The organism is Hydrogenophaga sp. OTU3427 (assembly GCF_038440225.1).
Lineage (GTDB): Bacteria > Pseudomonadota > Gammaproteobacteria > Burkholderiales > Burkholderiaceae_C > Hydrogenophaga.
The window spans coordinates 1-53,374 of record NZ_JASATI010000034.1 but is presented as its reverse complement, the minus strand read 5'-3'; the positions used below and the strand labels follow the sequence as shown (position 1 = coordinate 53,374).

53 protein-coding genes and 1 pseudogene are annotated in these 53,374 nt (G+C 65.9%); 25 read left to right on the top strand and 29 right to left on the bottom strand.

Translation table 11 applies throughout. The annotated features are described in order from the left end of the window. Positions 1 to 18: 18 nt before the first annotated feature. The 6 genes from AAHB17_RS17825 to AAHB17_RS17800 all read left to right on the top strand — a co-directional run bounded on the left by AAHB17_RS17825 (position 19) and on the right by AAHB17_RS17800 (position 6,279). Positions 19 to 765, top strand: coding sequence for an aspartate/glutamate racemase family protein (locus tag AAHB17_RS17825; protein WP_342132039.1), 747 nt, complete (start codon positions 19 to 21; stop codon positions 763 to 765). Positions 766 to 804: 39 nt separating this feature from the next. Continuing rightward, positions 805 to 1,797, top strand: a complete 993-nt coding sequence (locus tag AAHB17_RS17820; protein WP_342132037.1) for a Bug family tripartite tricarboxylate transporter substrate binding protein — start codon at positions 805 to 807, stop codon at positions 1,795 to 1,797. A gap of 46 nt (positions 1,798 to 1,843) precedes the next feature. Next, a complete protein-coding gene (locus AAHB17_RS17815) occupies positions 1,844 to 2,893 on the top strand; it encodes a TRAP transporter substrate-binding protein (protein ID WP_342132036.1) in 1,050 nt (349 codons plus the stop codon). A gap of 92 nt (positions 2,894 to 2,985) precedes the next feature. Then, positions 2,986 to 3,573, top strand: coding sequence for a TRAP transporter small permease subunit (locus AAHB17_RS17810; protein WP_342132035.1), 588 nt, complete (start codon positions 2,986 to 2,988; stop codon positions 3,571 to 3,573). Continuing rightward, on the top strand, positions 3,570 to 4,862 hold the full coding sequence (locus AAHB17_RS17805; protein WP_342132034.1) for a TRAP transporter large permease: 1,293 nt from the start codon (positions 3,570 to 3,572) through the stop codon (positions 4,860 to 4,862). Before AAHB17_RS17810 ends, AAHB17_RS17805 begins: the two co-directional genes overlap by 4 nt. A gap of 7 nt (positions 4,863 to 4,869) precedes the next feature. Continuing rightward, positions 4,870 to 6,279, top strand: a complete 1,410-nt coding sequence (locus tag AAHB17_RS17800; protein WP_342132033.1) for an amidase — start codon at positions 4,870 to 4,872, stop codon at positions 6,277 to 6,279. Positions 6,280 to 6,288: 9 nt separating this feature from the next. Here AAHB17_RS17800 and AAHB17_RS17795 read toward each other — a convergent pair whose 3' ends face one another. Beyond that, complete coding sequence (locus AAHB17_RS17795) at positions 6,289 to 7,266, bottom strand: Bug family tripartite tricarboxylate transporter substrate binding protein (RefSeq protein ID WP_342132032.1); 978 nt, start codon at positions 7,264 to 7,266, stop codon at positions 6,289 to 6,291. 41 nt (positions 7,267 to 7,307) lie between these two features. Then, entirely contained in the window at positions 7,308 to 8,630 is a 1,323-nt protein-coding gene (locus AAHB17_RS17790; protein ID WP_342132030.1) for a sulfatase family protein, read from the bottom strand. 86 nt (positions 8,631 to 8,716) lie between these two features. Here AAHB17_RS17790 and AAHB17_RS17785 point away from each other — a divergent pair, with 86 nt between their 5' ends. Beyond that, on the top strand, positions 8,717 to 9,643 hold the full coding sequence (locus AAHB17_RS17785; RefSeq protein ID WP_342132029.1) for a LysR family transcriptional regulator: 927 nt from the start codon (positions 8,717 to 8,719) through the stop codon (positions 9,641 to 9,643). On the opposite strand, the gene AAHB17_RS17780 is transcribed toward AAHB17_RS17785, so the two are convergent. Continuing rightward, positions 9,634 to 10,407, bottom strand: coding sequence for a fumarylacetoacetate hydrolase family protein (locus tag AAHB17_RS17780; RefSeq protein ID WP_342132028.1), 774 nt, complete (start codon positions 10,405 to 10,407; stop codon positions 9,634 to 9,636). The genes AAHB17_RS17785 and AAHB17_RS17780 overlap by 10 nt on opposite strands. A gap of 216 nt (positions 10,408 to 10,623) precedes the next feature. Here AAHB17_RS17780 and AAHB17_RS17775 point away from each other — a divergent pair, with 216 nt between their 5' ends. Genes AAHB17_RS17775 through AAHB17_RS17755 form a run of 5 tightly spaced genes read left to right on the top strand, consistent with a single transcriptional unit; the run spans position 10,624 to position 14,236 of the window. Beyond that, a complete protein-coding gene (locus tag AAHB17_RS17775) occupies positions 10,624 to 11,364 on the top strand; it encodes a GntR family transcriptional regulator (protein ID WP_342132026.1) in 741 nt (246 codons plus the stop codon). After that, positions 11,361 to 12,155 (top strand): transporter substrate-binding domain-containing protein, encoded by a 795-nt coding sequence (locus AAHB17_RS17770; protein ID WP_342132025.1) that lies wholly within the window; start codon positions 11,361 to 11,363, stop codon positions 12,153 to 12,155. Before AAHB17_RS17775 ends, AAHB17_RS17770 begins: the two co-directional genes overlap by 4 nt. Positions 12,156 to 12,179: 24 nt before the next feature. Next, complete coding sequence (locus tag AAHB17_RS17765) at positions 12,180 to 12,851, top strand: amino acid ABC transporter permease (protein WP_342132023.1); 672 nt, start codon at positions 12,180 to 12,182, stop codon at positions 12,849 to 12,851. Further along, positions 12,844 to 13,494 (top strand): amino acid ABC transporter permease, encoded by a 651-nt coding sequence (locus AAHB17_RS17760; protein ID WP_342132021.1) that lies wholly within the window; start codon positions 12,844 to 12,846, stop codon positions 13,492 to 13,494. The genes AAHB17_RS17765 and AAHB17_RS17760 overlap by 8 nt, the downstream gene beginning before the upstream one ends. Further along, on the top strand, positions 13,481 to 14,236 hold the full coding sequence (locus tag AAHB17_RS17755) for an amino acid ABC transporter ATP-binding protein (protein WP_342132020.1): 756 nt from the start codon (positions 13,481 to 13,483) through the stop codon (positions 14,234 to 14,236). The genes AAHB17_RS17760 and AAHB17_RS17755 overlap by 14 nt, the downstream gene beginning before the upstream one ends. Before the next feature lie 18 nt (positions 14,237 to 14,254). Here the strand turns inward: AAHB17_RS17755 and AAHB17_RS17750 are convergent, their stop codons facing one another. From AAHB17_RS17750 to AAHB17_RS17725, 6 genes are all read right to left on the bottom strand, one after another. Continuing rightward, entirely contained in the window at positions 14,255 to 15,727 is a 1,473-nt protein-coding gene (locus tag AAHB17_RS17750) for an aldehyde dehydrogenase (NADP(+)) (protein WP_342132018.1), read from the bottom strand. Positions 15,728 to 15,881: 154 nt separating this feature from the next. Continuing rightward, positions 15,882 to 16,754 (bottom strand): 2-hydroxy-3-oxopropionate reductase, encoded by an 873-nt coding sequence (locus tag AAHB17_RS17745; protein ID WP_342132017.1) that lies wholly within the window; start codon positions 16,752 to 16,754, stop codon positions 15,882 to 15,884. Between the two features lie 37 nt (positions 16,755 to 16,791). Beyond that, positions 16,792 to 17,580, bottom strand: coding sequence for an HpcH/HpaI aldolase family protein (locus AAHB17_RS17740; RefSeq protein ID WP_342132015.1), 789 nt, complete (start codon positions 17,578 to 17,580; stop codon positions 16,792 to 16,794). 164 nt (positions 17,581 to 17,744) lie between these two features. Continuing rightward, positions 17,745 to 19,073, bottom strand: coding sequence for a glucarate dehydratase (gene gudD / locus AAHB17_RS17735; RefSeq protein ID WP_446719616.1), 1,329 nt, complete (start codon positions 19,071 to 19,073; stop codon positions 17,745 to 17,747). Positions 19,074 to 19,080: 7 nt separating this feature from the next. Then, positions 19,081 to 20,034, bottom strand: a complete 954-nt coding sequence (locus AAHB17_RS17730) for a Bug family tripartite tricarboxylate transporter substrate binding protein (protein WP_342132013.1) — start codon at positions 20,032 to 20,034, stop codon at positions 19,081 to 19,083. 132 nt (positions 20,035 to 20,166) lie between these two features. Beyond that, complete coding sequence (locus AAHB17_RS17725; RefSeq protein ID WP_342132012.1) at positions 20,167 to 21,204, bottom strand: LacI family DNA-binding transcriptional regulator; 1,038 nt, start codon at positions 21,202 to 21,204, stop codon at positions 20,167 to 20,169. 99 nt (positions 21,205 to 21,303) lie between these two features. Here AAHB17_RS17725 and garD point away from each other — a divergent pair, with 99 nt between their 5' ends. Then, complete coding sequence (gene garD, locus AAHB17_RS17720; protein ID WP_342132011.1) at positions 21,304 to 22,890, top strand: galactarate dehydratase; 1,587 nt, start codon at positions 21,304 to 21,306, stop codon at positions 22,888 to 22,890. A gap of 139 nt (positions 22,891 to 23,029) precedes the next feature. On the opposite strand, the gene AAHB17_RS17715 is transcribed toward garD, so the two are convergent. From AAHB17_RS17715 to AAHB17_RS17680, 8 genes are all read right to left on the bottom strand, one after another. Beyond that, the gene (locus AAHB17_RS17715; protein WP_342132010.1) at positions 23,030 to 23,335 is read right to left on the bottom strand and encodes a hypothetical protein; all 306 of its coding nucleotides are present in this window, start codon (positions 23,333 to 23,335) and stop codon (positions 23,030 to 23,032) included. A 13-nt stretch (positions 23,336 to 23,348) separates the two neighbouring features. Continuing rightward, positions 23,349 to 24,194 (bottom strand): hypothetical protein, encoded by an 846-nt coding sequence (locus tag AAHB17_RS17710; RefSeq protein WP_342132008.1) that lies wholly within the window; start codon positions 24,192 to 24,194, stop codon positions 23,349 to 23,351. A gap of 33 nt (positions 24,195 to 24,227) precedes the next feature. Continuing rightward, complete coding sequence (locus tag AAHB17_RS17705; protein ID WP_342132007.1) at positions 24,228 to 24,998, bottom strand: HpcH/HpaI aldolase family protein; 771 nt, start codon at positions 24,996 to 24,998, stop codon at positions 24,228 to 24,230. Positions 24,999 to 25,019: 21 nt separating this feature from the next. Next, positions 25,020 to 26,006, bottom strand: a complete 987-nt coding sequence (locus tag AAHB17_RS17700) for a Bug family tripartite tricarboxylate transporter substrate binding protein (RefSeq protein ID WP_342132005.1) — start codon at positions 26,004 to 26,006, stop codon at positions 25,020 to 25,022. A 72-nt stretch (positions 26,007 to 26,078) separates the two neighbouring features. Then, entirely contained in the window at positions 26,079 to 27,002 is a 924-nt protein-coding gene (locus tag AAHB17_RS17695) for a 3-keto-5-aminohexanoate cleavage protein (RefSeq protein ID WP_342132004.1), read from the bottom strand. Between the two features lie 147 nt (positions 27,003 to 27,149). Continuing rightward, on the bottom strand, positions 27,150 to 27,956 hold the full coding sequence (locus tag AAHB17_RS17690) for an IclR family transcriptional regulator (protein ID WP_342132003.1): 807 nt from the start codon (positions 27,954 to 27,956) through the stop codon (positions 27,150 to 27,152). Between the two features lie 68 nt (positions 27,957 to 28,024). Then, positions 28,025 to 28,735 (bottom strand): NAD(P)H-dependent oxidoreductase, encoded by a 711-nt coding sequence (locus AAHB17_RS17685; protein ID WP_342132002.1) that lies wholly within the window; start codon positions 28,733 to 28,735, stop codon positions 28,025 to 28,027. Continuing rightward, entirely contained in the window at positions 28,732 to 29,706 is a 975-nt protein-coding gene (locus AAHB17_RS17680; RefSeq protein ID WP_342132000.1) for a DUF6282 family protein, read from the bottom strand. The genes AAHB17_RS17685 and AAHB17_RS17680 overlap by 4 nt, the downstream gene beginning before the upstream one ends. Positions 29,707 to 29,993: 287 nt before the next feature. On the opposite strand from AAHB17_RS17680, the gene AAHB17_RS17675 reads away from it, so the two are divergent. Next, positions 29,994 to 30,539, top strand: coding sequence for a hemerythrin domain-containing protein (locus AAHB17_RS17675; RefSeq protein ID WP_342131999.1), 546 nt, complete (start codon positions 29,994 to 29,996; stop codon positions 30,537 to 30,539). A gap of 39 nt (positions 30,540 to 30,578) precedes the next feature. Here AAHB17_RS17675 and AAHB17_RS17670 read toward each other — a convergent pair whose 3' ends face one another. The 3 genes from AAHB17_RS17670 to AAHB17_RS17660 all read right to left on the bottom strand — a co-directional run bounded on the left by AAHB17_RS17670 (position 30,579) and on the right by AAHB17_RS17660 (position 31,644). After that, complete coding sequence (locus tag AAHB17_RS17670; protein WP_342131998.1) at positions 30,579 to 30,824, bottom strand: DUF3297 family protein; 246 nt, start codon at positions 30,822 to 30,824, stop codon at positions 30,579 to 30,581. Between the two features lie 80 nt (positions 30,825 to 30,904). After that, positions 30,905 to 31,300, bottom strand: a complete 396-nt coding sequence (locus AAHB17_RS17665; RefSeq protein WP_342131997.1) for a hypothetical protein — start codon at positions 31,298 to 31,300, stop codon at positions 30,905 to 30,907. A gap of 47 nt (positions 31,301 to 31,347) precedes the next feature. Next, positions 31,348 to 31,644: a DUF5710 domain-containing protein gene (locus AAHB17_RS17660; protein WP_342131996.1), complete on the bottom strand. Its 297-nt coding sequence runs from the start codon at positions 31,642 to 31,644 to the stop codon at positions 31,348 to 31,350. Positions 31,645 to 31,719: 75 nt separating this feature from the next. Here AAHB17_RS17660 and AAHB17_RS17655 point away from each other — a divergent pair, with 75 nt between their 5' ends. After that, positions 31,720 to 34,185 (top strand): adenosylcobalamin-dependent ribonucleoside-diphosphate reductase, encoded by a 2,466-nt coding sequence (locus AAHB17_RS17655; protein ID WP_342131995.1) that lies wholly within the window; start codon positions 31,720 to 31,722, stop codon positions 34,183 to 34,185. Between the two features lie 57 nt (positions 34,186 to 34,242). Here the strand turns inward: AAHB17_RS17655 and AAHB17_RS17650 are convergent, their stop codons facing one another. After that, positions 34,243 to 34,749, bottom strand: coding sequence for a cupin domain-containing protein (locus tag AAHB17_RS17650; protein WP_342131993.1), 507 nt, complete (start codon positions 34,747 to 34,749; stop codon positions 34,243 to 34,245). Positions 34,750 to 34,881: 132 nt separating this feature from the next. Here AAHB17_RS17650 and AAHB17_RS17645 point away from each other — a divergent pair, with 132 nt between their 5' ends. The 3 genes from AAHB17_RS17645 to AAHB17_RS17635 all read left to right on the top strand — a co-directional run bounded on the left by AAHB17_RS17645 (position 34,882) and on the right by AAHB17_RS17635 (position 36,763). After that, positions 34,882 to 35,415 (top strand): DUF2889 domain-containing protein, encoded by a 534-nt coding sequence (locus AAHB17_RS17645; RefSeq protein WP_342131992.1) that lies wholly within the window; start codon positions 34,882 to 34,884, stop codon positions 35,413 to 35,415. Positions 35,416 to 35,419: 4 nt separating this feature from the next. Further along, positions 35,420 to 35,716, top strand: coding sequence for an acylphosphatase (locus tag AAHB17_RS17640; protein WP_342131991.1), 297 nt, complete (start codon positions 35,420 to 35,422; stop codon positions 35,714 to 35,716). A gap of 612 nt (positions 35,717 to 36,328) precedes the next feature. Then, positions 36,329 to 36,763 (top strand): hypothetical protein, encoded by a 435-nt coding sequence (locus AAHB17_RS17635; RefSeq protein WP_342131990.1) that lies wholly within the window; start codon positions 36,329 to 36,331, stop codon positions 36,761 to 36,763. Between the two features lie 83 nt (positions 36,764 to 36,846). On the opposite strand, the gene AAHB17_RS17630 is transcribed toward AAHB17_RS17635, so the two are convergent. Next, positions 36,847 to 37,395 (bottom strand): HNH endonuclease, encoded by a 549-nt coding sequence (locus tag AAHB17_RS17630; protein ID WP_342131989.1) that lies wholly within the window; start codon positions 37,393 to 37,395, stop codon positions 36,847 to 36,849. A gap of 688 nt (positions 37,396 to 38,083) precedes the next feature. After that, on the bottom strand, positions 38,084 to 38,326 hold the full coding sequence (locus tag AAHB17_RS17625) for a hypothetical protein (protein ID WP_342131988.1): 243 nt from the start codon (positions 38,324 to 38,326) through the stop codon (positions 38,084 to 38,086). A 1,103-nt stretch (positions 38,327 to 39,429) separates the two neighbouring features. Here AAHB17_RS17625 and zorA point away from each other — a divergent pair. The 4 genes from zorA to AAHB17_RS17605 all read left to right on the top strand — a co-directional run bounded on the left by zorA (position 39,430) and on the right by AAHB17_RS17605 (position 47,668). Further along, complete coding sequence (gene zorA, locus AAHB17_RS17620) at positions 39,430 to 41,409, top strand: anti-phage ZorAB system protein ZorA (RefSeq protein ID WP_342131986.1); 1,980 nt, start codon at positions 39,430 to 39,432, stop codon at positions 41,407 to 41,409. Between the two features lie 3 nt (positions 41,410 to 41,412). After that, positions 41,413 to 42,141, top strand: coding sequence for an OmpA/MotB family protein (locus AAHB17_RS17615; protein ID WP_342131984.1), 729 nt, complete (start codon positions 41,413 to 41,415; stop codon positions 42,139 to 42,141). Between the two features lie 83 nt (positions 42,142 to 42,224). Continuing rightward, positions 42,225 to 43,913, top strand: coding sequence for an EH signature domain-containing protein (locus tag AAHB17_RS17610; protein ID WP_342131982.1), 1,689 nt, complete (start codon positions 42,225 to 42,227; stop codon positions 43,911 to 43,913). Then, positions 43,910 to 47,668 (top strand): SNF2-related protein, encoded by a 3,759-nt coding sequence (locus tag AAHB17_RS17605; protein WP_342131981.1) that lies wholly within the window; start codon positions 43,910 to 43,912, stop codon positions 47,666 to 47,668. The genes AAHB17_RS17610 and AAHB17_RS17605 overlap by 4 nt, the downstream gene beginning before the upstream one ends. 73 nt (positions 47,669 to 47,741) lie before the next feature. Here the strand turns inward: AAHB17_RS17605 and AAHB17_RS17600 are convergent, their stop codons facing one another. The 4 genes from AAHB17_RS17600 to AAHB17_RS17585 all read right to left on the bottom strand — a co-directional run bounded on the left by AAHB17_RS17600 (position 47,742) and on the right by AAHB17_RS17585 (position 50,843). After that, complete coding sequence (locus tag AAHB17_RS17600; RefSeq protein ID WP_342131980.1) at positions 47,742 to 48,710, bottom strand: ADP-ribosylglycohydrolase family protein; 969 nt, start codon at positions 48,708 to 48,710, stop codon at positions 47,742 to 47,744. A 314-nt stretch (positions 48,711 to 49,024) separates the two neighbouring features. After that, the gene (locus AAHB17_RS17595) at positions 49,025 to 49,321 is read right to left on the bottom strand and encodes a hypothetical protein (protein WP_342131979.1); all 297 of its coding nucleotides are present in this window, start codon (positions 49,319 to 49,321) and stop codon (positions 49,025 to 49,027) included. Positions 49,322 to 49,347: 26 nt separating this feature from the next. Then, positions 49,348 to 49,887, bottom strand: coding sequence for a hypothetical protein (locus AAHB17_RS17590; protein WP_342131978.1), 540 nt, complete (start codon positions 49,885 to 49,887; stop codon positions 49,348 to 49,350). 14 nt (positions 49,888 to 49,901) lie between these two features. Then, positions 49,902 to 50,843 carry a metallophosphoesterase gene (locus AAHB17_RS17585; RefSeq protein WP_342131977.1) on the bottom strand — a complete coding sequence of 314 codons (942 nt, stop codon included), beginning with the start codon at positions 50,841 to 50,843 and terminating at the stop codon, positions 49,902 to 49,904. A gap of 59 nt (positions 50,844 to 50,902) precedes the next feature. On the opposite strand from AAHB17_RS17585, the gene AAHB17_RS17580 reads away from it, so the two are divergent. Together AAHB17_RS17580 and AAHB17_RS17575 are read left to right on the top strand one after the other, a co-directional pair. Further along, positions 50,903 to 51,562, top strand: a complete 660-nt coding sequence (locus tag AAHB17_RS17580) for an NUDIX hydrolase (RefSeq protein WP_342131976.1) — start codon at positions 50,903 to 50,905, stop codon at positions 51,560 to 51,562. A 53-nt stretch (positions 51,563 to 51,615) separates the two neighbouring features. Next, positions 51,616 to 52,257 (top strand): hypothetical protein, encoded by a 642-nt coding sequence (locus AAHB17_RS17575; protein WP_342131975.1) that lies wholly within the window; start codon positions 51,616 to 51,618, stop codon positions 52,255 to 52,257. A 39-nt stretch (positions 52,258 to 52,296) separates the two neighbouring features. Here AAHB17_RS17575 and AAHB17_RS24775 read toward each other — a convergent pair whose 3' ends face one another. Next, a complete protein-coding gene (locus AAHB17_RS24775) occupies positions 52,297 to 52,524 on the bottom strand; it encodes an HAD domain-containing protein (RefSeq protein WP_446719615.1) in 228 nt (75 codons plus the stop codon). Between AAHB17_RS24775 and AAHB17_RS24770 the strand changes: the two are divergent. Beyond that, positions 52,470 to 52,685: pseudogene (locus AAHB17_RS24770) on the top strand (transcriptional regulator); the annotation flags it as partial. The gene AAHB17_RS24775 and the pseudogene AAHB17_RS24770 overlap by 55 nt on opposite strands. A gap of 110 nt (positions 52,686 to 52,795) precedes the next feature. On the opposite strand, the gene AAHB17_RS17570 reads toward AAHB17_RS24770, so the two are convergent. Beyond that, the coding region (locus AAHB17_RS17570) for a metallophosphoesterase (RefSeq protein WP_342131974.1) at positions 52,796 to 53,374 on the bottom strand (579 nt) is incomplete at its 5' end.

Sequence of the window (53,374 nt, the reverse complement as noted above, 5' to 3'; positions counted from 1 at the left end):
GCGCCGCGGAGGCCAGTCATGAAACTGCTGCTGATCAACCCCAACATCTCGGCCAGCGTGTCCGAGCTGATCCGCGCCGAGGCCGAGCGCAGCGCCTCGCCCGGCACCGAGATCGAGGTCCTGACCGCGCCCTTCGGCGTCGCCTACATCGAGACCCGCTTCGAGGCCATGATCGGCGCCTACGCCACCGCCCAGCTGGCGGCCGAACACCACGCGGGGTACGACGCCGTGGTGGTGGCCGCCTTCGGCGACCCCGGCCTGAACGCGCTGCGCGAGGTCCTGCCCTGCCCCGTCACCGGCCTGACCGAAGCGGCCCTGGCCAGCGCCTGCCTGCTGGGCCAGCGTTTTTCCATCGTCGCCATCTCCCAGCGCATCCGCGCGTGGTACCGCGAGACCGTGAGCGCCTATGGGCTGGACGGCCGCCTGGCCAGCATCCGCGGCCTGGACGAACCGCTGGCCGACATCGGCAACGTGCAGGGCGACCAGGGCGAACGCCTGGTCGCCCTGGCCGAACGCTGCGTGGACGAGGACGGCGCCGACGTCATCGTGCTGGCCGGCGCGCCGCTGGCGGGCCTGGCGCGTTCGCTGCGCGGGCGGCTGCCGGTGCCGTCGGTCGACGGTGTCTCCAGCGCGGTGCACCACGCCGAAACCCTGGTCGCGCTGCAGCCCGGCCGAGCCCAGCGCGGCAGCTTCGCGCCCCCACCCCAGAAACCCAACGAGGGCCTGAGCCCCGCGATACAGGCGCTGCTGCGGCAGGCCCGCTGACCCATCCCCACCCTGACCCCACAAGACCGGAGACCTCTCATGCAACGACGTCATTTCCTCACCCACGCGGGCGCCACCGCCCTGGCCGGCCTGGGCCTGTCGGGCGCCATGGAACAGGCCCAGGCGCAGGCCCTGCCCAGCGGCCCGATCAAGCTGATCGTGGGCTTTCCGCCCGGCGGCGGCGCCGACGCCCTGGCACGGGTGGTGGCCCAGAAGCTGGGCGCGCTGTGGGGCCAGCAGGTCATCGTCGACAACCGGCCCGGCGCCTCCAGCACGCTGGCGGCCGAGTACGCGGCGCAGCAACCCGGCGACGGCACGGTGCTGTTCCTGAGCACCATCAACAGCCACGCGCTCGCGCCCGCCGTGATGCCCAAGCTGCGCTACCACGCCGAACGCGACTTCGCACCCGTGGCCCTGCTGGGCCTCACGCCCAACCTGCTGATCACCAGCGCCAGCAGCCCGGTGAAAAGCGTCAAGGAGGTGGTGGCGCTGTGCAAGGCCCAGCCCGGCCAGGTGAGCTTTGGCTCGGCCGGTCCCGGCACCATCCAGCACTTCGCGATCGAGAAGTTCAAGCTGCTGGCCGGCGTGAACGCGCTGCACGTGCCCTACAAGGGCAGCGGCCCGCTGCTGACCGACCTGATCGGCGGCCAGATCCAGTTCACCTTCGAGACCATGACGGCGGCCACGCCCCACCTCAAGAACGGCCGCGTGGTGGCGCTGGCGCAGTCGCGCGCCAAGCGCTCGCCGGCCTACCCCAACGTGCCCACCATGCAGGAGCAGGACTTCCCCGAGTTCGAGACCATGAACTGGTACGGCATCTCCGGCCCGGCCAAGCTGCCGCCCGCGCTGGCGCGTCGCCTCAACCAGGACATCAACACCGTGCTGGCCATGACCGATGTGCAGGAGAAGTTCCAGGGCTTCGGCGTCGAGGACGGCGGCGGCTCGGTCGACCGCTACGGCGACTTCATCCGCAGCGAACTCGCCAAGTGGGCCCGCGTGGCCCGCGACGCCAAGGTCTCCATCGACAGCTGATCTCTTTTCGCATTCCCCTTTCCCAACCCACCAAGGAAAACCCGCGATGAAACCCCTCACACGCACACTGGCCGCGATGGCCCTTGCCGCTGGCCTGGTCACCGGCGTCCAGGCCCAGGACCGCCTGAGCTTCAAGGCCATCGGCCAGCCGCTGGCCACCGGCCTGATCCAGAAAAACAAGGAACAACCCTTCTTCGAACAGTTCGCCGCCAAGACCGGCCTGCCCATCGACGTCGACTACAAGCCCATCGACACCCTGGGCATCAAGGACACCGAACAGCTGCGCGTGATGAAGGCCGGCCTGTTCGACTTCGTCTCGCTGCGCGTGTCGCAGAACTCGCGCGACGAGCCCATGCTGCTGGGCCTGGACCTCGTGGGCGCCAGCCCCGACTACGCCACCGGCGCCAAGGTCTCCAAGGCCTGGTTCGACACCGTCGACCAGCGCCTGCAGCAGCAGTTCCAGGTCAAGCTGCTGGCGGTCTGGCCTTTCGGTCCGCAGATCCTGTTCTGCAAGAAGCCCATCAGCAAACTCGCCGACATCAAGGGCATGAAGGTCCGTGTCTACGATCAGAACCTGGCCAAGTTCATCGAGCTGGTGGGAGGCACGCCGGTGCCGGTGTCCTTTGCCGACACCCACCAGTCGCTGTCGCTGGGTGTGGTGGACTGCGCCGTGACCGGCCCCAGCTCGGCCAACTCCGCCGGCTGGCCCGAAGTCACCACCCACCAGTTGCCGCTGGGCTTCCAGATGGCGCTCAACGGCTACGCCATCACGCTCAAGGCCTGGAGCCGCCTCAAACCCGACCAGCAGGCCAAGATGGCGACCGCCTTCGACACCCTGAGCAAGGACATCTGGAGCTATTCGGAAGAGCTGTTCCAGGACGCGCTGAACTGCAACGCCGGCAAGGACCCCTGCACCACCGGCAAGAAATTCAAGCTGACCAACGTGGCGGTGTCCGCGGCCGACCTGGAGCTGGTGCGCGGCGCGGTGGCCAAGACCAGCCTGCCGGTCTGGGCCGAGGTCTGTGACAAGAGCAACCCCGGCTGCTCGCAAAAGTGGACCGCCGCGGTAGGTGGTCCGGTGCTGGGGCTGAAATGAGCGCGGGCGCCGGCACCTCCACGCTCGGCGCCTCTTCGGTGACACCGGCTGCCGCCCACGCGGCGGCAGCCCCATCCCAGAAGGCCTCGACGATGAAACAACGCATTGAAAACCTGCTGGCCACCGTCTTTGGTGGCATCTTCCTGCTGCTCTCGGCGGTGGTCACCGTCGAGACCCTGAGCCGCAAGCTCTTCAACATCTCGCTGCAAGGCGCGGACGAACTCGGCGGCTACGCGCTGGCGGTGGGTTCCACCATCGCCTTCAGCCTGGCGCTGATGGGGCGCAACCACATCCGGGTGGACGTGTTCCACGAACACTTCCCGCGACGCCTGCAGGCCATCCTCAACTGGCTGGCCATCGTCACGCTGGCCCTGTTCGGCGCCTTCATCGCCTGGATAGCCTTCAAGGTGATCGGCGACACGCTGCAGTACGGCAGCACGGCTCAAACGCCCTGGGCCACGCCGCTGATCTGGCCGCAATCGGTCTGGTACGTGGGCCTGGTGGTGTTCGCGCTGGTGGCCTTCGGCTATGCCGTGCACGCCACGCGGCTGCTGCTGAGCGGACACATCGACATCCTCAACCACGATTTCCAGCCCAAGAGCGCCAAGGACGAGCTCAAGGAAGAACTGGACGACCTGGCCCTGCGCCAGTCGGCAGAACAACAAGGAGCACAAACATGAGCGTTGGCATATTTGGCCTGGCCTTTCTGGCCATGCTTGGGCTCATGCTGGCCGGCATGCCGATCGCCGTGTCCATGGCCCTGGTCGGCATCATCGGCGGCATCTCGGCCTACGGCGTGCCTTTCATGGACTCCATCGCCCCGGTGGTCTGGGGCGTGCAGAACGAAAACCTGCTGACCTCGATCCCGCTGTTCGTGCTGCTGGGCGAGCTGCTGCTGCGCTCGGGCATCGCCGACCGCATGTACATCGCGCTGTCGGCCTGGCTGGGCCGCCTGCCCGGTGGCCTGCTGCACACCAACATCGGCGCCTGCGCGCTGTTCGCGGCCACCTCGGGCTCGTCGGTGGCCACGGCGGCCACGGTGGGCACGGTGGCCCTGCCCTCGCTGCAGCGGCGCGGCTACTCCATGCGTGCCTCGCTGGGCTCGCTGGCCGCGGGCGGCACCCTGGGCATCCTGATCCCGCCCAGCGTGAACATGATCGTCTACGGCTCGCTGACCAACACCTCCATCGGCAAACTGTTCATCGCCGGCATCATCCCGGGCCTGCTGCTGACCGGCTGTTTCATGCTCTGGATCTGGATCTCCAGCGTCGCCAGCGGCAACGTGAAACGCGAGGACAAGGTGCCGCTGGCCGAGCGTCTGCGCACGCTGCAGTTCCTGGTGCCGCCGGTGGTGGTGTTCGGCATCGTCATGGGCAGCCTGTACTTCGGCATCGCCACCACCACCGAAAGCGCGGCGCTGGGCGTGGTGGCGGCGCTGGCCTTCGTCTGGCAGTCGGGCAAGCTCAACTGGGACCTGATGCGCAACTGCTTCATCAGCACCGCGCGGGTCAGCGGCATGATCCTGCTGATCATCGTGGCCGCCTTCATCCTCAATCTCACGGTCAGCCTGACCGGCGTGGCCGAGGCCATGACCAAATGGGTCGCCGGCCTGGGCCTGTCGGGCACGGGCTTCATCCTGGCGCTGATCGTCTTCTACCTGATCCTGGGCATGTTCATGGACGTCTTGTCCATGCAGGTCGCCACCATCCCCATCACCTTCCCGATCGCGGTGGCGCTGGGCGTGGACCCGGTGTGGTTCGGCATCTTCATCGTGCTGATGTGCGAGCTGGGCCTGATCACGCCGCCGGTGGGCATGAACCTGTTCGTGGTGCACGGCATACGGCCCGACAAGGGCGGGCTGGAGGACGTGATCTGGGGCGCGCTGCCCTACGCCGTGATCATGATCGCCTTCACCCTGCTGTTGCTGGTGGTGCCCGCGTTGGCCACCTGGCTGCCGGGCCACATGTGAGGAACGGATGACGAACGACCTGTTGTGGCAACTGCCGGCCACCGAACTCGCCCGCCGCTTTCGCGACGGCAGCCTGACGCCGCTGGACGCGGCCCGGGCCAGCCTGGCCCGGCTGGAAGCGGTCAACCCCGCACTCAACGCCGTGGTGCTGCGCCGCGACGCCGACTGTCTGCGCGAAGCGGAAGCGTCCACGCGCCGTTTTGCCGCCGGCCAGCCGCTGTCGGCCATCGACGGCATCCCGCTGACGGTCAAGGACAGCCTCTACACCGCCGACCTGCCCACCAGCTGGGGCTGCCGCGCACTGGCCGCGCGGGGCACCGGCGAGGACGAATTCGCGGTCGGCCGCGCGCGGGCCGGCGGCGCACTCATCCTGGGCAAGACCAACGTGCCCGAGTTCGCGCTGGAGGGCTACACCGACAACCCGGTCTACGGCCCCACCGGCAACCCCTGGAACACCGAGCTCACGCCCGGTGGCTCCAGCGGCGGCGCGGTGGCGGCGGTGGCCGCCGGCATCGGTCCGCTGGCCATCGCGCAGGACGGCGGCGGCTCGATCCGCCGGCCGGTCTCGCACACCGGGCTGGTGGGCCTCAAGCCTTCGCTGAGCGCGGTGCCGCGCCAGCACGTGCTGCCCACGCTGCTGCTGGACTTCGAGATCATCGGCCCCATCGCCCGCACCGTGGCCGACACCCGCCTGCTGTTCGGCGTGATGCGCGGTCCGGCGGCGGTGGACCGGCTTTCGCTGGCCGCGGCCCACGCGGCCAGCTTGCCGCGCCCCGGCGGCCCCTTGCGGGTGCTCTACGTGGAACGGCTGGGCGACGCGCCGCTGGACCCGCAGATCGCCGCCAGCGTGTCGGGCGGCGTGGCGCAGCTCGCGGCCCTGGGCCACCACGTCGAGACCGGCGCCCTGCCGCTGGACCTGGGCTTCTTCGCCACCGCCTGGCCCCGCATCGGCCAGATGGGCCTGGCCAGCATGTTCGACCAGCATCCCGACTGGGAAGCCCAGGCCTCGCAGAAGTACCGCGACATGGCCGCCCTGGGCCGCGCCCTGCCGGCCACGCTGCTGTGGCAGACGATGGAGAGGGTGTGGCAGCTGCGGCGCGAGACGGCGGCGCTGTTCGAGCGCTTCGACGTGATCGTCATGCCCTCGGCCGCCGCCCTGCCCTGGCCCAAGCGCGAGGCCTTCCCGCCGCGCATTGACGGCCAGGACGTGGGACCGCGTGGCCACGCGATTTACACCGGCTGGGTCAATGCCGCCGGCCTGCCCGCGCTGGCCGTGCCCACCGCCCCCTCGGCCGAGGGCCTGCCCATCGGCATGCAGATGGTGGGTGCCTACGGCAGCGACGACATGTTGCTGGACCTGGGCGCGGCCTTCGAGGCCGTCGCGCCATGGGCGCACCGCTGGCCCAGCCTGGCATGAACCGGTCCGTCAGTTGTCGGCCACGAAGCCGGTGGCCTTGACGATGCGACCCCAGCGCGCGGTCTCGTCGTTCATCTTCTTGAGAAAACCGTCGCCACACAGGCCGACCGACGGTGACAGACCGGCCACCGCCATGCGGGTCTTGAACTCGGGCGACGCGACGATCTTCTGATGGGCCTCGGTGAGGCGCTTGACCACGGCCGGCGGCAGGCCCTTGGGCCCGGTGAGGCCGAACCACACCGTGGTTTCCAGCTGGGGCAGGCCCAGCTCGGCCACGGTGGGCACGTCGGGCAGCTGGGGCGAACGCTGCGCGCCGGTGGTGGCGTAGGCCGTGAGCTTGCCGGCCTTGACGTGGGGGCTGGCGGTGGCGATCTGCACAAAGCCCAGGGGCGCCACGCCGCCGATCATGTCGGTGATCTGCGCCGGGCTGCTCTTGTAGGGCACGTGGACCAGGTCGAGCTTGAGGGCTTCGCCCAGCTGGTGGCCCAGGAAATGCGCGGGCGAGCCGGGCGCGTAGGACGAATAGGTGGGCGGCGCCTTCTGCGCCTTCATCCACTGGCTCAGTTCGTTGAAGGTCCGGGTGCCCAGGCTGGGGTGGCTGGCCAGCACCAGCGCGGCTTCCACGCCCTGGCAGATGGGCGTGAAATCGGCCGGTTTGTACTGGGCCTTGGGGTTGGCGTTGGGCGTGATGGTCATGGCGCCGGCCGTGCCCACCATCAGGGTGTGGCCGTCGGCGGGCACGCGTGCCATGGACTGCGCCGCGATCATGCCGCCCACGGCCGGCATGTTCTCGACGATGACCGCCTGGCCCAGCTCGCGGGCCAGTTGGTCGGCCAGGGCACGGCCGTACACATCGGGCGGGCCGCCCGGTGTGGACGGCGTCACCAGCTTGATGGGTTTGTCGGGCCAGGCCTGGGCCTGGGCGCCACAGGCCAGCAGCGCAAGCAAGGCGGCGGCCACGGGGCGGCGTGAGCGGGTGGTGGGCATGGGGTGTCTCCGTTGGGATAGAGGGGGTGTGGGGGCGCCGGTCAGCGCTGGGGCATGTCCTGGGTCGAGTAGCCCAGGCTCACCGCCGCGTCGTCGGGGATGTCGGGTACCTCGGAGGCCCAGTCCAGCCAGGCCTGGCGCAGGGTCTGGAAGGTGTCGGGGTGCTTGCGCATGAGGTTGGCGCGCTCACGGGCGTCCTGGGCCAGGTTGAACAGGTACTCGTGCCCGTCCACCTGGAGGTACTTCCAGTCGCCCTGGCGCAGGGCACGCTGGCCGCGGTGTTTCATGCGCCAGTACAGCGGGCGCTCGAACACCTGCGCCGGGTCGCGCAGCACACGGGCCAGCGATACCCCGTCCAGCGGGTAGCGCGGGTCGGGCCGGCCGCCGCCGATGTCCAGCAGGGTGGCCGACCAGTCCATGGTCATGCCCTGCTGGGCACACACCGAACCGGCAGGCACCGCCGCCGGCCAGTGGGCGATCCAGGGCACGCGTATGCCCCCTTCGGTCAGGTCCATCTTGCCGCCCACCAGCGGCCAGTTGTCGGAAAAACGCTCGCCGCCGTTGTCGCTGGTGAAGACGATCAGCGTGTTCTCCAGCAGACCCTGCTCGCGCAGGGCCGCCACCAGACGGCCGATGCCCTCGTCCATGTGGTGGATCATGCGGCGGTAGCTCTCGACGTTGCCGCCGTCCAGGTGGAACAGGTTGGCCGCCACCTCGGGCGCCACGTGGGCATCGTCGCGGGTTTCCCAGGGCCAGTGGGGCGCGGTGTAGTGCAGGCTCAGAAAGAAGGGGCGGCCCGCGCGCGCCGCCGCCGCTTGCCGGTGCACATGGTCCACCGCGCGCTGCGAGAACACGTCGGTGAGGTAGCCCACCTCGTGGTGCTCGTCCTCGCCCAGGTAGAGGTCGTGGTCGCCCTTGCCCGAGCAGTGGGTGAAGTAGTCCACCCCGCCGGCCATGATGCCGAAGAACTCGTCGTACCCGGAACGCAGCGGCCCGAAGGCCGGCGGGTAGCCCAGGTGCCACTTGCCGATCAGGGCGGTGGTGTAGCCGGCCTCGCGCAGCAGCGACGGCAGGGTGGGGATGTCGGGCGGCAGGCCCAGCGTGGTGCTGCCCTTGCTGCGGCTGTTGATGGGCTCTTCCATGCCGCCGCGCAGGCGGTACTGGTAGCGCATGGTCAGCAGCGCGAAGCGGGTGGGCGAGCACACGGGCGAGTTGGCATAGCCCTCGGTGAAGCGCATGCCCCCGGCGGCCAGCGCGTCGATGTGGGGCGAGACGGCGCCGAAGGCCGCGTCGCGCCCGCCGTAGCAGCCCAGGTCGGCGTAGCCGAGGTCGTCGGAAACGATGTAGATGATGTTCGGTTTCATGGTGTCGGTCGTCGCTGGTGCCGGAGCTTAGGCACTTTGATCGCATCCGTAAAATTGAAATTTGTTTTCCAAACGAAAGAAAATCAATGGACCCGCGACACCTGGTGCAGTTGGCCACCATCCTGGAAAAGGGCTCCATCACCCAGGCCAGCCGCCACCTGCACCTGACGCAGCCCACGCTCACGCACAACATGCAGACGCTGGAGATGCAGGCCGGGGGCACGCTGTTCGAGCGCAGCCGCTACGGCGTGCGCAGCACACCGCTGGGCGAGATGCTGGCGCGCGAGGGCCGCGCCATCGCGCGGCGCCTGCAGGACGCGGCCGAGGTGACGGCCCGCCACCGCAGCGGCATACGCCACCAGGTGCGCATCGGCGCCGGCCCGCTGGTGGGCGCGGCCCTGCTGAGCGGCCTGGCGCAGCACCTCCAGGCGGCCTACCCGGACATGGCCTTGCTGGTGCAAAGCGACCGGCCCCACCTGCTGGTGGAGCAGCTGATCGACCGCCGGCACGATTTTGTGATCGCGCCCTCCTGGCTGGAACGGCCGCCGCCCGGCATCGCGCGCTTTCTGATGGTCGAGGACGACCTGGGCGTGTACTGTGGCCGCAGCCACCCGCTGGCGCGCCAGCGCCGCCTGCGCCCGGGCGACGCCAACGGCCAGCGCTGGATCAGCCTGGGCACGACCTCACCCTTTGATCAGGGCGTGCGCGAGATGCTGGCCGCGGCCGGCGTGGAGGAGATGCGGGTGGAGATCACCGTGCTGGGCGAGGTCTTCATGCTGCTGGGCACCCTGGGCCTGGGTCGGCATTTGTCGGTGCTGCCCCGGTTTCCGCTGCGCCGACTGGGCGCCCGGTTCGACCTGGTGGAGCTGGCCCTGCCGGTGGCGCCCACGCCGCGCCACATCCACCTGTGGTGCCACGCCGCCGCCCTCGAAGACCCGGCCTTCGCGGCCGTCAAGGACCTGCTGCTGGCGAGCGCTGCCACGCCGGATGCATTCACACCTTCTCAAAGCTGAACGGACGCTTCGCCCACGCCGGGGAAACGCACCACCACCTCGTCGCCGGCCTGCGCCAGCGGCAGGCCACACCAGGTGCCGGTGGTGACCACGGTGCCGGCGGGCAGCACCGCGCCATCGCGGGTGGCGTGGCGCAGCCACTGGGGCAGCAGCCAGCTGGGGTCGCCCAGCGAATGGGTGCCGGTGAACACCTGCTCGTGGCCACCGATGCGCAACTCGCAGGTCTGCGTGGCCCAATCGCGCGCGCGCCAGGGCACCCACTCACCCAGCACCAGCGCGCCGTGGGACTGCAGGTCGCACAGCTTGTGCCAGCCCGGTGCGTCCAGGGCCTGCGCCCAGCGCGAGTCGACCAGCTCGATGGACACCGTCATGGCGTCCACCAGCGCGCGCGCGCTGTCCTGGTCCAGGCGGCCGGCGTGGTCGCGGTCCACCGGCTGGCCCAGGCGCAGGGCGATCTCGGCCTCGATGCCACGCCAGTGAAACGGCCAGGCACGCGCGTCGGCGGGGCTGGCCCAGACACCGGCGGGCGGCAGCGGCGCGTGGGTCAGCACCGCCTCGCGCCCGGGTCCACCCGATTTCCAGTGGCGCGCCGGCCCATCGGCAAACCAGCCCATGGCCTCGCTGACCGCCGCCTGCACCCGGTAGGCCTGGGCGGCGTCCGCGATCACCACCGCGTCGGCGTTGGCCACCTGCCCGCTGCGGCGGGCCTCCAGCAGGGTCTGGGCGATCTGGGCATCGGACGAGGGCGGGGCAAGGTTGGACATGGGTGGGTGTGGAACAAATGAAAGGGGAACAAGGCAAGACCGGCCACCATTGTGCAGGAGCGCATGCACCAGAAGGTGCCACGGACGAACCACGTTTGGGCCTGGCGCCGGCCCCGCCCGACCCGGTGCACCCAATAGATGCACAAAGTTTGCATACAAGCCATGTAAGCAGCTGGCACGCTTTTCGCTGGTGGTCTGGCACACACCCGCACGACCATGAACTCCAGCGACATCGCCGAACGCATTGTTGAAGCCATCCTGGCCCAGAAGCTGGCCCCGGGCAGCCGCCTGGGCGAGCAGGCGCTGTCCATGTTGTTCGACTGCAGCCGCACCCTGGTGCGCGAGGCCCTGATGCAGCTCGCGGCGCGTGGCATCGTCACCGTCAGCGCGCGCCGGGGCTGGTACGTGGTCCAGCCCTCCGAGGCCGAGGCGCGCGAGGCCTTCGAGGCACGCCGCGTGATCGAGACCGGCCTGATCCGCAGCGCCGCGCCCATGGACGCGGCCCGGCTGGCCAAACTGCAGCGCCACCTGCGCGACGAGCAGGAGGCGTTGGCCGGCAGCGACGTCGGGCGGCGCAGCTTCCTGCTCGGCGACTTCCATGTCTGCCTGGCCGAATGCCTGGGCAACCAGCTGCTGGCCGACACCCTGCGCGACTTCACCGCCCGCACCACGCTGATCGCCATGCTCTACCAGTCCACCCACGACGCCGCGCAGTCCTGCCAGGACCACGTCGAGATCGTGCAGGCGCTGGCCGCCGGCGACGCGGCCCGCGCCGAGACGCTGATGGCGCGCCACATCGGTCAGGTGCAGCAGGCGCTGCGCCCGGGCGCCGCCGCCCACGACCCGCTGGCCGGCCTGCGCGCCGCCCTGGCCCCGGTGGCCCGCCCCGCGCCCGGCGACACCCGCCCCGAATCCCCCACCACCCCTCCCCCACCCTACCTAGGAGCCCTGCTATGAACACCACCAAACGCCAGCTGCTGGCCCTCGTCACCACCGTCGCGCTGTCGGCCCTGGCCGGCGGCGCCCAGGCGCAGACCGCGCTCGAGAACGTCGAGAAGACCAAGCTGATCAAGATCGCCGTGCCGACCGACTTCCCGCCCTACGGTTTTGTCGGCGTCGACCTGCAGCCGCAGGGCCTGGACGTGGACATGGCCAAGCTCATCGCCACCAAGCTGGGCGTGAAGCTGGAGCTGGTGCCGGTGACCAGCGCCAACCGCATCCCCTACCTGCAGAGCAAGAAAGCCGACCTGGTCATCTCCACCCTGGGCAAGAACCCGGAGCGCGAGAAGGTGATCGACTTCACGGCCGCCTACTCGCCCTTCTTCCAGGGCATCTTCGCGCCCAAGTCCATCGCCCTCACCTCCATGCAGGACCTGGCGGGCAAAAGCATCGCGGTCACCCGTGGCGCCATCGAGGACCAGGAGCTGACCAAGCTGGCCCCGGCCACGGCCGACATCCGCCGCTTCGAGGACAACAACGCCACCGTGTCGGCCTTTGTGTCGCGCCAGACGCAACTGATCGCCACCGGCATCTCGGTGGCCGAGAACATGATGTTGCGCAACGCCCAGCTCGGCGCCGAGTACAAGCTGCTGCTCAAGGACAGCCCCAACTTCATCGGCGTGGCCAAAGGCGAGGACGCGCTGCGCACCAAGGTCAATGCCGTGATCGCCGACGCCAAGACCGCGGGCGAACTCGACAAGCTGGCGCAGAAGTGGCTCAAGCGCCCGGCCGGCAACCTGCCGCTGTAAGCGACACACACAGCGGCCACCGCCATGTCTGTCGCATTCGATTTCGCCGCCGTCCTGTCCGAGTGGCCGCTGCTGCTCAAGGGGGTCCTGTGGACGCTGGGCCTGACGGCGGTGTCCGCCGTCCTCGGGGTGCTGGTGGGCATAGGCTGTGCCTGGGCCCGCACCGAGGGCAGCGCGCCCCTGCGCTGGGCGGTGGGGGTCTATGTGGAGCTGATCCGCAACACGCCCTTCATCGTGCAGCTGTTCTTCATCTTCTTCGGCCTGCCGGCGCTGGGCCTGCGGCTGTCGCCCGAGTGGTCCAGCGTGATCGCCATGGTGCTCAACCTGGGCGCCTACGCGGCCGAGATCGTGCGCGCCGGCGTGCAGGCCACGCCGCGCGGCCAGATCGAGGCCGCACTCAGCCTGGCCCTGACGCGCGCCCAGACCTTCACCCGCGTGGTGCTGCCGCCCGCGCTGCGCCGCGTGTGGCCGGCGCTGGTGTCGCAGATCATCATCGTGATGCTGGGCTCGGCCGTGTGCGGGCAGATCGCCACCGAGGAGCTGAGCTTCGCGGCCAACCTGATCCAGAGCCGCAACTTCCGCGCTTTCGAGGCCTTCATCGTCGCCACGCTGATCTACCTGCTGTTATCCGTGCTGGTGCGCCATGCGCTCAACCGCCTTGGCGACCGTTTTCTGCTGGGAGGCCGCCGTGGTTGACTTCACCCTCTGGGACATCCTGCGCAACCTGCTGCTGGCCGCGCGCTGGACGGTGGTCCTGTCGCTGATCGCCTTCGTCGGCGGCGGCCTGGTGGGCCTGCTGCTGCTGGTGCTGCGCAGCACACCCCAACCCTGGCTGCAGCGCAGCGTGTCGGTCTACGTGCAGGTGTTTCAAGGCACGCCGCTGCTGATGCAGCTCTTCCTCGCCTACTTCGGCCTGGCCCTGCTGGGCGTGGAGACCTCGGCCTGGTTCGCGGCCTCGGCGGCGCTCACGCTTTACGCCAGCGCCTACCTGTGCGAGATCTGGCACGGCTGCGTGCGGGCCGTGCCCAAGGGCCAGTGGGAAGCCGCCCAGAGCCTGGCGCTGAACTTCCTGGAGCAGATGCGCCACGTCGTGCTGCCGCAGGCCGGCCGGCTGGCGGTGGCGCCCACGGTGGGTTTTCTGGTGCAGGTCATCAAGGGCACGGCGCTGGCCTCGGTGATCGGCTTCGTCGAACTCACCAAGGCCGGCACCATGATCACCAACGCCACCTTCCAGCCCTTCCTGGTCTACAGCTGCGTCGCGCTGCTGTACTTCGGGCTGTGTTTCCCCATCAGTTTCTATTCGCGTGTTCTCGAGGGCCAATTGCATGCCAAACACTGACATCCAAGGCCAGCCGGCCGTGAGCATCCGGGGGCTGCGCAAGTCCTACGGCACCCACGAGGTGCTCAAGGGCATCGATCTGGAGGTGCGTCCGGGCGAGGTCATCGCCATCATCGGCAAAAGCGGCTCGGGCAAGAGCACGCTGCTGCGCTGTGTCAACGGCCTGGAGGTGTTCCAGCACGGCGAGCTGCGCGTGCAAGGCCAGCCCCTGGTCTACAAGGACCCGGCCGCCATGCGCGCGCTGCGCCAGCAGGTGGGCATGATCTTCCAGTCTTTCAACCTCTTCCCCCACCTCTCGGTGGGCAAGAACGTGATGCTGGCGCCCAGCCTGGTGAAACAGCAGGCCGGCCCGGCGCTGGAAGAACGGGCGCGCCAGCTGCTGCAGCGCGTGGGCCTGGCCGAGAAGTTCTCGGCCTTCCCCGAACAGCTCTCGGGCGGCCAGCAGCAGCGGGTGGCGATCGCGCGCGCGCTGGCCATGGAACCCGGCATCCTGCTCTGCGACGAAATCACCTCGGCCCTGGACCCCGAACTGGTGGGCGAGGTGCTGCAGGTGGTGGAGTCGCTGGCGCAGGAAGGCATGACCCTGCTGATGGTCACGCACGAGATGAACTTCGCCCGCAAGGTCAGCGACCGCGTGATCTTCATGCACCAGGGCCGGGTGCACGAAATGGGCCCGCCGGACGCCTTGTTCAGCTCACCGCGCACGCCGGAACTGCAGCAGTTCCTATCGTCCATCCACTGAAAGCGCGCGGGCGCGCCTTCAGACGGGTTGCCCCTGGCGTGCCAGCAGCCAGGCCGGCGCGTCCTGCAGGCACACCGGGCGCAGGAAACGCTCGATGGCGGCGTCGCCGACCGAGGTGGTCATGGGCTGGGTGGACGAGGGCCAGGGGCCGCCGTGTTGCTGGGCGGCGGTGACCGCCACGCCGGTGGGCACACCGGCGAACAGCACACGCCCGGCGATGGCCATGGCGCCGCGCACCAGGGCACGCGTGTCGGCCGTGTCGGCGTCCGCACCCCACAGGGTCACGGTCAGGCTGCCGCCGACGGCGTCCAGCACCCGCAGCACCTGGGCCACCGAATCGGCCCACACGATCAGGCTGGCCGGACCGAACACCTCTTCGCGCAGGGCGGCCTGGGCAATGAACTGCGTGGCCTCGACCTGGGCCAGGAAGGGGCGCGGGGCCTCGGCGCTGCCGGCCTCGCGCAGCAGCGGCTGGGCACCGGCTTGCACCAGGTGTTCCACGCCGGCGTCCAGCGCCTGGCGCATGCCGGGGGTCAGCATGGCGTGGGGGTTCTGGGCCGCCAGCGCGCTGCGCAGCTGGGCCACGAAGGCCTCGCTCTCGGCGCCCTTGAGCAGCACGATGACCCCGGGGCTGGTGCAGAACTGGCCGCAGCCCAGCGCGATCGAGCCGGCCAGGGTGGCGGCGAGTTCACCGCCCTTGGCCGCGAGCACGGCCGGCAGGGCGACCACGGGGTTGATGGAGCCGAGCTCGCCGTAGAAGGGAATGGGGCGCGGACGCGCGCTGGCCTCGGCCTGCAGGGCCGCGCCGCCGCGGGTGGAGCCGGTGAAGGCGCCGGCCGCGATGGCGGGGTGGCGCACCAGGCGCACGCCGACGTCGTTGCCGCCGCCCTGGATCATGCCCACCAGGCCGGCCGGCAGGCCCTGCGCGGCCAGCACCTGCTGGACCAGGCCGAACACGCGGTTGGACAGGTGCAGGTGGCCGGAGTGGGCCTTGACCACCACCGGGCAGCCGGCGGCCAGGGCCGAGGCGGTATCACCGCCCAGCACCGAGAAGGCGAAGGGGAAGTTGCTGGCCGAGAACATGGCCACCGGCCCCAGCGGCACACACTGGCGCACCATGGCCGGGTGACCCACGGGCGGCGCGCCGGCCACGGCCGGGTCGTCGGTGACGGCGAAGGCCACGCCGCGTTCGGCCATGTCGGCGAAGCGGCGCAGCTGGAAGGCGGTGCGGTCGAGTTCGCCGTTGAGGCGGACCGGGCCGAGCGCGGTTTCGTCGTCGGCCAAGGCCACCAGGGCTTCGCGGTCGGCTTCGAGCGCCGCGGCCAGGCCACGCAGCAGCGCGCCGCGGGTGGCGCCGTTGCTGGTGGACCAGGCGGCGAAAGCGTCGGACGCGGCCAAGGCGGCGGCATCGACCTGTTCGGGCGTGGAGGCGGGCAGCGGTGCGCCCAGGGCTTCGCCCGTGCGGGCGCGGATGGATTGCAGGGTTTTCATGGTCGTTGGGGCAGAGAAGGGTTCAGAACGGCGGCACACAGCCGGCTTGCGCGACACACCGCCTGCTCGGCCCCCACCGGGGACACCGCCGGGCTGGCTCCGCCAGACGGCTGGTGTCGCCCACTGGGGGGTGACGCGAAGCGGCGCGGGGGGGTCAAGCCACCGGGTGGTCGGCCAGGCGTTCGAAGGCCTGCACCAGGGCGGAGTGGTCCATGTCGGCCAGTCCGGCGGCGGCACAGGCTTGCATCATCTGCGCGGCGTTGGCGGTCTGGGGCAGGGCCACGCCGAGTTCGCGCGCGCCTTGCAGGGCCAGGTTCAGGTCTTTCTGGTGCAGGCGGATGCGAAAGCCCGGGTTGAAGGTGCGCTTGATCATGCGCTCGCCGTGCACTTCCAGGATGCGGCTGGCCGCGAAGCCCCCCATCAGGGCCTGGCGCACCTTGGCCGGGTCGGCGCCGGCCTTGCTGGCGAACACCAGGGCCTCGCCCACGGCGGCGATGTTGAGCGCGACGATGATCTGGTTGGCGACCTTGGTGGTCTGGCCGTCGCCGTTGCCGCCCACCAGGGTGATGTTCTTGCCCATCAGCGCCAGCAGGGGCTTGACGCGCTCGAAGCAGGCCTCGCTGCCGCCGACCATGATGGTCAGGCTGGCGGCCTTGGCGCCCACTTCGCCGCCGGACACCGGCGCGTCAAGGTACTCGCAACCCTTGGCGTTGACGCGTTCGGCAAAACGTTTGGTTTCCATGGGCGAGATCGAGCTCATGTCGACCACCACCTTGCCGGCGCTCAGGCCGTCGGCCACGCCGTCCTGGCCGAACAGCACGGTCTCGACGTCGGGGGTGTCGGGCAGCATCAGGAACACGATGTCGGCGGAACGCGCGACGTCGGCGTTGGTGGCGCAGACGGTGGCGGCCGACAGGGCCGCGGGCACCTGGCTGCGGGTGCGCACGAACAGGGTGTGGCCGGCGGCGAGCAGGTGGCCGGCCATGGGCGTGCCCATGATGCCCAGGCCGATGAATCCGATCTTCATGTGGAGACTCCTAGAGTGGGGGTGTGAAGGGGGGGCGTCAATAAGCGCTGGTGGGTGCCGCCGGCTGGGCTCCGCGCATCTCGCGCACGATCTGCTGGGCACCGGCCGCGATGAGGCGGGCGTCGGAACTGACGGTGACGAACTGGAAGCCCATGGCGATGCGCCGGCGCGCGGCCTCGGGACTGCCGTTGTGGATGCCGGCCACCAGGCCGTGGGCCCGCGCGCGGGCCAGGATGTGGGCGATGGCTTCGGCGGCCTTGGGGTCGACGTCGTCGAAGGTGGGCGTGCAGCCCAGCGAGAGCGACAGGTCGGAGGGGCCGATGTAGACCGCGTCCAGCCCCGGCACCGAGAGGATGTCCTCCAGGTTGGCCAGGGCCTGCGCGGTCTCGATCATGGCGAAGGTGACGATGGTGTCGTTGGCGTGCTGCGCGTAGTCGGCGCCGCCGTAGATCGAGGCCCGCACCGGGCCGTAGCTGCGCGTGCCACGCGGCGCGTAGTGGGTCCAGGCGACCAGCTTCTCGGCGTCCTCGCGGGTGTTGACCATGGGGCAGATGACGCCGTAGGCGCCGGCGTCCAGGGACTTCATCAGGATGCCCGGCGCCAGCCAGGGCACCCGCACCACCGGCACGGTGTCGGTGGTGGAGATGGCCTGCAGCATGGGCAGCATCGCGCCTTCGTCGACCAGGCCGTGCTGCAGGTCGATGGTCAGCGCGTCCCAGCCCTGCTGGGCCATGACCTCGGCCGAGAAGCTGTTGGGGATGGCCAGCCAGCCGTTCACGGCGGCGCCGCCGGATTGCCAGAGTGCGCGCAGTCGGTTGGGTCGCATGGTCATCTCCCTCGGTGGTGAATCAGTCGTTCAGGGTGCCGGTCAATGACGCGCTGAAAGCGCGCCCTGGGGACACCGCCGGGCCGGCTCTGCCGGACGGCTGGTGTCGCCCCCTTGAGGGGGGATGCGGCCACACGAAGTGGGCAAGCGACGGGGGTGGGCCATCACCGCACCATGCAGGGCCGCTTCGGATCGAAGGTCCAGCCCGGGATCAGGTACTGCATGGCGGTGGCGTCGTCGCGCGCGCCCAGGCCGTGCTGCCGGTAGAGCTGGTGGGCCTTCTCGACCTCGACCATGTCCAGTTCCACGCCCAGGCCGGGCTTCTGCGGCACCTGCACGTGGCCGCCGACGATCTGCAGCGGGTCCTTGGTCAGGCGCTGGCCGTCCTGCCAGATCCAGTGGGTGTCGATGGCCGTGACCTTGCCGGGTGCGGCCGCGCCCACGTGGGTGAACATGGCCAGCGAGACGTCGAAGTGGTTGTTGGAGTGCGAGCCCCAGGTCAGGCCCCAGTCACGGCAGGTCTGCGCGACGCGCACCGAGCCGGCCATGGTCCAGAAATGCGGGTCGGCCAGCGGGATGTCGACCGACTGCAGCGACAGCGCGTGGGTCATCTGGCGCCAGTCGGTGGCCACCATGTTGGTGGCCGTGGGCAGGCCGGTGGCGCGGCGGAACTCGGCCATCACCTCGCGGCCCGAGAAACCGCCCTCGGCGCCGCACGGGTCCTCGGCGTAGGCGACCACGCCGCGCATGCGCTGGCCCAGGCGGATGGCGTCCTTGAGCAGCCAGCCGCCGTTGGGGTCCAGCGTGACGCGGGCGTCGGGAAAACGCTCGTGCAGCGCGGTCACCGCGTCGACCTCGGCATCGCCGGCCAGCACGCCGCCCTTGAGCTTGAAGTCGTTGAAGCCATAACGCTCGCGAGCGGCCTCGGCCAGGCGCACCACCGATTCGGGCGTCATGGCGGCCTCGTGGCGCAGGCGGAACCAGGCGTTGTCGCCGCCCGGGTCGCTGTCGTAGGGCAGGTCGGTCTTCGTGCGGTCGCCGATGAAGAACAGGTAGCCCAGCATCTCCACCGAGCTGCGCTGCTGGCCTTCGCCGAGCAGGGCCGCCACCGGCACCTCCAGGTGCTGGCCCAGCAGGTCCAGCAGGGCCGACTCGACCGCGGTGACAGCGTGGATGGTGGTGCGCAGGTCGAAGGTCTGCAGGCCACGGCCGCCGCTGTCGCGGTCGGCGAACTGCTGCTGCATGCGCTGCAGCACGGCCTGCCAGTTGCCTATTGCCTGGCCCACCACCAGGGCGCGCGCGTCCTCCAGCGTCTGGCGGATCTTCTCGCCACCCGGCACCTCGCCCACGCCGGTGCGGCCGGCGCTGTCGGTGAGGATAAGCAGGTTGCGGGTGAAGAAGGGGGCGTGGGCGCCGCTCAGGTTGAGCAGCATGCTGTCGCGCCCCGCCACGGGGATGACGCGCAGTTCGGTGATGCGGGGGGTGGCGGACATGGGCACCTCAATCTGCCTTGATGTTGCGGGTTTCGATCAGCTTTTTCCAGCGCGCGAACTCGGAGGCCTGGTAGGCAGCGAACTGCTCGGGCGTGTTGGCCACCATCTCGAAGCCCAGGTCCAGCAGCTTGGCCTTGACCTGCGGATCGGCCAGGCCGGCCACGATGGCGGCGTGCAGCTTGGCCTTGACATCGGCCGGCAGGCCACGCGGGCCGGCGATGGCCTGCCAGGAGTAGACGTTGGCTTCCTTGATGCCCGACTCTTCCATGGTGGGCACGGCCGGCAGCAGCGGCGAGCGCTTGGCGCTGGTGATGGCCAGCGGGCGCAGCTTGCCGGCGGTGATCTGCGGCATGGCGGTGTTGATGTTCATGAAGGAGCCATCGACCTGGCCCCCGAGCAGGTCGGTCATGACCGGACCACCGCCCTTGTAGGGCACGTGGGTGCCGCTGGTGCCGGTCTGCAGCCAGAACATCTCGGCGGTCAGGTGGTCGCTGCTGCCGTTGCCGGACGAGGCCAGGGTCATCTTGCCGGGGTTGGCCTTGTGGAAGGCGATCACGTCGGCCATGGACTTGTGCGGCGACGCCGCCGGCACCACCAGGACGTTGGGGGCCTGCACCGCCACGGTGAGGTAGTCAAAATCCTTGAGCGCGTCGTAAGGCACCTTGGCCAGCAGGTGGGGCGCGATCACGTAGGGGCCGAGCGAGGACACCAGCAGGGTGTGGCCGTCGGCCGGGGCGCGGGCCACGGCACCGGCGCCGATGGTGCCGGTGGCACCGGCCTTGTTGTCGACGATGAAGGTGCCGCCCAGTTTTTCCTGCAGCTTGGGCGCCAGCGTGCGGGCGATCAGGTCGGTGGAGCCGCCCGGGGGAAAGGGCACGACCAGGGTCACCGGCTTGTCGGGCCAGGCCCAGGCGGACGCCAGGGAAAAGGTGGTCAACGCGGCGGCAAGCAGCTTTCTCATGTGTGTCTCCTGAGGTGGCCAGCGCGTGGCCAGTTGTACGACATCGTAACACCAACGGTACGATGCATGCAATGGTAGCGGTACCAATCCAAAGCGTCAATCAGGGACTTCCCCGGCGGGGCGCGGGCGCGCTCAGGCGCTGTCGCGTTCGATGATGGAAAAACCGACGTCCACCGTGCGCGGCTCAACGGCCTGCCCGTCGGCGCGCGCCATCAGGCAGCGCGCGGCGCGCTCGCCGATCTCGGCGCCGTTGATGCGCACCGTGGTCAGGGCCGGCACCATGTCCGAGACAAAGGGCACGTCGCCAAAGCCGACGATGGCGACATCGCCCGGCACGGCCAGGCCGCGGGCGCGCGCCTCGGTCATCACGCCCAGGGCCAGCAGGTCGGAGCTGCAGAACACCGCGTCCACGCCACCGCTGGCCGCGGCCTGCTCCAGCAGGCGGCCCATGGCGTCGCGCCCGCTGCGCAGGGTGCGCACGGCGCCCACGTTGATGTCGATCACGGGTGCGCCACCGGCCTGGGCCACGGCGGCCTGGAAGGCCTGGGCGCGGCGCCCGGCGCGGTCGTCCTCGGCGCGCACCAGGGCCAGGCGGCGGTGGCCCTTGGCCCACAGGAAACGCGCCACCGCGTCGCCAATGGCGGCGTGCGAGAAGCCGATCAACATGTCGATGGGCGTGGGGGTCAGGTCCCAGGTCTCCACCACCGGGATGCCCGAGGCCAGCAGCCGCGTGCGGCCCTTGCCCGGCGGCAGGATGCCGGTGAGGAAGATGCCGTCGGGCCGGCGGCCGATGATGGCTTCGAGCAGTTGCTCCTCGCGCTCGGGCGAATAGCTGGACTGCCCCAGCATGAGCTGGTAGCCGGCGTCGAACAGGGTGGCGTTGAGGGCTTCGATGGTTTCGTTGAAGACCGACACCACGGTGCTGGGCACCACCGCCGCGATCAGCCGGCTGCGCGCCGAGGCCAGGCCACCGGCCACGCGGTTGGGCACGTAGCCGGTGCGGGCCACGGCCTCGTCGACCTTGCGCCGCACGTCGGCCGAGACCTGGCCGGGCGTGTTGATCGCGCGCGAGGCGGTGATGGGCGCCACGCCCGCGAGCTTGGCGACGTCGCGCAGGGTGATGGCGCCGCTGCCGCGCCGTGAACGTTTGGGGGAATCCTTGTCGGCCATTGACATCGCTTGATTGGTACCGCTACCATAACACCACTTTGTGCCAGCGTGCGCCGTTTTTGGGCCCCACGCTGGCGCCCCATGATAGGAGAAGCCCCCATGACCGCCTCCGTGGCCAGCCCCCGCGCGCCCCACACCATCCGCATGCACGAGCGCGACAACGTGGCCATCGTCGCCAACGACGGCGGACTGCCGCCGGGCACCGCCCTGCCCGGCGGCCTGGTGCTCAAGGACAAGGTGCCGCAGGGCCACAAGGTGGCGCTGGCCGACATCCCCAGCGGCGCGCCGGTGCTGCGCTATGGCATCCCCATCGGCCACGCCCTGACCGCCATCGCGGCCGGCAGCTGGGTGCACGAGCGCCTGCTGCAGATGCCCGACGCGCGTGGCCTGGTCGACCTGCCCATGGCCACCGACACCACGCCACCCCAGCCACCGCTGACCGGCTTCACCTTCGAGGGCTACCGCAACGCCGACGGCTCGGTGGGCACGCGCAACATCCTGGCCATCACCCAGACCGTGCAGTGTGTGGCCGGCGTGACCGACTTCGCCGTCCAGCGCATCAAGGCCGAGCTGCTGCCCAGGTACCCCAACGTCGACGACGTGGTGGCGCTGGAACACGGCTACGGCTGCGGCGTGGCCATCGACGCGCCCGACGCCATCATCCCCATCCGCACCCTGCGCAACATCAGCCTCAACCCCAACTTCGGCGGCGAGGTGATGGTGGTCAGCCTGGGCTGCGAGAAGCTGCAGCCCGAGCGCCTGCTGCCGCCCGGCAGCATCGCGCTGGTGGACCAGCGCCAGGCACACCCCCAGACGGCGCCGGCACTGGACGTGGTCTGCCTGCAGGCCGAGGCCCACGTCGGCTTCATGTCCATGGTCGAGTCCATCCTGCGCCAGGCCGAGACCCACCTGCAGCGCCTGAACGCGCGCCGCCGCGAGACCGTGCCGGCGTCGGAGCTGGTGGTGGGCGTGCAGTGTGGCGGCAGCGATGCCTTCTCGGGCGTGACGGCCAACCCGGCGGTGGGCTTCTGCACCGACCTGCTGGTGCGCGCCGGCGCCAGCGTGATGTTCTCCGAGACCACCGAGGTGCGCGACGGCATCGCCCAGCTCACCGCGCGCGCCACCACGCCCGAGGTGGCCGAGGCCATGGTGCGCGAGATGGCCTGGTACGACGCCTACCTGCAGCGCGGCAGCGCCGACCGCAGCGCCAACACCACACCGGGCAACAAGGCCGGCGGCCTGTCCAACATCGTCGAGAAGGCCATGGGCAGCATCGTCAAGTCGGGCTCGGCGCCGATCTCGGGCGTGATCTCACCCGGCGAGAAGCTCAAGACCAAAGGCCTGACCTACGCCGCCACGCCGGCCAGCGACTTCATCTGCGGCACGCTGCAGCTGGCCGCCGGCATGAACCTGCACGTCTTCACCACCGGCCGCGGCACGCCCTACGGCCTGGCGGCCTGCCCGGTGATCAAGGTCGCCACCCGCAGCGACCTGGCGCGGCGCTGGCACGACCTGATGGACATCAACGCCGGTGCCATCGCCGACGGCGAGGCCAGCATCGAGGACCTGGGCTGGGAGCTGTTCCGCCTGATGCTGGACGTGGCCAGCGGCCGCAAGAAAACCTGGGCCGAGCAGTGGAAACTGCACAACGCCCTGGTGCTGTTCAACCCCGCGCCTGTGACCTGAAATCACCCACCCCCGTCGCTTGCCCGCTGCGCGTGGCCGCATCCCCCCTCCAGGGGGCGACACCAGCCGTCCGGCAAAGCCGGCCCGGCGGTGTCTCCCGGTTGGACCTGGGCGCCCAACCGCATGAGGCCAGTGGCGGCTACGTTTGTGGCGGGTACCTGAACAGCACCCGCAGCATGGCCAGGTGCCGGTCGTAGCCCGGCCGCAGCAGGGGGTCGCAGAGTTCGTCCCGCGCACGGCGCAGGCGGGTCGGACTCTGTCCACACACAAAGCCCAGCACCCGGGCCCACCCGGAGGCGGTCACGCGCGCCAGCGTCGCCTCGCAGGCGGCCTGGATCTCGGCCTCGCTGGCCTGCGGGTCCAGGCCCAGCGCGGTGTAGTGGTCCACCGGCAGCACGGTCCAGCCGGCGACCCAGCCCCGCAGGCGGTCAAGCGCGCCGGCCATGGACAGCTGCCGCTCAGGCGGTGGCCGGCATGGGGTAGTCGCCGGCATTGCGGACCACGCCGGGCTGCAGCGAAAAATCCATGCGCGGCGGGCCGAACACATCGATCAGCCACTTCACGCCCGTCCCCGTCGCTTGCGTGGTGTGGATGAGCTGGGTGGGGATGACCAGGGTCGACGGGCTGTGCACCTCCACATGCTCGTCGGCTTTCCACACTGCCGAGTCCGGCCCCCAGGGCGTGCGCAGGTGGTGGATGAAGGAGCCCTCGAGCGCCAGCGACAGCTGCTCGAAATCGGCGTGCGAATGGGGTGAAAGCTTGCGCGGGTCGCGCGGCTCGGTGACACGCTCGAAGACGTTGATCATCAGGTTGCGGCTGCGGAACAGCCGGCCGAAGATCTTGGGATCGCTGTACTCGGCCAGGCGGTAGTGGCGCAGGCGGTAGCCGTCGCTGGGCATGGGCCAGTCGTCCAGCGGCGCCACGGTCGGCGCGCCATCGGCATATGTCGAGGCATTCGACGCCAAGGCGGCCAGGTCGGTGGCGCGCACGCTGAACACACGTGTCACGGTGCCGGCGTCGAGCAGGGTGATGTGGCTCTCGCCGGGCGGCACGATGGTCAGGGACTCGGGGCCGGCCTCGATGGCCTCATTGGGCGTGGCCACGCGGGCGCGCACGCCGGGCGGCAACAGCAGCATGTGTTCGTCGGGCTGCTCGGTGCGGCTCAGCACGGTGCCGGCGCCGACCTGGGAGATGGCCACCACCACGTTGGCGCTGCGGGTGAGCCAGGTGGATTCGCCGGTGGGGGTGGTCAGCTGGGCCGGCTCGGCGTAGTGCAGGCCCAGGCTGGGTTCGATGCGTGACATGGGGCAATCCTCGGGTTCACAAGATGAAAAAACTCAGGCCGGCAGCGCCTTGAACTGCGCGAGCTCGGTGCTGGCGGCGTGGCGCAGCAGGCCCTGGTCGGACGACAGGATGAAGGCCGTCACGCCCAGGGCCTGCAGGGCCGGGATCTCGCTGGTCTTGCCGACGAAGGCGCACAGCGGCTTGCCGGCGGCCCGGACCGCCGCCACCAGCAGGGCGACGGCGCGGCGCACGGTCTCGGCCTCGGTGGAGGTTTCTCCCAACGCCACGGTCAGGTCGCCGCGTCCGAGGAAAAAGGCGTCGATGCCCTCGACCGCGGCCAGGGCCTCGGCATGGTCCAGCGCCTCGGCGTCTTCCAGCATGGCGACCACGGTGGTCGCGGTGTCGCTGGCGTCCAGGTGGGCGGCCAGGCCCAGGCCACCGTAGCGCCCGGCGCGGGGCGAGTTGGAAAAGCCGCGCTGCCCGGGGCGGTAGCGGCAGGCCGCCACCACGGCGCGTGCGGTGTCGGGGTGGGACACGTGGGGCACCAGCACCCCTGTGGCGCCGCTGTCCAGCGCCGACAGGATGCCGGCGCTGTTTTCCACCCGCACCAGCGCGGGCAGGGCGTGCGCCCGCGCGGCGAGCAGGGCCAGGTCGACGGCGCCACGGTCCCAGGGCGCGTGTTCGGCGTCGATGACCACGAAGTCCAGGCCGACCTCGCCCAGGACCTCGATGCCGTGGGCACCGGGGCTTTTGACGAAGGTGCCCAGCAGCGGCTGGCCGCTGGCCAGGCGCTGGCGGAAGGGGGGAAGGAGCGGCAGTGACATGGTGGGCGGGGGCGGAACAGTTCAGTCGAGCGAGACGTTGGCGGCGCGGATCTTCTTTTCCGCCAGGGCGCGGTCGCGCTTGAGGAATTCGGCGAACTGCTCGGGGGTTTCGCTGATCGGGTCGAAGCCGAACACGTCCAGCGTCTTCTCCACGAAGCTCTGGTCGGCCAGCACCTTGCGGGTGTCGGCGGCGATCTGGTCGACGATGGCCTTGGGCACCCCCTTGGGCGCGGTCAGGCCCAGGTAGAAGTACATCTCGGTGTTGGGGAAACCGGCCTCGGCGAAGGTCGGCACGTTGGGCAGGGCCTTGGCGCGCTTGGGGCCGTTGATGGCCAGCACCTTCATCTTGCCCGAGGGGATGTGGGGCGTGGCGGCCGAGCTGCCGGCCACCATGGCCTGGACCTGGCCGCTCAGCACGTCCTGCGCGGCGGGCGCGATGCCCTTGTAGGCCACGTGGGTCATCTGCAGGTCTTCCTGGCGCAGGAAGGCGTCGACCTGCACATGGGTCGGGCCGCCGGCACCGGCCGAGCCGTAGTTGTATTTGTTGGGGTTGGCCTTGATCAGCGCGACGAACTCCTTCAAGGTGTTGACCGGCAGGCCGCCGGGCACGATGAAGGCCATGTTCACGTTGACGACGCGGGTGATGGGCACGAGGTCGGTGAAGGGGTTGAAGGGCAGCTTCTTGAACAGGAAGGGGTTGCCCGAAAACGTGGGATCGGCGCCGAGCAGGATGGTGTAGCCGTCCGCCGGCGACTTGGCGGTGAAATCACCGGCGATGATTTCGTTGGCGCCGCCCCGGTTGTCCACCACCACGGGCTGGCCCCACAGGCGCTGCAGGCGCTCGGCCAGGCCACGGGCCACGCCGTCGATGGGGCCACCCGCCGGGTAGGGCACCACCAGCTTGACCGGTTTGGTGGGGAAGGACTGCGCCCAGGTGGGGGCGGCCAGGGCCAGGGCGGCCGCGGCCAGCAGGGTGCGGCGGGCCAGGGTGAAGGTGGTGTGGGGCATGGGGTGTCTCCGTGGAATGGGGGAAGGCGGGGAAAAAGCGGCGTTTGAAAAAGGGCGGGAAAGTCGGGTCGCTCAGAAGGCGACGTTGTGGCGGCCTTTGAGGCCCAGCATCTGGCGGGCCTCGTCGGGGGTGGCCACCTCCAGCGACAGCGCGTCCAGCACCTGGCGGATGCGCTGCACCTGGACGGCGCTGTTGCGCGCCAGTCGGCCAGGACCGTCCCACAGGGAATCCTCCAGGCCCACGCGGACGTTGCCGCCCATGGCCGCGGCCATCGTGGCCAGCGGCATCTGGTGGCGGCCGGCGCCCAGCACCGACCAGACGTAGGCGTCGCCGAACAGCCGGTCCGCCGTGCGCTTCATGTGGGCCAGGTCGTCCGGATGGGCGCCGATGCCGCCGCGCAGGCCGAACACGGTCTGGATGAACAACGGCCCCGGCAGCAGGCCACGGTCACGGAAATGCGCGGCGGTGTAGAGGTGGCTGGTGTCGTAGCACTCGATCTCGAAGCGGGTGCCGTGGGCGGAACAGGACTCGAGGATGTGGGCGATGTCGCGGAAGGTGTTCTTGAACACCATGTCGTCGCTGTTGGCCAGGTAGGGGCGTTCCCAGTCGTGCTTGAACGCCTTGAAGCGGCCCAGCATCTCGTACAGGCCGAAGTTCATGCTGCCCATGTTGAGCGAGGCCACCTCGGGCTGCAAGCGCAGCGCCGGCTGCAGGCGCTCCTGCACCGTCATGGTGGGCGCGCCGCCCGTGGTGAGGTTGACCACCACGTCGGACGCGGCCTGGATGGTGGGCAGGAACCGCCGGAACACGTCCACCGCCTGGGTCGGCTTGCCCGTTTCCGGGTCCCGCGCATGCAGATGGACGATGGCCGCGCCCGCCTGCGCCGCCTCCAGCGCGGCGGTGGCGATCTCGTCGGGCGTCACCGGCAGATGGGGCGACATCGACGGTGTGTGTATGGCCCCGGTGACGGCGGCGCTGATGATGACTTTGTTCATGCGTGAGACGTTTCAGGCAAAGCTGCGCCCGACTGCCGCGCGCGGCAGTTTCTTGCGCTGCTGGAAAGGAGGTGTCCCGTCAGCCGCTCAGCGAGACCGCACCGGCGGTGCGGCCCACTGAAGCCACGGGCACGGGACAGGGGGCGTTCAGGGGTTTCGCATAGACCTCCCGGTCTTGTGGCCAATGCTTTCCGAGATGCGCCGCCCGGCGTCGAGCATGGTGTCGATCTGTTCCTGCGTGGGCGGCTCGCCGATGAACTGCACCGAGTCGACGATGGCGACCGCCGCCGCCAGCTTGCCGGTGGCGTCGAAGATGGGGACGGCCAAGGCGTTCAGCCCTGTCACCGCCTCGTTGGGCGCCACGGCCCAGCCCTGCTGGCGTATCTGCGCCAGCTCGCGCTCCAGCGCGGCCGGGTCGGTGAGGGTGCGCGGGGTGTGGGCGGTCAGGCCCTTGGCGGTGGCCTGCCTGAGCAGCGCCGGCCCGCCATGGGCCAGGGCGATCTTGCCCTGCGCGGACGAGTGGTAGTCCATCAGCGAGCCGGGCTTGACCGTGATCTCCACCGCCGAGGTGCCCGACTCGACGTTGACCACCCGCACGCCGCCGCGGTCAACCATGGACAGCACCACCGAGTGGTTGAGCGTGTTGCGCACCTTGCGCATCACCAGCTTGGCCTCGCGCACGATGTCCACGCTGTCGCTGATGGCGTGTCCCAGCGCGATCAGCCGGGCGCCCACGCGGTAGCGCTCGGACACCTCGTCCTGGACGATGTAGCCTTGCTGGGCCAGGGTCTTGAGGTGGCGGTGGATGCGGCTCTTGTTGGTGCCGAAGTGTTCGGCCAGGGTGGTCACGCCGATGGGCTCGCGCTGCACGGCCACGTGTTCCATGATCTGCAGGGCAAACAGGACGGCTTGCACGCCCGTGGTTTCGGCCGGTGCGTCGGAGGATGCGCTCATATATCGTGTCGCTTCACGGTGGATGGGGATGAGGTTGAGCGACACGATATCAGCGATCCGAAAGGGCCTCAGGCGGCCGTGGCCCAATGGGTGGTGGTGGTGGGCGCGGCGGCGCGCTGCGCCGGCGTGGCCGCGATCTCGCCGGCCAACTTCGTGAGCTGTGCCGCCCAGGCCGCCAGATAGGCCTCGCGCTCGGCGGCGCTCACGCGCGGCGTGGCGTAGGCCACGAAGGTTGGCGCGATGCGCAGCCCCAGGTACTCCAGCATGGTGCGGCGGTGGGGGTACAGCAGGTCGTCGATGGGGCCGTACACCCCCTCGGGCGAAAAGCGCTCGGGGGTGCCGCCGGTGGTCAGGGCGATCAGCCCATGGCGGCCCTGGAAGAAGCCGCTGTCGAAACGCTTGCCGTCGGCGTAGGCGAAGCCGTAGGCCATGACCCGGTCGAACCAGCCCTTGAGGATGGCCGGCATGCCGCCCCACCACAGGGGGTAGACAAAGAGGAACAGGTCGGCCTGCGCCACGCGCTCTTGTTCACGCCGCAGCTCGGCCGAGAAGCCGCCCGCCTGGCTGGCCTTGAGCTGCTCCTGCTGGTAGTGGAAATGCCCGCCGTCCGCCACGGTCTCGAAGTCATGGCGACCGGCCACCGGGTTGAAGCCCTCGGCGTACAGGTCCGACACGCTGACCTCGTGCCCCAGCGCGCCCAGGGTGGCCACGGCCGTGTCCTTGAGCGCGGCCGTGAACGAGCGCGGCTCGGGGTGGGCGTAGACGATGAGCGTGTTCATGCCGCCTCGACCGCGTCCAGGCCCACCAGGTCGGCGGCGTTGGTCGACACCATCTTGCGCACCTGCTCGGCCGAGTAGCCCAGGTCCAGGCAGATCTCGATCACGCTGAGGAAGCCGTCGACCAGGCGCGGGTTGCCCACCTGGCCCAGGTCCGAGCCCAGGATGGTGCGGTCCACGCCCGCCGCTTCGATCATGGCCTGCAGCTTGGCCGGCTCGTAGAAGCGGAACTTGGAGTCCTCGGCGAACATGCACATCGAATGCTCCAGGTACACGCCCATGCCGGCCAGGCGGGCCATGTCGTCCAGCGTGGCGTCGATGACGTAAGACGGGTGGTTGCACAGCAGGCGCTTGACACCCCGGCGCTTGGCCTCGTCGAACAGCGGCCAGATCTCGCTGATGTGCAGGTGGCCGGAGGACAGCACCACGTCGTGCTCGGCCACCATGTCCAGGATGGGCAGCACCTCGGGCAGCAGCCGGCCCTGGTCGTCCACCACCGTCAGCGGCGTGGGCGACAGCATGGGTTTCTTGGACTTGGGGAAGCTGAAGTTGGCGTCGGCCTTGTGGTGGGCGATGTGGTTGCGCGAGGCAAAGGTCGGCATCCACACCAGCTTGGCGCCCAGGGCGATGCCGTGCTCGACCGCGTACAGGTTGAGACCGCCGCTCTGGTTGTTCAGGGGCACGCCCGACAGCAGCGTGACCTTCAGGTGGCGGAAGTGCTTGTTCAGCATGGCCGTCACCGGCGTGGCCGAGTAGTAGTGGTCCTTGATCAGCAAGGCGCGCACGCCGGCTTCGGACGCTTCCTGCATCGCTTCGTAGTGGTCGAAGTAACGCGGCATGACGGACGGGCCGCTGTGGCAGTGCAGGTCCACCGCGCCCTGGAGCAGTTGCTTGCCCAGATCGGGTTGCTGGCTGCGCCAGGCGCCCGGTGCGATCGCGAAGCGGTCGTCGCTGGCTGCGCTTTTCATGTCCATGTCGTGTGCCTTTCGGGGGTTCGGTGAAAATCGGTGTTTGTTTTATCTAACGAAACACTGTTATGTTCTATGATACGAACTGTAGGGCCGAACCGGAACATCACCACTCAGTGAAAACCCTAGGTCATGGGCATGACGACGTCGTGGGGAGGCCAGCCACCGCGCGGGCGGGTGGTGGTGTCTGATGCAGATCAAGCTTTGGCCGGATAGGCCACACGGCGCGCGCGAGGCGGCCTACAGTGAGCCATCCGCCGCCATCAGGCCGGTCCACTGTCTGGAGATGTCCCATGAACGCCGCCGTCACCGAAACCACCCCGATCCAGTCCTTTGCCCAATGCCATGAAGGCATCGTGGCCCACCTCGACGCCTTGAAGGAACTGCCTGCCCTGCTGGAGCCGGCCGCGCGGGCGCGGCGGCTGGCGCAGGACACGCTGGCGTTTTTTCACGACGCCGTGTTCGACCACCACAAGGAAGAGGAAAAGGATTTGTTCCCGGCCGTGCTGGCCCATGCCACGCCGGGGGACGAGTTGCAGGAGGTGCAACACATGGTGGCGGCCCTGAGTGCCGAGCACCGCCACATCGAAGCGCTCTGGCGCCAACTGCAGCCGCAGCTGGAACAGGTGGCCAAGGGCAGCAGCGTGAGCTGCGACAGCACCGACCTCAACGAGCTGGTGCAGGCCTACCTGACCCACGCCCGGCTGGAAGAAGCCAGCTTCCTGCCGCTGGCGCAGGCCATCCTGGGCCGCCACGGCGAGGACATGGCCGCGCTGGGCCTGGCCCTGCACACGCGGCACGTGGTGAATGCCGCGCGCCGGGGACTGCGCGGCTCCTGAGCCGGTCTCAGGCGGTGGCGCGCACGGGGCGCCGCCGTCTCACTTGTAGAAGGCTTCGACCACGCCCTTGAGCTTGATCATCAGCGGCTGGCCCTTGCGGTCCACCGTCTTGCCGGCGGGCACCCGCACCCAGCCTTCGCTGATGCAGTATTCCTCGACATCAAATCGCTCCTTGCCATTGAAGCGGATGCCGATGTCGCGCTCGAACACCGCGGCCACGTGGTGGGGGCTGCGCGGGTCGATGGACAGGCGGTCAGGCAGGGCGGGTGCGGAGGCTTCGGTCATGGCGCTGTGGCTGGGTATGTGAAATTGGGATTGTCCCGGATTCCGGGTGCGGCCCTTGCGCAAGGGCGCTGAGCGGCCCGTCACTGCCTCGGCGGCACCACGGTGGTGAGTTCGCGCAGCAGGCCACCACCGTCCACGCTGCCGCTGGTCTGCCCCTGCCCACGCATGCGGGCCTCGCAGTCGGTGCGCTCGGGGCCCTGATGGACCTCGCAGCGGCGCAGGCGGTTGTACAGCAACTCCTCCGGGCTCACCTGGAGATCGGCGCCGCGCCGGCGTTCGCCGTAGGCGTTGTGGGCTTCGGTGAGGCAGGTCTGCGTGTCCTGGCCGGTGAGGCCCGCCAGGCAGGCCTTGCGCTCGGCATCAAAACGCGCCCGCGACACATCGGCGGCGGTTTGCGACCAGGTGCCGCCAGCGGCGCCCAGGCCCAACACGCCCCAGGCGAGCGCATGGCGGACAAAACGAAGGGTGGGATTCATGGTGTCGCTCCCGGGAGGTGGTGTTGCGCAGGCACCCGGCGGACGGTCTAGGGTCGCAGGGTGTGGACGCAGTCCTCCCAGGGGAGGGCTGCGCAGCCACAGTCGGGCACCTCGATCCGGGCGGCGGTCGCGGTCGGGGTGCGTTGGGCGGCCGCCCGGGGAGGGGCGGGCGCGGGCACGGCAGCGGCCTGGGTGGCCGCCACCAGATCGGGAATCCAGCGCATGAAGGGCGTCAGGTCCTTGGGATCGAGCACGTACCAGACCTTGCGGGCGGGGTCCCACCGCGCGCCCAGCGCCTTGACTTGATCCTTGTCAGCAAACGGGGTGGCCAGATTGACTCGCATGGGTTCATTATCTGCCTGTGCCCGCGGCCCGAACGCCGGCCGGGACGCCACATGCCGCCTGAGGAGCCCCCCACCATGAACCAACGACTGGACCTGCCCCTGCCCCTGCCACCCGACGCCCGATGGACGCTGCCGCCGCAGCCCATCACCGTGGACGTGCTGCGCGAGAAGTACCTCAAGGGCGATGAGCGCAGCGAGTCAGACCTGTTCGAGCGCGTGGCCCGTGCGCTGGCCAGCGTGGAGGCGCCCGCGCAGCGGGCCCACTTCGAGGCGCTGTTCAAGCGCAACCTGGAGGCGGGCGCCATCGGCGCCGGGCGCATCATGAGCGCGGCCGGCACCGACATCCAGGCCACGCTGATCAACTGCTTCGTTCAGCCCGTGGGCGACTGCATCCAGGGCCAGGACGAGGCCGGCTTCCCCGGCATCTACGAGGCCCTGCGCGAAGCGGCCGAAACCATGCGCCGGGGCGGTGGTGTCGGCTACGACTTCTCCCGCATCCGGCCGCGCGGTGCCCATGTGCATGGCACGGCGTCGACCGCGTCCGGCCCGTGCAGCTACATCAACGTCTTCGACCAGAGCTGCGCCACGGTGGAGAGCGCGGGCGCCCGGCGCGGCGCGCAGATGGGCGTGCTGCGCATCGACCACCCGGACGTGCTCGAATTCATCACCGCCAAGCGCACGCCCGGGCGCTGGAACAACTTCAACGTCTCGGTCGCCGTCACCGATGCCTTCATCGACGCGGTGCAGCGCCAGCAGCCCTGGGCGCTGGTGCACCCGGCACGGCCCAGCGCGGAGTGGCTGGCGCGCGGCGCCCACCAGCGCGCCGACGGCCAATGGGTCTACCAGACCGTGCCGGCCCAGGAGCTGTGGGACACCGTGATGCGCTCGGCCTACGACTTCGCCGAACCCGGCATCCTGTTCACCGACCAGATCAACCGCGACAACAACCTGCGCGCCATCGAAGCCATCACCGCCACCAACCCCTGCGGCGAACAGCCCCTGCCGCCCTACGGCTGCTGCGACCTGGGGCCGGTGATCCTGACGCGTTTTGTGCGCCACCCCTTCGACCATGGCGGCATGGCGGCGTTCGACTTCGAGGCCTTCGGCCAGGCCGTGGCCCTGCAGGTGCGGGCGCTGGACAACGTGCTGGACCTCACCCACTGGCCGCTGCCGGCCCAGCAGCGCGAGGCCCAGGCCAAGCGACGCATCGGCGTGGGCTTCACCGGCCTGGGCGACGCGCTGGTGATGCTGGGCCTACGCTACGACACGGCGGACGGGCGCGACATGGCCCGCCGCATGGCCGAGTGCATGCGCGACGCGGCCTACGGCGCGTCGGTGGACCTGGCCCTGGAAAAAGGCGCCTTTCCCTTGTTCAACGCCGAGCAGTACCTCGCCGACGGCGGCTTTGCCAGCCGGCTGCCGACCGCGCTCAAGGACCGCATCCGCACCCACGGCCTGCGCAACAGCCACCTGCTGTCCATCGCGCCCACCGGCACCGTGAGCCTGGCCTTTGCCGACAACGCCTCCAACGGCATCGAGCCCGCCTTCTCCTGGACCTACACCCGGCGCAAGCGCGAGGCCGACGGCTCGCGCAGCGAATACGAGGTGCAGGACCACGCCTGGCGCCTGTACGCCGCGCTGGGCGGCGACCCCCTGGCCCTGCCACCCGCCTTCGTGAGCGCGCTGGAGATGCCGGCCCACGACCACATCGCCATGATGGAGGCGGTGCAGCCCTACATCGACACCGCCATCTCCAAGACCGTCAACGTGCCGGCCGACTGCCCCTACGAGGACTTCAAGAACCTCTACCTGGAAGCCTGGCGCGCCGGCCTCAAGGGCCTGGCCACCTACCGGCCCAACACCATCCTGGGCGCGGTGCTCGAAACCACGCCAGCCGCCGCGCCCGCCCCGGCGGCACCCGACACGGGCGCGATCGACCCCATGCGCAGCGTGATCGAGAGCCGGCCCAAGGGCGCGCTGGACGCGGTGGCCGAGAAGATCGAGTACTGGACCCACGAAGGCCACAAGACCCTGTACGTGGTGGTCTCCTTCCTGCCCGTGCCCAAGGCCGACGGCAGCGGCACGGCGGAGCGCGCCATCGAGTTCTTCATGCCCGTGGGCCAGAGCGGCGAGTCGCAGCAGTGGATCACCTCCAGCATGCGCCTGCTGTCGCTGGCCGCGCGCGGCGGTTTTCTGGAGCGCGCGCTCAGCGACATGCGCAAGGTGGCCTGGGACCGCGGCCCGGTGCGCCACGGCCACGCCCTCAAGGAAGACGGCACCCGCGTGCCGCTGTGGCACGACTCCGAGGTGGCGGCCATCGCCTACGCCATCCAGAACATCCTGAGCCTGCGCGCCCAGCGTGTGCGGCAGGGCGGCCTGGCCCCTTACCCCACCGCCCTCACCGGCACCGTGGCGCCAGCCGGTCCGGCGCTGGCGCCCATGGTCGGGAAAAAGTGCCCGGAGTGTGGCGCCCGCGCCGTGATCCGCAAGGATGGCTGCGAGTACTGCACGCAGTGTGGGCACATCGGGGCTTGCGGCTGAAGGCCTGAACCGGGACGGCGAGCGACACCGCGGAGTTCCAGCCCACAGGCGGCGCCCTCACACCCCGCCCGTTGGGTGCGTGGGGTCCACCCACAGCACCTGCTCGGGTTTTTCCACCGGCTCGATGTCGAGGTTGACCGCCACGGCCTGGCCATCGCTGCGGCACAGCACACATTCGAGCACCTCGGTCGCGCTGGCGTTGATTTCCTGGTGGGGCACATAGGGCGGCACGTAGATGAAATCGCCCGGTCCCGCCTCGGCGGTGAACTCCAGCCGCTCGCCCCAGCGCATGCGCGCGCGGCCACGCACCACGTAGATCACGCTTTCCAGCGGGCCGTGGTGGTGGGCGCCGGTCTTGGCATCGGGGTGGATGGTGACCGTGCCGGCCCAGAGCTTTTGAGCGCCCACCCGGGCGAAGTTGATCGCCGCCTTGCGGTCCATGCCCGGCGTGGAGGGCACATTGCCGTCCAGCTGGTCGCCCGGGACCACACGCACGCCATCGTGTTTCCAGGCCGGGGCGTGCCCATGCGAAGCACCGTGTGGATGGTCGTGATCGTGTGTCATGGCATCGCGAGGCTGGTGAGGTATTCCCAGTGTGCCACCGGGGCGCCCGCCATGCCGGAAAATGGACCATCACACCCCTCGCCCCATGGAGATCGCGCCTTGCCCCTGCCGCCACCCCAGCCCCGCACCCACATGCACACCCGTCGCGTCGAATACCGTGGCTTCCGCCGCGACGACGGCCTCTGGGACATCGAAGGCGAACTGCACGACAGCAAGCCCCACGGCTTCGAGATCGGCGGCGAAGGCAGCTGGGCGCCGGGCCAGCCGGTGCACCACATGCTGCTGCGCGTGAGCATCGACGAGGCCATGGTCATCCGCGACATCGTGGTGGCCATGGACGCCTACCCCCACGGCCCCTGCCCGCAGGCCATGGCCCCGCTGCAGCGCATGGTTGGCGAAACCCTGGGCCGCGGCTGGCGCCAGACCATCCAGCGCCACCTCGGCGGCATCCAGAGCTGCACCCACCTGCGCGAACTGCTGTTCAACCTGGCCACCGCCGCCTTCCAGACCAAGACCGGGGCCTTCACCCCAGCCACCGACGGCCACCCACCCGGGCACCTGGGCCAATGCCTGGCCTGGGACTTCAACGGGCCGGTGGTGGAGAAGGTCTATCCGATGTTTTTTGGCTGGCAGGCGCCCGAGCGCGCGCCCAAGTCGGGCGGATAAACCCATGGCGCAGCACGAACCGCCCATCACCCGCCACCTGCGCATCACCGGCCGCGTGCAAGGCGTGGGCTACCGCTGGAGCATGGCCCAGCAGGCGCAGGCGCTGGGCGTCAAGGGCTGGGTGCGCAACCGGCTGGATGGGAGCGTGGAGGCCCTGGCCGTCGGAGCCACGGCCGCTGTGACGCAGTTGATCGAATGGGCGCAACGTGGCCCTGAGGCCGCGCGTGTGGCGGGCGTGGCCGTGACCGAAGTGGCCTTCGAAGAACCGCCCGGGGGGTTTGAGCAGCGGGACACGGTGTGATGCACGCACTGGCGCCGACTGAAAACAGGGTGTCGGCAGCACATGCGGGACCGCGCTCCGGCCCTGCGAGAGAAGCAGGTGCAGAAAACGCCATCGGTCTTGACAACGGATGGCGCTTGGTTTTTCGGTCGGCCAGACAGCCAACGCCATCTGTAGGTGACCTCATAAGCCGAGAATTTCGGGGCTTATGAATCAATGACTTACGCCGCGCGGGGAAGCATAAGCTGAGAAATTTGGACACATAAGCTGAGAAATTTCTACCAGCGCTGCTCTCGCCGTTGCCTGTGAACCAACCAGCGGGTGCCATCTCCCATCAAGAACAGGAGGATGCGGCAATGAAACAGCGTCTTTAATGCTTCTAAAAACCGACTATACGCTTGATTTTGGTGAGGCAACTTACCAGCTCCTGTACCGCCATCAAAAAATGGGGAAGCATCTGGTCGGACGGGTAGTACGGTGGTTTTCAACCTGGCTGACCAGCGGCATCTGCTCTGACCATTGGTGGGTGAAACCTGAGCGATATATGCCAGGACAGATTTTTTGACAGCGCCCGTTCGTCCTGGCACAAAAAGATGCCCTTGCGAGAGGTGCTTGGTGCGCTATGCTGCAGCGATGACCGAGCAAGAGCGCCTAATTGAAACGCTACGCAGGCACCTGCCGCCGCAAGTGCAAGCTGCGGCGATTTTTGAGGCTGCGGCGGCAGGTAGTGACGTCAATCTGCTGCTGATTGCAGAAGGTCTGAGCGGGCTGCGAGCACAGGCGCTATTGGCGCCCGTGGGGCGAGAGCTGGGGCGCCGCGTTGAGGTACACCTCTACAGCGCAGCAGAGTGGTCGGAGCGGGTGAAGAGGGGCGACGGTTTCGAGCAGGAAATACTCAGCGGACGGGTGGTGACGATTCGCGGAGAGCTGCAGCGAGAGGCCGATGGCGACTGCGTCGACGCGAACTTGGCCCGCATGCAGAACCCACTCTTCAAACGAGCAGCACGAGCACTTGAGCAGTTCGTACCTGAACGCGTCGGCTTTGGGCGATTCCGTGACCACAATTGACGGGTCTCACTACGCTGTCCCTAGCTCCTGCACCGCCATCAAAAAGACTGAGGCATCTAGGCGGACGGGTGGCATGACGGTGCTCAACCCGTCTGACCTGTGGCATCCGACTTGCCCACTGGTAGGTGATAGCTGACCTTCTCGCCATCCACCCGAACCCACTGTTTGGACCGCAGCTGAGCTATGACCTTGTCTGCCTGGCTCCCATCAAGTTTTTGATGCTCAAGCGCGGTTTTGATGGTGTTCGCCAGTTTGTCCAGTCGCGTCGGTCGAGCGTTTCCACGTTTCCTCAGGTTTTCAACGACCACCGCCAGTGAGCTCCCAGCTTTGAGCTGCACCTCGTCCTGACTCGGTGAAGCAGCGGCAGCAGTTGCTGCCCGCGCCTGGGCAGGACAACCGAAAGCGCCTCGCTGCTTGAGGATGACCTCAAGCTTCTCCTTCAACGACATGCGACCGAACAGCGCGTTGAGGGTCTTGCAGCAGACCACGACATTTTCATCGTTGTCTTTTCCACCATGCGTCTGAGCCACCAGGTGCTCCAGGCTCGCGTCGGATTTCTGCAGCACCTGCTTGCAGAAAAAGCACTCGCCACCCTGGGCGAAAAGGAGTCGGTCTATGGGCTTGGTGGGCATCTGGTTGCCATGCAGTTTTTAGCACATCATGCCAAAACATGAGCCCACATAGCCGGCACATCGCAAACCAAGAGGACATGGAGATGAATACCGACGAAAGCCAGTCCGATACCACCGCCAAGTCAGCCGCCCAAGCAGTAGGCCCGATTACGCGCGAACAGCTCTACGAGCTCGTGTGGACCAAGCCAATGCTCCGTGTCGGCGAAATGTTTGGCGTGTCGTCCAGCTACATGGCCCGTGTCTGCACCGAACTTCGAGTTCCCAGGCCTGGGCTGGGGTATTGGACTCAGCATGAAATGGGGAGAGCGCCGCAAAGAGCTGCTCTCCCGCCGGCCGAACCTGGAGATTTGACCGTGTGGAAGCCCGGGTTGTCGGTTGGCAACACCCAACGTGTCGCGCGCAAGCAAGTAGCTGCGGCTCCCACTGCAGGCGGCCAAAGTGTGCACAGGCCTGGGCGGTCCTCGAAAAAGGCTGCCCTGCCATCGGTACACCCGCTGCTGAAGGACGTGAAGCCGCTCTTCCTGAAATCACGCGAGAAAAGCACGGGCCTGCTCCACCCTTTCAAACGCATCTTCGTAGACATCATCTCGTCGCCCGCACTCCTGGATGATGCACTGGCAACCGCCAACGCGCTGTTTCTCGCGCTGACGAAGAGAGGCCACCGCGTGATGCTTGCGCCTGGCCACCTTCAGATGAGACGAGCAGACGTTTCCATCCGAGAGGTCCAGGAGCCGAACAGCCACCACGAAGCACCGTGGTCATTCTCTTCAAGCAAGGCTGCAATATGCGCGTGCGCCGCAGCCAGCTCCGCCTTCACGGTCAGCAGTTCTTCAGCCAGGTCGTCCGCCACCGCTGTGACCCGCTCGCGCGTGGCATCGCGGGTTTTGGCCAACTGCGCGCTCAGTCGGTCGAGCCAGTCGATGACCTCCACCTGGGTGGTGTCCTTGTGCAGCGGTGCCTGCAGGGTGGCTTTCTTGACGTCGGCGCGTCTGCAAAGTTCGGATTGGGTAATGACCCCGGTAGGTTGTCAAACATCAGTTGAATCTGATTGCCCAACAGGTCAGCCATAGCAGGACCGCTGCCTTTGTAGGGCACATCCTTGGGCGTGGGGGCGGTCATGGCCACCATCAGCTTGATGGTCGGACGGGTAGTACGGTGGTTTTCAACCTGGCTGACCAGCGGCATCTGCTCTGACCATTGGCGGGTGAAACCTGAGCGATATATGCTAGGACAGATTTTTTGACAGCGCCCGTTCGTCCTGGCACAAAAAGATGCCCTTGCGAGAGGTGCTCGATGCGCTATGCCGCAGCGATGACCGAGCAATAGCGCCTAATCGAAACGCTACGCAGGCACCTGCCGCCGCAAGTGCAAGCTGCGGCGATTTTTGAGGCTGTGGCGGCGGGTAGTGACGTCAATCTGGTGCTGATTGCAGAAGGTCTGAGCGGGCTGCGAGTACAGGCGCTATTCGCGCCCGTGGGGCGGTCGCTCTTCCTGAAATCACGCGAGAAAAGCACGGGGACAGCCTCTTGCAGTCACTCCGTTGCAGCACCCTGCCACTGCGGCCGTAACAGCTCTCCCAAGGGCGGTCTTCAGCTGATAGCGACATCCAAATGCCGAAAATTGACGTTAGTGCAGAGTGCTCAGAGGATAGGAAGGCAGTTCACCAATGGAGAAATTGTTAAAAATTGCAGGCACAATTGCCGAGCCGGGCGTCACTTGAGCGCCCTCAATCAAGAATTGCCAAAGAGACTACCTAATGGGGCTTTTCGACTGGTTCAAGAACTGGGCACAAACATCCAATCGGTCGATTCCGGCCCCCCGGCACCCCGACCGACACCCCATCAACGTACCCAAGTTAGCCCAAGAGTTGCGCCACCTGCGGGACGAAGCCAAGCGACTTGGTGCCGGTGGCATAACTGCCGCCGCAGAAGCTGACCGCCGAAGCCATGCAAATATGCTGGAGGTCATTGTTCATGAGTCCCGTGAACGACAGGGCATCACGGCAAAGGCAACACATTTGACGAGGGGGGCAGCATGACCTGGATGGAGATGGTGCTAAATGCGCCGCAAGCCCTTTTGTTGCTCGGAGGTGTCCTCGCAGTGCTGCTGCTTGCCTTCCTGGCATTGTTCTTCTTCCCGGGTCTATTTCTTCGCTTTCGGCTAGCAAACGTCCTCAAACAGCTAAAGCAAGGAGAGCCGAGAACCGAAGGAGCAATGCGAGAGGTCTTCGAGCCAGACCCAAGGCTCAAGCATCTTTGGAAGGAGTTCAGCGACACGCTCCACAAGCAAAAGGAAGAGCGTGACGGCCAACTTGTCACCGTTGCATTTCGCGCGACGGCCCCAGCCGAATCGTTCTTCAACAGCCAGCAAGTTGTCGATAGTCGCCTGAGAACTGAGTTCTTCAAGCATCTGCCAGGCATTTTCACTGGCATTGGAATCATCGGCACATTCTCAGGTCTGATTGTTGGCCTCAAGGGCTTTGAAGTTTCGCAGGACCCAGCGCTGGTCAGCGCAGCTCTGAAGACGCTTCTCGATGGTGTCACTGAAGCCTTTCTGGTTTCAGCACTGGCAATTGGCCTTGCGATGCTTGTCACGCTGGTCGAGAAGTGGTTCCTCGCCTCTCTTTACCGGCTGACCGAGGACATTGCGCAGCACCTCGATGGCATGTTCTCGATGGGCGCGGGTGAAGAGTACCTATCTCGCCTGGTTACCGCATCAGAGGACTCAGCGGCACAGTCCAAGATACTCAAGGACGCCCTTGTGGGTGACCTCAAGGTCATGCTGCAGGAGATGACTGAGCGACAAATTGCTGCCGGTGCGTCGCAATCGGAGGCGCTTGGCCGCCAAATTACTGGAGGTATCGAATCCAGTCTTCAGGCGCCCCTACAGCGAATTGGAGAAATAGTCGAGAAGGCAAGCGGTGAGCAGACATCAACTGCGGCGCACTTGCTTCAGGACGTCATGGCCAGCTTCAGTCAGCGGCTCAATGAGCTGTTTGGCGGCCAAATCAGCGGGATACAAGAGCTCAACCAGCGCAGTGCACAGGCTATGCAAGATGCCGTTGCCAGCCTGAATACCCTCGTGGGTCGAATGGAACAGAGTACTGAGCGTTCCGGCGAAGCAATGGCAGACCGCATGGCCAAGGCCATTGAGGAAATGGAACGGCGGCAGGCTGACATCAACAACCAGACACAAGCCCTTGTATCGGGCATCCAGGATTTGGTGGCCCGGTCTCAAAGCGAGACCTCTGCGAAGCTGAATGAGGCAATCGCCGGACTGAGTAAACAGGTCAGCGAGATGATTGGAGCACTCCAAGCCCAATCTGCCCGGTCGAACGAAGAGCAGCGCCAGCGCGAGCAGACCTTCAACGAACACACCACTGGAATGGTGTCTTCGATGGGAGCCTCGGTTGCTGAAGTGGTCAAGAAGATGGCTGAGTCGACAGTCCAGATGCAGCAAAGCGTCGCATCGCTAGAAAGGACCACGACGACATCGATTGACAAGATGAACGCTGGCGCACGAGTGCTGGAACAAGGGGCAACGGCTTTTGCGCAGGCGGGCGAGCGTGTCACTGGCGCTCTGACACAGGCAGCTACGGTTGCTAGCAAGATGACAGAAGTGAGTGGCTCGCTTACGTCGTCGTCGTCCGCGCTCCAGACGGTGATGGCCGACTACAAGGCCAACCGCGAAGCCACAGCATCCATGCTGTCGGAACTCAAGTCAGTGGTTGAGTCTGCGAAGCGCGAAGCTTCGATGACGCAGCAAGCGCTGGAGAGAATCCAGTCGGCCGCGAGCAAGCTGTCAGAAGCTCAGGCACAGGCAGAGGTGTATCTTGACGGAGTTTCCGAGGTGCTAGGTGCCGCGCACGAGCGCTTCGCAGACGGCCTCACCAAGACCCTTGACAGAGCCAATGGCGATTTCCACGCAAAGCTCAGCTCTGCTGTTGGCTTGCTAGCTTCAGCGGTGGAGGAGTTGGAGGTATCTCTGGCCGGCGCCGCAACCTCCCGTCGATAACCCATGTTTGGCACACGACTTCCCACACGGGCCCGTTCAAAGGACGAGGCTGAGAAGCCGTTCTGGATTTCCTATGCAGACCTGATGACGGCGCTGATGGTCTTGTTTCTGGTGGTCATGGCCGTCGCACTGCTTGCGGTGACGAAGACGGTCACCGAAAGAGAGCGAGAAGAAGAACAACATCGCAAGGACATCAACGAGCTTTTGACGCGTTTCGAGAACGTCGCCAAGCAGGAGCAATTCAGGGGTATCACCATCGACCGGGAGCGAAATGTGGTCGATTTCGGAACAAGGGCGCAGTTTCCCTTCGCTAGGTCCACACTGACCCTCGAGCAGCAGAAGCTGTTGAGAGCCTTTGTTCCAGCGATTCTTGAGCAGGCCAACGACGAGCTCGGCAAGAAGGTGCTCAAGGAAATCGTGGTGGACGGATTCACCGACAGGAAGGGGACCTACCTGTCAAACCTTGACCTGAGCCTGCAGCGAAGCCAGCGAGTTCTCTGCGCCCTCTTCGCCCTTCCTGACACAAGCGAGCAGGCGATGACGTCGGAGCAGCTCGAACAAGTGCGCGCACTGTTCGTGGTTGGTGGGTATTCATTCAATGCCGCGAAAGACTCCGACGATGAGAGTCGGCGCGTAGAGATGCGCCTGCAATTCCTCGGCGTGAAGGAGTCCCGCAAGCCGACAGTTGATGTTGCGCCGGGCAATTTCGGTGCTTGTGCGTTGCCCGGATGATGAATGCTCTAGCTCGACTTCAGTCACTGATGAGCGACGGCTCTGAGCGGCCGCTGTCACGCCCCTGGTCATCCGACAGGTCCTTGGACGGGCACATCACCAAGCTGGAGAAACACCTTCAGCAAGGCGCGAGTGCTTACGTTCCTAGGGACCTGCAGGAAGAAGCGGTCAAGCGGTTCTGGACAACCAGACGTATCGATACATTCCGCGATGCCCACCTCGTGTCTCATGGAGTTGTGCTCCCAGTCGGTCCTCAGCGAGTCAAAGTCATTGAAGACCGTGAACGCTTCCCGGCGCTTCTCGACTCGGTGGATAAATACCTCCCCGCACCAAGGCAGTACCGCCGCTGCTATCAAGGCCTGCTGAAGGGATACTTTTCCTATGACTACGAGGCGAAAGATGCTCCTGACTCTGGTGTCAGAAACTGGGAGTCGCTTCGAGGCTACCTAGCGGAGCGCACTGAGCAAATCATCGATGGCCCAAAGAACCCGCAATGGGCAGAGACACTTCAACAGCATAAAGATGTCCTGGGCCGGGACCCTTGCTCGCGTTACGGGCCGGCGCTGCTTTCAGGCAACTCTCAGGACGTTGACGAATTGCTCGAATTCCTCAACGTGCCGGGCAGCTCATGGTTCGTTCGCAAGATGTTACTTGCCCAGATTCAGGCGGGGGTCAACAAGGCAGACACGGATTTCCTGAGCGTCCTGTATCGACTCATCGACCTGCTGCAAGACAACGAGCTCATCCGAGACGAAGGGCTCACGCTCGTCTTGAATCGCTTCGCAAAGCTCGCGCCGCCTCCGCTGGCCATCCCCCTCCGCGATGCGGCTGTGGCCTGGTGGGGAAACCCATGGCTTGAGACGAATGCAATGTGGAGGCATCCAAATGTCTCCTCCGAGGCCAAGGCCATGGTCACGGAATGGTTGAAGCTCGAATTCATCGAAGCCTTCTTCACTTTGCTCGCCGAAGAGAACACAGGAGACGACCGACGCCTCAAGTTCTGGGCTCGCTATGTGAACGTAATTTCGGACATCAGGTTTGCATTGGGTTCAGACGCACGGGTGAACCGTTCTCCAGACTTCCAAAAGCTGCGTAAGAAAATGGCGGGTCTCGTCGTGCCGCTGGATGACAACGTACGGTCGAACAACGCGTTCATCATGCGCATGGGACCGTTGCTTGTTGTTGAGTTCAGTGGTTACAGCAACGCCTGCTATGGCTATGACGCTCGAGGCTCGTTGCCCTTCCGACTGGATGTGCCAGTAGTTACCCCGGTAGACGCCAAGAACTCTCTGAAGCTTTCGAGCAAGCAGCTCTGGTTGCAGCATCAGGACGGAATCAAGGGCCACCAGAAATGGGAGAGCAGGTTCGAGTTCGAGCTTGCGAGCAAGTACGGCGTTCGCCCGAAGAGCGCTCCGACGGGAGAGGTACTCGTTAGACCTCCTGTGCGCAGTGAGGCTGCACCCGCAAGCCATGAAGATACCGGGCCGGCATCGAACCCTCGGGCAATTCTTCAACCCGCTCAGTCTACTTGGAGCACGTCGTCTTTGACTGCTACAGAGGAAGCGCGCTGGCGGAACACCAAGTTCAATCTCGCTACACTTTCCCTGTTTGCGTCTCAGTACAGACTCCAGGTCGATGACAAGACCCAGGACAACGGAAACCTTTGGATTCGGACTGATGACACCGATGCGAGTGTCAACGAAATACTGTGTCGCTGGGGATTCAAATACAAGAACGCCGCAAAAGGATGGTGGAAACGGGGGGATGAGTGAGTCTGTTGAAGCTGTTCAAGAAGAGTGATGCGGGCAAGTCCGAGCAATCCTGGTTTGCTCGCGCAGACGAGGACGGACTTAGGCTAATGCAGCAAGCGATGGAGGGTTGCCATGAGTTGGGCGATGCCCCTTTGCTCACTGCATGGCTCTGTCAACTCGAGGAGGAAGCCCTTGCAAGCCAGCTCGACGGCGGCTATGTCCTTGCTTGGGATGCGGTGTACGCAATGCAGGCGCATCCCGAACACCAAGCACCCTTGACGCTCCTGAAACTTCCACCGCAGGCTGAGTGCACAGCAGTACTCGCGAGCAAAGGTTCGCTCGAGGATGAGAGCTTCAGCATCAGCGTGATTGGTTGGCGCGGGGAGGATGGGGTGACACACGAGGGGCTTCTTCAAGGCCCCGTTCTGAACGTTGGCCAGTCCACTCACCTGCTTAGCGCCACCACTTGGGTGCTCCTACAGGCGGTGCGCGAATTTTCTCGTCGACCCGCTGAGCTGAGAACAGGTCATCACCACAGACTGGCCTGGGGACGCATCCGACGACTCGCGCAGGAGGCTGGCGCGAGGCTTGATGCGTTCCTGACCAAGACCGTGGTCTTGACGCCCGAGAAGCTTGCGATTGGTCTGCGGCGAGCCCATATCGGCGATGACTCTGTCATTGAGGTCCAGCCAACGTTCGAGGGCGCACCTGCGGACTGGATAGAACGTTTCGACCAGCATTCCAATGTCCAGTCACGGTACGATATTCCCACTGCCGACGGCATCGTCCAGGTTGTGGTGAGTCCGAAGGTGCGCACGGTTCTGGATGAAATCAAGCGGTTGCCCGGCAGGCGTGTTGCGGGCGCTCGCGCGCAGGCATTCATTCTCAATCCCTATGCGGCGCTTGGGGAAGATGCCAACGCTGTGATTGATGAGGCTCAGTTCGAAGCGGCCCGTGCCGACGCTGGGCTCGAATACGAGCGCTTCTTGCCTCGGTTTGAACGGGACCAACTGGGCTACCCGGTCAAGGTGGGTTTGCTGGTGGAAACAGCCTCTGCGGAGGGTCCTACCTCGTCAGAGGTTTTCTGGCTTGATGACACGGCGCTGGCCAAGTTCACCAAGTCTCTGCGTGCCGCTCTCGACCGAGGTCACCCGCTTCTCGCCTGGAACGGGTTTGACCTGGAGCTCCAGGGTGATGCCGGCGAACACCTGGCGGCCCTTGAGACGGCTCTTGAAGAACGCAGACGTCCGCAGGTTCTCATCAGCTACGCGCAGGTCTACGACCTCACGCACTACGCATCGCGCGTACAGGAAATCGGCTTCGAGAAGCCCTACTACTCCCCCTACATCGCCAAGAAGAAGGAGGAGGAGGGCTGGTTTCCCGAGAACATCATCAACATCATTTCGTGGATGCCAGAAGGCGAGACTGAACTGGTGTCCATGCCCATAAGCCCGGAGGGGCTCGATGACCTGACGCAAAAGGTCGCGGCAGCGAAAGCCGCCGGGAAGTCCGAGGTGCACATCCCTGGCGTTCCAAAGCCAATGCCTTTGGAAGAAGCGGAGCGCATAACAGCCACGTTCGCGGAAGCCATGGACGATGCAGCTGGTGGCAGCTTCGACCCAGAAAAGCCAAAAGGGGCCAAGGCGACGTCTCCCGCGAAGCGCAAGACGCCCGTTCTACTGTCGAACATAGACACCGTCGACTACGCAGAAGAGCGCGTGGCAGCGCTCTCGGCAAAGGGCCGCATAGCTGAACTTCCGGGCTCCCTGCGCAGCGAGTACCCATTGCTGCCCCACCAACTTGACGGGGTCGCCTGGTTGCAGACCTTGTTTGAGGCGAGCAGCCGCTACAACTGCCGTGGTGCGGTGTTGGCGGACGACATGGGTCTAGGCAAGACCTTGCAACTTCTCACCCTGATGGCGTGGGCCATTGAGAAGAAGCCAGCGATTGAACCCATGCTGGTCGTCGCACCGGTCTCCTTGCTGGAGAACTGGAAGGAGGAAGCACAAAAGTTCTTCAAGTCCGGTAGCTTGCCCATCCTGACAGCTTACGGTGAAGACCTGGCAGCGCTGCGAGTACCGGCGGAAAGCATCGACGCTCGCCTGAGAAACGAGGATGGACTCACAAAGTTTCTCAAGCCGAACTGGATTGGTGGCGCTCGAGTCGTTCTGACCACCTACGAAACGCTTCGAGACCTGGAGTTCTCGTTCGCCTCGCAACGCTGGTCATTGATGGTGTGCGACGAGGCCCAGAAGATAAAGAACCCTGCGGCCATGGTGACTCGTGCCGCCAAGAAGCAGAATGTCCTTTTTCGCATCGCCTGTACGGGTACGCCCGTCGAGAACACCTTGGCGGACTTGTGGTGCCTGTTTGACTTTGTGCAGGCCGGACTTCTTGGCGCACTCAACGACTTCGGCCGCCGCTACCGAAAACCGATTGAAGCCAAGACTGATGAGGACAGGGCGCGTGTAGAGGAGCTGCGCAAGCTCATCGCTCCCCAGATTCTTCGTCGGACCAAGGCAGAGGTGGCCCGAGACCTCCCCAAGAAGATTGTGGTGGAGCGCTGCCGCAAACTGCCTCTTTCGGTACGGCAACGAGAGCTGTATGCCCGCGCAATTGAACTGTTCAAGCGGCGCAACGAACCTGGTGCAAACGTTCCGTTCAAAAACCACCTCGGGCTACTGCACTATCTGCGCCTTATCTGCACTGACCCTCGTCGCCACGGGCTCGATGTCTTCAAGCCTGAGCCATTGCTTGAGTACCGTGCTCGAGCGCCCAAGCTCGACTGGCTTATTCAGGAGCTTGAGCAAATTCGACGTGTAGGCGAGAAAGTCATCGTCTTCTGCGAGTTTCGAAACATCCAACGCTTGTTGCAGCACTACATTGAAGAGCACTTCGACCTGCGCCCCGACATCATCAACGGCGACACTGCAGCATCTGCATCGCACGCGCAGAGCCGACAGAAGCGAATCCGCGCTTTCCAGGAGAAGCCCGGATTCAACGTCATCGTCCTATCGCCTGTGGCGGTTGGCTTCGGTGTGAACATCCAGGCCGCGAATCACGTCGTTCATTACACAAGGACCTGGAACCCGGCCAAAGAAGACCAGGCGACCGACCGCGCTTACCGCATTGGGCAGACAAAGGACGTCTTTGTTTACTACCCCGTTGTACAGGCTGAAGACTTCACCACTTTTGATGTGAAGCTTGACCGATTGTTGGAAAAGAAGCGGGGGCTTGCCAACGACATGCTCAACGGTGCGGGCGACCTCAAGCCTGGTGACTTCGACTTCGAAGATGTCGCGCCTCCTGACGTGGGATTCTCAGAAGAGTGGGTGACGAAGGACGTCGCACTCTCGATGAACTGGGAATATTTTGAAGCGCTCGCAGCGGCTCTCTACGCGAAGCGAGGGTATCTCGCTCACCGCACCCCCGGCTCCGGAGACCATGGCGTTGATGTAGTTGCATTGCCGCAAGGGGATGGCAGAGGAAAGCTGGTGCAGGCAAAAAGCTCCAGCTCAGACGGCTCTACGCTCAACTGGGATGCTGTGAAGGATGTTGTTGCTGGCCACGCGTTCTATGCAAAGCGGTTTCCCAAGGTCGAGTTCGAACTGGCGTGTATCACCAACCAGTTCTTTGACCAGCAAACCCAAATGCACGCCAAGCTGAACTCTGTGGAACTCATTGAACAGCCCGAACTCGTTGAGATGCTTGAGAAAACACCCGTGACCATTCTAGAGGTTGAAAAGGTGTTGTTCACTGAGTGGCAAGAGGCGTAAAAGGAGGAAATTGGTTAGCGTCCGGAGATTCAGAACGTCGGACCAAAACCTTACTTGCCATAGCACTGCACCATCAGGCAATCAACTCGCTAGCCAGCGCTAGAGCGCCCCTTGTCCGCAACCACGGCGGCCTGGGCCGCCCCTTGGTTGTGTCACAGCTCAGTATCGCGTCGCTCATCGACCCCGGAATACCTGCGAATCCCACCCGTGCGCCCACTAGCCCGCCGACGATGCATGCATTTGTGTCTGTGTCTCCACCGCCAGAAAGCACCTGCCGCAGTGCATCCGCAAAAGTTGTCTCGCGCAGCAGATGGTGAAAGGCATGCGTGAACCCTATACGGACAAAGCCCGCAAGTGGATGGCACGCGGGCAGAATGCCTTGCTCCGCATTTTCCAACCAGGACCGCACCTCACGCGCACCGTCATCCGCGCCAGCATCGAGAGCTCGCCGTGATTGTGCAAACGCGCCGTCGAAGTCACCGACATTCAGGAGCAGATGTCGAATGGCGACGACGTATGCAGCATTGGCCCACTGACATGTCAGGTTAGGGTGGGTCAGCAACGCGTCGGTCCTTGCTGCGGCAATCGCTTCTTCCACGGAGCATCTCACCGACCAGATACCCAAGGGACTTGCCCGCATCAGTGCCCCGTTGGCTTTTGAGGCGAGATTGTGTTTTGCCGCGCATGCAGACACAGCATCGGCAACAGACACATCGACTCTCACTTTGCCGCCCAACGCGCTGGACGTCGCATTCCCAACATCGAAAGGACGACTGGCTACCCAGGCGCGGTAGTTGGTCGCCACCTTCTCTCGGGGATAGGTCTCCTCACCCACAAGGGCGCGTGCGAGCGCCAGAGTCAACTCTCCATCGTCCGTGACTTGGCCGGGCGCTATCCGAAAGACACCACCGCCTTTCATGGCGAGCGCATCGTCCAGCTCGGCATCGTCAGGCCTGCGCCCTAGGAACTCCAGACGCGCTCCCGCTGAATCGCCGACGAAGGCGCCGACCAGACAACCTTGCGCGAAGTTTTTGATATCCATCTGTTTTGGCCTCCTTCGCCTTGGGCTTTTTCTGTTGTTGACGTGCTTGAGCGGGACGGGCTGCCATTGCCGCTGCCAGGCCCCGGAAAACCCGCAAGCTGTATTCGAGCTTCTTCCTGTCCTCACTCGTGAGCTCAACGTGGTCACCAGTGATTGCCTCAGCCTTGACCACGTAGCTCTTTATGCTCAGGTCGTCATGACTGTTGAAGCAGACAACCGGCAATCGCTTCCCTTTTTGTTGGGCTCGAGCTTTCATGGAAGGGCTTCTCGAATGTTTTGGTGTTGCGGAAACCGATGAGGGTCAACTTGCGCAGTCAATCGTCGTCAAAAGGAGGAAGGTCCGCAGCGTCTTCTGTCATCCACCGATAAAGCTCCTCGGAGACAAACCAGGCGAAGGCATCCATGGACTCTTTGTCATCTGGAATCGGTGCTCCAGAGGCAAGCCGTGCTTCGAAGCTCCAGTCATAGCCCATGCAGGCAATTCGCAACTTGATGATGCCGTCGTCTTGTCTCCAGAAATCTGCAACAGCGGTGTGGTTGGTTCGGACGCTGACCCCAGGCACCGCGCACCTCTTTAAACCCCGCGCGACAAACTCGGGGACACAGTTCAACAGGTAGGTGTTTCCAGCCGGCACTGTCATCCTCCCAGAACTTTGCCAAAGACCGTACTCCCGTCCGTTACCAGTTCACCGAATTGGTGGATGTCCCGATTGAGTACCCTGAAGCCTGTAGCCTGCTTGGCGTTTTCGCTCCACTGATACAACAACACAGTGCACGCGTTGTAGTGGTCAGCTACCAGCTCTAGACGCTCAATATCGTCGCCGGTCGGCATGGGCGCACTACCACCCTTCACCTGTATCAACATAAAGTCGAAAAGGTCCAGGTGCTTGAGCTTCTGGAGCTCTGCGCCTGGCAGCAAGTCCCACTTTTTCCGGACGGCCAAGATGTCAACGATGCCGGCAGACTCCCTGCCGTTTGGACCTGGAAAGTCCACCCACTGCCAGCGCCCGCCGTGCTTGTTGGACTCACGTGCCAAGTGTGCCTTGGCGAGTGTCATGGCGGTCTTTGCGGTCTTGATGGCCTTTTTGGCTGCGACCTGGCCCGCTGTTGGTTCCGTTTTTTCCGTCATCGTCGCTCCAATATCGTGAGTTGAATCGTCAGGAACGGCCTCGGTCATTCGGCCGGGATGCGCTAGTTCAGCTGCGCAGTACTGACGAAATTGTTCGACGTAAGTAGCTCCTCTCCGCCCCAGCGATACGCCACCAGGGGACCACCCTTGCCAGCGCTGTAGTCCACGCACGCCATTCGCTCAGCCTGTAAGGCGGGTGCCCCCTGCATCCAGTAGTGACCAAAAAAGACAGGCTTACGCTGGTCGTAGGAGGGCTTGACGTCGTTGACTTGAACGTCCGGCAACTGTGCCCGGTCCTCGTCGGGCATCAAGGCCAGCTCACGGTAGCTTGATGCGTGGGCATCCCACCAACGGATGCGGACATTTCGTCGCTCATGACCGTCCTTGTCTCGGAACGAGTGACCATCTGGCAAGGCAACTTCCAGCCCTTTGGTGAGCCCCTCGACCGCCCGAAAGACCGGGTCACCACTGCGACTGGCTCGAACCATGAGTTCGGGCGTCAGTGTTTGCCCCTCTCCAAGCAATGGCGCCAGCTCCGCCATGTAGCCGTCGTGCCAACAGGCATGCACAACTCGAAGCCCAGGCAACTCCAGCCACAGCGGAAGCGTGAGGAACCAGTCGATGATTTCCGCGTGCAACGGTGTTCCTTCGACTTCGCCCAGAAAGGCACTGTGCTGGTGGCGGTTTTTGGCGCCCAACTCGCCGTGCCGCGGCCGCAGGAAATGACCCGTGCCGCTCCTTTCGGGGTCTGGCAGGTGCCACGCAATCGCATTGAACTCGTGATTTCCCAAGACAGCCAAGGCACTTTCTGCCTCGACCATGTTCCGCGCGAGCCGATAGGCATCAACCTGTCGGGGACCTCTGTCGATGAAGTCGCCAACAAAGATGGCCTTGCGGGTCGGGTGTCGATAGGCACCCGCGTGCTGACGGTAGCCCATCCCAAGCAGCAAGGCCTCCAGCTTGTCGGCCTGACCATGAATGTCACCAATGATGTCGTATTCCATCGAGACCCCTTAGTTGCATAATGACACTATTCTAAGCATGTTAGTAGCAAATTGCAACTATGAGTGTGACTCGTGAGCTTTTCCCCCTGGTCGGCGTCGACATTGCGCTTTTCAGTGTCGACCAAGGCCGCCTCCAAGTGCTTCTGGTCAAGCGAGCGGAAGAGCCCGCAGCCAAGCAATGGGCGCTGCCTGGCGGCATCCTGAAACCTCACTTGGACCGCTCGCTGGAATCTGCTGCCCGTCGGGTACTGGCACACAAGGTCAGCGTTGAGTTACCTCTGGTCGAAGAGGTCTGCACCTTCAGCGGACCAGACCGAGACCCACGCGGTTGGTCGATATCGGTGCTGTTTTATGCGTTGCTGCCTCGTGACAAGGTCAATGCGCTGGTACGCAATAAGGTCGAGGCACTGGAATGGGTAGATGCCTCCGCGCCCGGCCACCGTCTCGCGTTTGACCACGCTGAACACTTGACCGCAGCTGTCGCGAAACTGCGTGCCAAAGTGGGGGCTGGAAAACTGCCACTGCACCTTCTGCCTGAAAAATTCACGCTCACGCAGCTACAGCGAACTATCGAGACAATTCTTGGACGCGAGTTGGACAAGAGCTCGTTTCGTCGACAGCTCAAAGGCTCATCAGAACTCGTCGAGCTCGATGAGTACGAGCGGGGAGCGCAGCGTCCTGCGCAGCTGTACTGCGCCGGCGACGGCTTTTCGTTTTAGTCTCAAAACGAGTACGTTGTAGAGCCAATCGCAACCGAAAACCAAGGAAAGCCATGCTGAAAAATCGCGTAGACCCGTGGGGTGTGTTGAATGCCGTTCCTGACCGAGGAGCACTGATGGGCAATCGAGGCATCCTGCACAACGAAAAAAACGAGGTCATCCGGCCATGGGCTCACAAAGGCTGGGTGACGTGCCGTCTGAACTACAAGGAAGTTCGCCGTCCCAAGCCCTTTTCTGCAGGTAACTACTCGGAGCTGTTCTTCCTTGACGAAGCAACAGCATTTGCGGCAGGACACCGCCCATGCACCACGTGCCAGCGGGAGCGAAGTAAGCAATTCAAAGAGGCCTGGATTCGCGCTAACGTCGGGACAGCTGGCGCCGGTCAGCACATTGCCATGTCCGAAATCGACAAGGTTCTCCATAACGAACGAGCGCAACGCGGTGGTGAAAAGCGGTCCTACTCGGCAACCCTAGGCGAACTTCCGATGGGAGCCATGTTCACCATAGGCAGTGCGGCGTATCTTGTTGGGCGGTCAGGCCATCACCGGTGGAGTTTTGCTGGCTACGGTGAGCCCGAGAACCTAGCGGCCGGTTCCACCGTATCTGTGCTGACGCCAGCATCTATCGTCGGGGCGTTCTCCGCCGGATTCGTTCCTGCTTCACTGGCAACTACCGGACAACATAGTCACACGTGAAGAGAGGGTTTTCATGATGATTTCATTCAATGCGGCCTTTCAACTGGCCTGCGCTCCAAACTGAGCCTCAAGTTTCTGCTGCAACTCCAGGTAAACCTGTGGGGCGGACAAACCGTATGTGGGGTCACTGGCGACAAAGTTTGCGGCTGTGTGCGGTGGCCAGTCGGCAGCGTCATCATCGATAGCAACCCACGCGGAGGGTTGCCTGGGTATCAAGAGAGTCTTGGCATCCGAAGCAGCGTTGCACCTTGAATGCCGATGGTTCACTGGAAATGGTGGTTCCGTTTACCGACATGACCGAGCTGTCGATGGACATCCTCCGTCATGGCTGTCACGTCAAGGTACTCTCACCCAGTGACCTACGGCGTCGCATTCACCAAGAACACACTGCTGCAAGCGCCATGTACAACGATGACAGGGATGAATGAAGGTGCTGGCGGATTCACAGAAATCTTTGATGTAGAAAGTTCAAACTGGCAGCGAAACGTGGTGGAGGGTGGCAACATCCAATGGACCAACATCGGGACAAACGCTTCCGTCATTCACCTGAGATGTCAACGATACATGCATAGCTAAAGAGCCGGTTCTCGAACTGAAGCTGTCTTGCGTGTTCTACAGCGGAAATATTGCGGGCGTACCCGCGGGGGTTTGCGACAACTCTGCATCCCACGACCGTGTAGTCGAACGAATCGTGCACATGACCGTGTAGCCAATAGTCTGCGCGCTGCAAGAGGTCAGTCAAGTCACTGGCGAAAGCTGCGTTTGTTGCATCACCTGCGTACCGTGGATGAACAGACAACGAATGTGGTGCGTGGTGTGTGATTACGACAGTTTTACCGTCGTAGTCTTTTAACAACTCGCTCTCGAGCCAGGCTCTTGAGGCCTTGTGTTCTTCAAGTGCCCGTGCAACTGTGAAAAAGCTGCCATCCGACGTACTTATGAGCCTGTGGTCGTTAATGCGCAGCTGTGCGTGCTCCATCAACTGACGCTGCGTTCGATTGCACTGCAGTCGGTAGTCTGTCCACAAAGTACAGCCCAGAAACCGCACGCCACCATAGTCCACCACATCTCGCTCCAAGAACGTGACTGACGTACCCCTGGCCGCGGCTCGAAGTTC

Bases quoted from the DNA above. Each gene is read 5' to 3' on its own strand.
- AAHB17_RS17825 (WP_342132039.1), top strand. From the start codon at position 19: ATGAAACTGCTGCTGATCAACCCCAACATCTCGGCCAGCGTGTCCGAG.
- AAHB17_RS17820 (WP_342132037.1), top strand. From the start codon at position 805: ATGCAACGACGTCATTTCCTCACCCACGCGGGCGCCACCGCCCTGGCC.
- AAHB17_RS17815 (WP_342132036.1), top strand. From the start codon at position 1,844: ATGAAACCCCTCACACGCACACTGGCCGCGATGGCCCTTGCCGCTGGC.
- AAHB17_RS17810 (WP_342132035.1), top strand. From the start codon at position 2,986: ATGAAACAACGCATTGAAAACCTGCTGGCCACCGTCTTTGGTGGCATC.
- AAHB17_RS17805 (WP_342132034.1), top strand. From the start codon at position 3,570: ATGAGCGTTGGCATATTTGGCCTGGCCTTTCTGGCCATGCTTGGGCTC.
- AAHB17_RS17800 (WP_342132033.1), top strand. From the start codon at position 4,870: ATGACGAACGACCTGTTGTGGCAACTGCCGGCCACCGAACTCGCCCGC.
- AAHB17_RS17795 (WP_342132032.1), bottom strand. From the start codon at position 7,266: ATGCCCACCACCCGCTCACGCCGCCCCGTGGCCGCCGCCTTGCTTGCG.
- AAHB17_RS17790 (WP_342132030.1), bottom strand. From the start codon at position 8,630: ATGAAACCGAACATCATCTACATCGTTTCCGACGACCTCGGCTACGCC.
- AAHB17_RS17785 (WP_342132029.1), top strand. From the start codon at position 8,717: ATGGACCCGCGACACCTGGTGCAGTTGGCCACCATCCTGGAAAAGGGC.
- AAHB17_RS17780 (WP_342132028.1), bottom strand. From the start codon at position 10,407: ATGTCCAACCTTGCCCCGCCCTCGTCCGATGCCCAGATCGCCCAGACC.
- AAHB17_RS17775 (WP_342132026.1), top strand. From the start codon at position 10,624: ATGAACTCCAGCGACATCGCCGAACGCATTGTTGAAGCCATCCTGGCC.
- AAHB17_RS17770 (WP_342132025.1), top strand. From the start codon at position 11,361: ATGAACACCACCAAACGCCAGCTGCTGGCCCTCGTCACCACCGTCGCG.
- AAHB17_RS17765 (WP_342132023.1), top strand. From the start codon at position 12,180: ATGTCTGTCGCATTCGATTTCGCCGCCGTCCTGTCCGAGTGGCCGCTG.
- AAHB17_RS17755 (WP_342132020.1), top strand. From the start codon at position 13,481: ATGCCAAACACTGACATCCAAGGCCAGCCGGCCGTGAGCATCCGGGGG.
- AAHB17_RS17750 (WP_342132018.1), bottom strand. From the start codon at position 15,727: ATGAAAACCCTGCAATCCATCCGCGCCCGCACGGGCGAAGCCCTGGGC.
- AAHB17_RS17745 (WP_342132017.1), bottom strand. From the start codon at position 16,754: ATGAAGATCGGATTCATCGGCCTGGGCATCATGGGCACGCCCATGGCC.
- AAHB17_RS17740 (WP_342132015.1), bottom strand. From the start codon at position 17,580: ATGCGACCCAACCGACTGCGCGCACTCTGGCAATCCGGCGGCGCCGCC.
- gudD (WP_446719616.1), bottom strand. From the start codon at position 19,073: ATGTCCGCCACCCCCCGCATCACCGAACTGCGCGTCATCCCCGTGGCG.
- AAHB17_RS17730 (WP_342132013.1), bottom strand. From the start codon at position 20,034: ATGAGAAAGCTGCTTGCCGCCGCGTTGACCACCTTTTCCCTGGCGTCC.
- AAHB17_RS17725 (WP_342132012.1), bottom strand. From the start codon at position 21,204: ATGGCCGACAAGGATTCCCCCAAACGTTCACGGCGCGGCAGCGGCGCC.
- garD (WP_342132011.1), top strand. From the start codon at position 21,304: ATGACCGCCTCCGTGGCCAGCCCCCGCGCGCCCCACACCATCCGCATG.
- AAHB17_RS17715 (WP_342132010.1), bottom strand. From the start codon at position 23,335: ATGGCCGGCGCGCTTGACCGCCTGCGGGGCTGGGTCGCCGGCTGGACC.
- AAHB17_RS17710 (WP_342132008.1), bottom strand. From the start codon at position 24,194: ATGTCACGCATCGAACCCAGCCTGGGCCTGCACTACGCCGAGCCGGCC.
- AAHB17_RS17705 (WP_342132007.1), bottom strand. From the start codon at position 24,998: ATGTCACTGCCGCTCCTTCCCCCCTTCCGCCAGCGCCTGGCCAGCGGC.
- AAHB17_RS17700 (WP_342132005.1), bottom strand. From the start codon at position 26,006: ATGCCCCACACCACCTTCACCCTGGCCCGCCGCACCCTGCTGGCCGCG.
- AAHB17_RS17695 (WP_342132004.1), bottom strand. From the start codon at position 27,002: ATGAACAAAGTCATCATCAGCGCCGCCGTCACCGGGGCCATACACACA.
- AAHB17_RS17690 (WP_342132003.1), bottom strand. From the start codon at position 27,956: ATGAGCGCATCCTCCGACGCACCGGCCGAAACCACGGGCGTGCAAGCC.
- AAHB17_RS17685 (WP_342132002.1), bottom strand. From the start codon at position 28,735: ATGAACACGCTCATCGTCTACGCCCACCCCGAGCCGCGCTCGTTCACG.
- AAHB17_RS17680 (WP_342132000.1), bottom strand. From the start codon at position 29,706: ATGGACATGAAAAGCGCAGCCAGCGACGACCGCTTCGCGATCGCACCG.
- AAHB17_RS17675 (WP_342131999.1), top strand. From the start codon at position 29,994: ATGAACGCCGCCGTCACCGAAACCACCCCGATCCAGTCCTTTGCCCAA.
- AAHB17_RS17670 (WP_342131998.1), bottom strand. From the start codon at position 30,824: ATGACCGAAGCCTCCGCACCCGCCCTGCCTGACCGCCTGTCCATCGAC.
- AAHB17_RS17665 (WP_342131997.1), bottom strand. From the start codon at position 31,300: ATGAATCCCACCCTTCGTTTTGTCCGCCATGCGCTCGCCTGGGGCGTG.
- AAHB17_RS17660 (WP_342131996.1), bottom strand. From the start codon at position 31,644: ATGCGAGTCAATCTGGCCACCCCGTTTGCTGACAAGGATCAAGTCAAG.
- AAHB17_RS17655 (WP_342131995.1), top strand. From the start codon at position 31,720: ATGAACCAACGACTGGACCTGCCCCTGCCCCTGCCACCCGACGCCCGA.
- AAHB17_RS17650 (WP_342131993.1), bottom strand. From the start codon at position 34,749: ATGACACACGATCACGACCATCCACACGGTGCTTCGCATGGGCACGCC.
- AAHB17_RS17645 (WP_342131992.1), top strand. From the start codon at position 34,882: ATGCACACCCGTCGCGTCGAATACCGTGGCTTCCGCCGCGACGACGGC.
- AAHB17_RS17640 (WP_342131991.1), top strand. From the start codon at position 35,420: ATGGCGCAGCACGAACCGCCCATCACCCGCCACCTGCGCATCACCGGC.
- AAHB17_RS17635 (WP_342131990.1), top strand. From the start codon at position 36,329: ATGACCGAGCAAGAGCGCCTAATTGAAACGCTACGCAGGCACCTGCCG.
- AAHB17_RS17630 (WP_342131989.1), bottom strand. From the start codon at position 37,395: ATGCCCACCAAGCCCATAGACCGACTCCTTTTCGCCCAGGGTGGCGAG.
- zorA (WP_342131986.1), top strand. From the start codon at position 39,430: ATGACCTGGATGGAGATGGTGCTAAATGCGCCGCAAGCCCTTTTGTTG.
- AAHB17_RS17615 (WP_342131984.1), top strand. From the start codon at position 41,413: ATGTTTGGCACACGACTTCCCACACGGGCCCGTTCAAAGGACGAGGCT.
- AAHB17_RS17600 (WP_342131980.1), bottom strand. From the start codon at position 48,710: ATGGATATCAAAAACTTCGCGCAAGGTTGTCTGGTCGGCGCCTTCGTC.
- AAHB17_RS17590 (WP_342131978.1), bottom strand. From the start codon at position 49,887: ATGACCGAGGCCGTTCCTGACGATTCAACTCACGATATTGGAGCGACG.
- AAHB17_RS17585 (WP_342131977.1), bottom strand. From the start codon at position 50,843: ATGGAATACGACATCATTGGTGACATTCATGGTCAGGCCGACAAGCTG.
- AAHB17_RS17580 (WP_342131976.1), top strand. From the start codon at position 50,903: ATGAGTGTGACTCGTGAGCTTTTCCCCCTGGTCGGCGTCGACATTGCG.
- AAHB17_RS17575 (WP_342131975.1), top strand. From the start codon at position 51,616: ATGCTGAAAAATCGCGTAGACCCGTGGGGTGTGTTGAATGCCGTTCCT.